Source organism: Flammeovirga pacifica, from assembly GCF_000807855.2.
Lineage (GTDB): Bacteria > Bacteroidota > Bacteroidia > Cytophagales > Flammeovirgaceae > Flammeovirga > Flammeovirga pacifica.
Genome location: NZ_JRYR02000002.1, coordinates 57,672 through 115,342, shown reverse-complemented (window position 1 = coordinate 115,342; position 57,671 = coordinate 57,672). Strand labels below are relative to the sequence as shown.

At 33.7% G+C, this 57,671-nt stretch carries 31 protein-coding genes (2 of these 31 cut by a window edge); 12 read left to right on the top strand and 19 right to left on the bottom strand.

The genetic code is table 11. The features are described from left to right. Positions 1-652 carry the 5' portion of a SusC/RagA family TonB-linked outer membrane protein gene (locus NH26_RS19875; protein WP_052431745.1) on the bottom strand. 2,459 nt of this gene lie to the left of the window's left edge, so only the first 652 of its 3,111 coding nucleotides appear in the window; its start codon is at positions 650-652; its stop codon lies beyond the left edge, outside the window. A 539-nt stretch (positions 653-1,191) separates the two neighbouring features. Here NH26_RS19875 and NH26_RS19870 point away from each other — a divergent pair. Next, complete coding sequence (locus tag NH26_RS19870) at positions 1,192-5,331, top strand: hybrid sensor histidine kinase/response regulator transcription factor (protein ID WP_044217739.1); 4,140 nt, start codon at positions 1,192-1,194, stop codon at positions 5,329-5,331. Between the two features lie 303 nt (positions 5,332-5,634). Here the strand turns inward: NH26_RS19870 and NH26_RS19865 are convergent, their stop codons facing one another. The 6 genes from NH26_RS19865 to NH26_RS19840 all read right to left on the bottom strand — a co-directional run bounded on the left by NH26_RS19865 (position 5,635) and on the right by NH26_RS19840 (position 21,109). Continuing rightward, positions 5,635-7,359, bottom strand: a complete 1,725-nt coding sequence (locus tag NH26_RS19865) for a T9SS type A sorting domain-containing protein (protein WP_044217736.1) — start codon at positions 7,357-7,359, stop codon at positions 5,635-5,637. 205 nt (positions 7,360-7,564) lie between these two features. Continuing rightward, the gene (locus tag NH26_RS19860) at positions 7,565-9,091 is read right to left on the bottom strand and encodes a sulfatase-like hydrolase/transferase (protein ID WP_044217733.1); all 1,527 of its coding nucleotides are present in this window, start codon (positions 9,089-9,091) and stop codon (positions 7,565-7,567) included. Positions 9,092-9,247: 156 nt separating this feature from the next. Continuing rightward, on the bottom strand, positions 9,248-10,657 hold the full coding sequence (locus NH26_RS19855; RefSeq protein ID WP_052431744.1) for a family 16 glycosylhydrolase: 1,410 nt from the start codon (positions 10,655-10,657) through the stop codon (positions 9,248-9,250). 3 nt (positions 10,658-10,660) lie between these two features. After that, positions 10,661-13,234 (bottom strand): glycoside hydrolase family 2 TIM barrel-domain containing protein, encoded by a 2,574-nt coding sequence (locus tag NH26_RS19850; protein ID WP_199880270.1) that lies wholly within the window; start codon positions 13,232-13,234, stop codon positions 10,661-10,663. 158 nt (positions 13,235-13,392) lie between these two features. After that, the gene (locus tag NH26_RS19845; RefSeq protein WP_158021981.1) at positions 13,393-15,636 is read right to left on the bottom strand and encodes a beta-galactosidase; all 2,244 of its coding nucleotides are present in this window, start codon (positions 15,634-15,636) and stop codon (positions 13,393-13,395) included. 85 nt (positions 15,637-15,721) lie between these two features. Next, positions 15,722-21,109, bottom strand: a complete 5,388-nt coding sequence (locus tag NH26_RS19840) for a PKD domain-containing protein (protein ID WP_199880269.1) — start codon at positions 21,107-21,109, stop codon at positions 15,722-15,724. Between the two features lie 577 nt (positions 21,110-21,686). Here NH26_RS19840 and NH26_RS19835 point away from each other — a divergent pair. The 4 genes from NH26_RS19835 to NH26_RS19820 all read left to right on the top strand — a co-directional run bounded on the left by NH26_RS19835 (position 21,687) and on the right by NH26_RS19820 (position 26,873). Continuing rightward, positions 21,687-23,027 (top strand): family 16 glycosylhydrolase, encoded by a 1,341-nt coding sequence (locus NH26_RS19835; RefSeq protein ID WP_052431741.1) that lies wholly within the window; start codon positions 21,687-21,689, stop codon positions 23,025-23,027. A gap of 276 nt (positions 23,028-23,303) precedes the next feature. Beyond that, the gene (locus tag NH26_RS19830) at positions 23,304-24,326 is read left to right on the top strand and encodes an XdhC family protein (protein ID WP_044217727.1); all 1,023 of its coding nucleotides are present in this window, start codon (positions 23,304-23,306) and stop codon (positions 24,324-24,326) included. Beyond that, entirely contained in the window at positions 24,313-24,777 is a 465-nt protein-coding gene (locus NH26_RS19825; RefSeq protein ID WP_317041001.1) for a (2Fe-2S)-binding protein, read from the top strand. Before NH26_RS19830 ends, NH26_RS19825 begins: the two co-directional genes overlap by 14 nt. A gap of 2 nt (positions 24,778-24,779) precedes the next feature. After that, positions 24,780-26,873, top strand: a complete 2,094-nt coding sequence (locus NH26_RS19820) for a xanthine dehydrogenase family protein molybdopterin-binding subunit (protein WP_044217722.1) — start codon at positions 24,780-24,782, stop codon at positions 26,871-26,873. A 114-nt stretch (positions 26,874-26,987) separates the two neighbouring features. Here NH26_RS19820 and fucP read toward each other — a convergent pair whose 3' ends face one another. The 4 genes from fucP to NH26_RS19800 form a co-directional block, all read right to left on the bottom strand. After that, on the bottom strand, positions 26,988-28,328 hold the full coding sequence (fucP, locus tag NH26_RS19815) for an L-fucose:H+ symporter permease (protein WP_242427359.1): 1,341 nt from the start codon (positions 28,326-28,328) through the stop codon (positions 26,988-26,990). A 142-nt stretch (positions 28,329-28,470) separates the two neighbouring features. Then, positions 28,471-29,652: a DUF6786 family protein gene (locus NH26_RS19810; protein ID WP_044217720.1), complete on the bottom strand. Its 1,182-nt coding sequence runs from the start codon at positions 29,650-29,652 to the stop codon at positions 28,471-28,473. Positions 29,653-30,020: 368 nt separating this feature from the next. Further along, positions 30,021-31,442 carry an L-fuculokinase gene (gene fucK / locus NH26_RS19805; protein WP_044217717.1) on the bottom strand — a complete coding sequence of 474 codons (1,422 nt, stop codon included), beginning with the start codon at positions 31,440-31,442 and terminating at the stop codon, positions 30,021-30,023. Between the two features lie 144 nt (positions 31,443-31,586). Beyond that, the gene (locus NH26_RS19800) at positions 31,587-33,365 is read right to left on the bottom strand and encodes an L-fucose isomerase (protein WP_044217714.1); all 1,779 of its coding nucleotides are present in this window, start codon (positions 33,363-33,365) and stop codon (positions 31,587-31,589) included. 146 nt (positions 33,366-33,511) lie between these two features. Here NH26_RS19800 and NH26_RS19795 point away from each other — a divergent pair, with 146 nt between their 5' ends. From NH26_RS19795 to NH26_RS19775, 5 genes are all read left to right on the top strand, one after another. Next, positions 33,512-34,543: a LacI family DNA-binding transcriptional regulator gene (locus NH26_RS19795; protein WP_044217712.1), complete on the top strand. Its 1,032-nt coding sequence runs from the start codon at positions 33,512-33,514 to the stop codon at positions 34,541-34,543. Positions 34,544-34,588: 45 nt separating this feature from the next. Next, on the top strand, positions 34,589-35,383 hold the full coding sequence (locus tag NH26_RS19790) for a metal-dependent hydrolase (protein WP_044217710.1): 795 nt from the start codon (positions 34,589-34,591) through the stop codon (positions 35,381-35,383). Between the two features lie 105 nt (positions 35,384-35,488). Next, the gene (locus NH26_RS19785) at positions 35,489-40,696 is read left to right on the top strand and encodes a caspase family protein (protein WP_044217705.1); all 5,208 of its coding nucleotides are present in this window, start codon (positions 35,489-35,491) and stop codon (positions 40,694-40,696) included. Between the two features lie 5 nt (positions 40,697-40,701). Further along, the gene (locus NH26_RS19780) at positions 40,702-41,547 is read left to right on the top strand and encodes a helix-turn-helix domain-containing protein (RefSeq protein WP_044217703.1); all 846 of its coding nucleotides are present in this window, start codon (positions 40,702-40,704) and stop codon (positions 41,545-41,547) included. A 91-nt stretch (positions 41,548-41,638) separates the two neighbouring features. Further along, positions 41,639-42,067, top strand: a complete 429-nt coding sequence (locus tag NH26_RS19775) for a DUF4345 domain-containing protein (RefSeq protein WP_158021980.1) — start codon at positions 41,639-41,641, stop codon at positions 42,065-42,067. A gap of 50 nt (positions 42,068-42,117) precedes the next feature. On the opposite strand, the gene NH26_RS19770 is transcribed toward NH26_RS19775, so the two are convergent. Beyond that, the gene (locus NH26_RS19770; protein ID WP_158021979.1) at positions 42,118-43,266 is read right to left on the bottom strand and encodes a T9SS type A sorting domain-containing protein; all 1,149 of its coding nucleotides are present in this window, start codon (positions 43,264-43,266) and stop codon (positions 42,118-42,120) included. Positions 43,267-43,662: 396 nt separating this feature from the next. Between NH26_RS19770 and NH26_RS19765 the strand changes: the two genes are divergently transcribed. Continuing rightward, entirely contained in the window at positions 43,663-44,694 is a 1,032-nt protein-coding gene (locus tag NH26_RS19765; RefSeq protein WP_044217696.1) for an L-dopachrome tautomerase-related protein, read from the top strand. 113 nt (positions 44,695-44,807) lie between these two features. Then, the gene (locus NH26_RS19760; protein WP_044217695.1) at positions 44,808-45,548 is read left to right on the top strand and encodes a DUF4262 domain-containing protein; all 741 of its coding nucleotides are present in this window, start codon (positions 44,808-44,810) and stop codon (positions 45,546-45,548) included. A 50-nt stretch (positions 45,549-45,598) separates the two neighbouring features. Here NH26_RS19760 and NH26_RS19755 read toward each other — a convergent pair whose 3' ends face one another. The 7 genes from NH26_RS19755 to NH26_RS19725 all read right to left on the bottom strand — a co-directional run. Next, on the bottom strand, positions 45,599-46,495 hold the full coding sequence (locus NH26_RS19755) for an alpha/beta hydrolase (protein ID WP_084812287.1): 897 nt from the start codon (positions 46,493-46,495) through the stop codon (positions 45,599-45,601). Positions 46,496-46,572: 77 nt separating this feature from the next. Beyond that, entirely contained in the window at positions 46,573-47,361 is a 789-nt protein-coding gene (locus NH26_RS19750) for a glucose-6-phosphate isomerase family protein (RefSeq protein ID WP_044217692.1), read from the bottom strand. Between the two features lie 112 nt (positions 47,362-47,473). Continuing rightward, positions 47,474-49,219 (bottom strand): class I mannose-6-phosphate isomerase, encoded by a 1,746-nt coding sequence (locus tag NH26_RS19745; RefSeq protein ID WP_044217689.1) that lies wholly within the window; start codon positions 49,217-49,219, stop codon positions 47,474-47,476. Then, positions 49,203-50,165, bottom strand: a complete 963-nt coding sequence (locus NH26_RS19740; RefSeq protein WP_044217686.1) for an ROK family protein — start codon at positions 50,163-50,165, stop codon at positions 49,203-49,205. The genes NH26_RS19745 and NH26_RS19740 overlap by 17 nt, the downstream gene beginning before the upstream one ends. Beyond that, positions 50,162-50,725: a glucose-6-phosphate isomerase family protein gene (locus NH26_RS19735; RefSeq protein ID WP_052431739.1), complete on the bottom strand. Its 564-nt coding sequence runs from the start codon at positions 50,723-50,725 to the stop codon at positions 50,162-50,164. The genes NH26_RS19740 and NH26_RS19735 overlap by 4 nt, the downstream gene beginning before the upstream one ends. A gap of 210 nt (positions 50,726-50,935) precedes the next feature. Continuing rightward, positions 50,936-56,287, bottom strand: a complete 5,352-nt coding sequence (locus NH26_RS19730; protein ID WP_044217684.1) for a PKD domain-containing protein — start codon at positions 56,285-56,287, stop codon at positions 50,936-50,938. 460 nt (positions 56,288-56,747) lie between these two features. Further along, positions 56,748-57,671, bottom strand: partial view of a T9SS type A sorting domain-containing protein gene (locus tag NH26_RS19725; RefSeq protein ID WP_044217683.1) — the final stretch only. The gene runs 3,651 nt beyond the window's last position; only the last 924 of its 4,575 coding nucleotides appear in the window; its start codon lies beyond the right edge, outside the window; its stop codon occupies positions 56,748-56,750.

The following is a 57,671-nucleotide window of genomic DNA, read 5'->3' as shown; positions in this document are numbered from 1 at the left end:
TTAGGATATCGATAGTAGCAATTTCGTTTGGTGCAAGTCTTGGATCTTCATTTTGAGGGATTCCGTCAACAACATATAACGGTTGGTTAGCACCCTCTACTTCTGATAATGTACTTACACCTCTAATTTGAATAACAGCACTTTCACCTGGAGCACCTGAAGCTGATGTAACACTTACACCTGCTACTTGTCCTTGTAGAGCATCACCCAAATCCGAAGTGGTAAATTGTTCTAAATTTTCTGATTTAATATGAGCCACAGCACCAGAAATCTCTTTCTTTTTCTGCTCGCCATATCCAATCTTCACTACCTCTTCTAATATCTCCACTTCACTTTCAAGAGTTATATTTAAAGTAGATTGAGATTTAACTGTTACAGTTTTTGATTTCATACCAATAAAAGAAAAAACAAGAGTGTTGCCTTCTTCTATTACTAATGAAAATTTTCCATCAAAGTCTGTAATAGTACCTGTTGAGGTTCCTTGAATTGTTACATTCACGCCTGGTAGTGGGAGTTGATCGTCCTCTCCTATAACTTTTCCGGATATCATTCTATCTTGAGCAAAGATGTTTGCAAAAGAAGTTAGAAAAAATACCATAGAAAAGATGAAAGCTACCTTTAGTCTTTTGTTTCTGAAGTAGTAAACGTTCATTTTTTCATTTCATCATTTAAGTTGCTTTTTAAACAGAAAGATCGTAGTTGTAATTTGTTGTAAAGCGATTTAACAGAGGTTTATAAAAAATCATTAAGTGCGTCAAAAATACAAATTAATATTAAAAAAATTCTACAACGCTCTTATGTTAACATTATAATTAAACAGATATTAATAAACCTTCATTCTAAAAAGTTAAAAAAATTATTTCTGCGATTCTTTCATGTCATAAAAGTAAATAATGTGAAATCAGAAAAGGTGACTCTAAATAAAATTAATGTTTTTTGAAGTAAAACTCGTTGCTTATCAATTAGTTAACAAGGTGTATCTTTAACATTTAATCAAATGTATTTGACGTATAAATACATTGTGCACTTATATACTATTAACAAATAGGAAGCTTTAACATAAGAAAATTTATTATTTAAAGTATATGTATTTGAATTTAATTCTAAACATGTAACTTTAAATCACATGAATTAAATGAATTATACACTTTGACGTTTCTGTTAAAAAAAGCAGTACTTAAACTCAATTCAATGCTTCGTAAATTACTTATTATACTTTATTTTTTATTAGGAATAGTTTCCTTTTCACATAGTGCCAACTACGACCAATCATTAACAAGTTATACCACTAATGAAGGACTTTCTCACTTTGGCGTGACTGCTATTTTAGAAGATCACAAAGGGTTTATCTGGGTCGGTACTTTTAATGGATTGAACAAGTTTGACGGATATGATTTTGAAACTTATCGAAATTCAGATGATAACCTTCTAATCAGTAATAATAAAGTGAGTGCTTTATTTCAGGATAAGCATCATAATATATGGATTGGTACGGAAGACGGTATCTCCATTTATTATTATGAGGAAGAGAAAATTGTCAATTTACCGAAACACTTACTGACAAATATTCGATCTGATCATCCTTTTGTTATTGATAAAATATTCTATTTCAACAATCAAATAGTTTGTATCACAGAATATGAAGGGATTTTATTTTTTAATCCTGATACCTATAAAATAGAAAGAATACATCCTATAGAAGTTAAGAATAAATCGTTTCAATATATTCTTGATGCTATTCCTTATGATAATGAATTAATATTAATTGCTACTTCAAAAGGTTTGTTGGCTTACAACCTTAAAACTGATACGCATAAGTACGTCATGAAGGGAAAAATTGGTCCTATTAAAAGCGTAACAATCGATCAGGAAAAGAATGTATATGTAGCACTTTATAATGGTTTAGCACATATAAGACTAAATAAGAAAGAAGATGATTATCAGTTTTTTTTAATCAAACGCTTTTTTCAAAATGAAAGGTTCTTAAAAATAGACGCTACTTTTGACAACAAACTTTGGGCTGGTTCTCTATCTAAAGGATGTTGGTTGATAGAAGATCCTATGAATATAAGAAACAGACAACCTTTGAATCAAAATGTATATACGAAATATTTTGATATTGGTAGGGTAAACAACATTCTTGATATTGAAAAAACTCACAAAGTTTGGATCACTTCTTTTAATGAAGGGCTTTTTCTTTACAATAATCAACCTTTAGCATTTCAATACAATGATTTAAATACCGATCAACTTAAAGGACAAAACTTTAAGAATAAGGTATTAGAATTATGCATTTGGAATGAGACACATATTCTTTGTAGTATTTATTTAAGAGGTCTGGTTAATTTCAACACCAAAACCAACAGTATCGAACCTCTGCCAGAAGAACTTAAATCTATTCCTATACCTAAAGAATGGGCCTCTATGGTGAAAGATAATAATGGAGGTAAATGGATGAGGTATACCAAAGGAAGAGGTTCTATTTATTATCAATCTCCAAATGAGAAACACAAATGGCATTTAATTCAAGATTCTAAAGATTCTAAATTTTTAAATGCTAGGATAACACAGGTAGTTCAAGACAGTTTTGGTTATTATTGGATTGCTTCCAATCACGGATGTTACAAACTAAAAATGACGCCTAATGGAAAAATAATTTCTTCAGAATTGCTTCAAAATGAAGAAGATATTGTTATCTCTGAGGCCAATCAGTGTAAAAATATACAGATTGATTCTTTAAACAACCGTATTTTAATTGGGACAACTTTAAGTGGTTTAATCGTCATAGATAATAAAGAAGACCTTCCTTTATTAGTGATGAACAAACAACAATATTATACTTCTTCTCCCAAAGGAATGCAATTGCCATGTAATCACATTTCGAATATTTTATTTCTAGCAGATGGAAATATCGCTTTAGGTACGGAAGGGAAAGGTTTATTGATAGTTGATAACCTCAGCGAGCAACAAGTTCAATTTAAAACTTACTCAGAAAGTGCAGGTTTAGATAATAATATCATCAAAAAAATAATTATTGATGATCAACATAATCTGTGGATTACAACCGATAGGGGCTTAAATAAATTTGATACAAAATTAAAAACCTTCAAACATTTCACGAAAGAAAACGGTGTAAATGCATATGCGTTTGAGAATGCCGGTTTTAAACAAAAAAGTGGTAATATCTTTTTTGCTGCAGGAAATGGTATCTGTGGTTTTGATCCTCTAAAAACGGATATTTCATCAAACATACCCGAATTTACATTTGGTAATCTAGTACTTATCAATCGTAAAGTTCATGTAAATGATACTATTGATGGAAATCTTATTCTTGATAAACCCTTATCAGCAAAGAAAAAAATCACGCTTAACTATGATCAGAATATTTTCTCTGTAGAATTACTCTCTCTACATTATTCTGATCCTAAGAGCTATTTTTTAAAGTATCGTTTATTACCTCAAGACGATGAATGGATTAGAACATCCTCTAAATTTAAAAATGCTTCTTTTAACGGTTTACCTCCTGGTAAATATACTTTAGAGGCTATGGCTTCTAACTCTAAAAATAAATGGACAGAACCTATCCGATTGGAAATTGAGATTACTCCTCCACTTTGGAAAACTCCTTTGGCTTATTTTCTCTATGTATTAATTATAGTAGTGGTCCTTTATTTTGTAGGTCGTTTCCTACTTAATCATACTAAATTAAAACATCAATATGAGTTGGAACAAGTAGAAAGACATCGTATTGACGAACTAAATAAGACCAAAGAGAAGATGTTCATGAATATCTCTCATGAGTTCAGAACGCCAATTACTTTAATTATGGGGCCTATTCAAATGCTTTTGAAAATGTTCCAATCCAATCAAGATGCTTTTATGCACTTAGACCTGATCAACCGTCAGTCTAAAAAAATGCTTCAATTGGTGAATCAGGTACAAGATTTCCACAAGGCAGAACAAAGTATCTTGAAGATCAATAAAGAAAACTTCGACTTTACAGGTTTAATCATTGACATCAAAAAAGACTTTGATCAGCTTGCTGAAAAACAAGGAAAGCAACTGAATATTAAAGGAGAATACAATCAGCTGTTTATTACTGCTGATATGGGTAAACTTGAAATTATTTTAAACAACTTATTAAATAATGCCTTTAAGTTTACCAAAAAAGGAGATTCGATAGATATTGAATATTCTTATAACGAAACTGGGCTAACGTTTAAAGTAATGGATACCGGTATTGGTGTCAAACCTTCAGACCTTCCTTATGTTTTTGATAGATATTACCAAAACGACAACTCTAATACGTACTCTATTGGTTCTGGTATTGGTTTAGCTTTCTCAAAACGATTGGTTGAAATGCATTTTGGTAGCATTGAAATTGAAAGTGAAGAAGGAAAAGGCACTTGCTTTATCGTTAATCTACCTTTAGAAGTGAATGCTAAAGATGCTCTTAACGAAGAGAGAATCAAGGATTTAATTGCTCAAGAAGATGATGATGAGAAACAAAAAATTCTTCCATCTGCTTTAGAATTACCAAGTAATTTATATGATGAGAGCATGAAAGAGCTTAATGTTTTCTATGTTGAAGACAATGAAGAATTAAGGTCTTTTGTAAATGGTGTTTTATCAGAATATTTTAATGTTACTTGTTTTGTTAATGGTAAAGAGTGCTTAGATACCTTAGAAAATGAATGGCCTGATTTAATTATCAGTGATATTCTGATGCCTGAGATGAATGGACTAGAGCTTTGTCATAAAATAAAAACAGATATTCGAACAAGTCATATCCCTATTATTCTTTTAACTTCTAGATCATCTTTAGATGATAAAGTAAAAGGGCTTGAAGTAGGTGCTGATTATTATATTTCTAAGCCTTTTGAGATGAAACATTTGATTGCTTCGGTACAAATGCTTCTCAAGAATAGAAAACAACTTAGAGAGCGTTTCCAGATTGACTTCCCTGTAGAAGTTGAAAAGAAAAACAATAATAAAGAAGATGCTATATTTATTGAGAAGTTCTATGAATTAATCGAAGAAAACCTTGAAAATGAAGACATTGACATGAATGTCTTCGCAAAAGGATTGTATTTAAATAGAACTACTTTCTTCCAAAAAGTAAAAGCTATTACCAATTATACACCTTATGAACTTCTAAAGGTATATCGTCTTAAAAAAGCAGCAGAATTATTAGTACAAGAACAATTACCTGTAGCTGATGTTTGTGTGAGAACAGGTTTTAAAAATAGAACGCACTTTAGTAGAATGTTCAAAGAATATTACGGAGTGTCGCCTAGTAAATACAGCAAAAGCTTGGAAAACAAAGGCTAATTGAGGTCATATTCCTCTCTAAAAATACATCAATAGGTCTCTTATTGAATGATACCTACCTTATTTGCAAGATAGTACAAGCAGTGTGATTGTATTAAAACATCACATTAAGCTTCTATCGGAATCAAACCTATGGTATTTCATTCTTTATGAGACCTTTTGTATTGGTCAGCTATTTAACGCAACTAAAAAGTCATATCAACAAAAAAGGGCTGTTTCAAATTTATGAAACAACCCTCTGTATTTAAGTAGCCAACAATTATGTTTACGTTAAATCAACTCAAATTGATATATAAGTATCGTCTAATTCTTTAACACCTTGTATCTGTATGTTTTCTCCTTAGATTCAATAGTAACGATGTACATTCCTTTCACCAAATGCTCTAAAGACAACACTTTTGAATCTTGTGTTTTCTCTGTTGAGAGCACTAATTGACCTTGAGTTGAATAGACTTTTATCATTCCTTGTACCTCTCCTTTTATTGTTAAATGATGAGATGTAGGATTAGGATATAGCTTAAATGTTTGATCAAAACCTGGAGTAATGCTTGTAGGTGGCAAACCTGCATCAGGATCTTCTGGTCCGTCTGGCTCTTCCACATCTGGATATTCATCATCAGGATATGGATAATCAGGAGCTCCTTCATCAAGATCATTCTTAAATTGAATATCATCTACATAAAATAATGCTTTTGTGCTTTTGATATCTTTTGAACGAAGCATCAATTGTAGTCTATCGCCATCTTTTAAACTTTGATCTGAGCTTCCATTTCTTGTGAATGTTTTTGATACAGTCACCCACTCTTCTTTAGGTAGATTTTGAGTATTGACTTTAATAACAGTTCTAGGTTTATTTAGAATCACATCAATATTATCAAATTCTGTATCCTTGTCTATCCATAATTGGAAACTTACTTCGTTCTCTCCAGATGGGATATTGATAGATCCAAATGGTGAAAAAATAGAGTAATTTCCAGAGAAATCGCCGTCTTTATCAAACTTTAAACTGAACTCTCCTTCTGCCGATTTTTCATCTCTAATTCTCCAAGGATGTGCTGGAGCATTCCACCATTGTACACTTCTTCCTTGGAAATAAAACGGACCTTCAAAACCTTTTGCATTAAAAAATGATTGAGGAGTTCCTTTTTGCCATACTCTAATATAATCTACTTTGTATTCTAAAGGATTTGGAAAATCTATTTCACTAGGTAAGCCGTACCAATAAAATACTTCAGAAGATAACCATAATTCATGCGGATAATCATATTTCCATTGGTCATTTGCAAGCAATTCTTCCTTAGTGACCGAACGTAATAATTCACCATTGAAATAGGTTTTCATGTATTCTTTATCCCACTCAAAACCAAAGACATAATACTCTTCAGCCATTCTCACTCCCATGTCATCTTCTACTTTCCAAGCTTTTTGATCTGGCGCTTTATCAGGATCCCAACTAATAAGGTTAGTTCTATATTTTCTTTCTAAAACATCGGGTTGATTTTGAGGATTTCCGATAGGTCTTCTACCGTAATTTTCCGTCATATCAATTTCACCATGATACCCCGTAGTCCAAAACGCAGAAGTTACTGGTCCGTCAGCTGCTTTACATCTGATTTCCATATAACCATAACGAAAGAACGTTTCACTCATCACACTTGCTTGTGTAATTGGTTTACTACCATCAGGGCCATTATCAGTACCTCCGTAATAGCATCCATTATTGGTTTCTAAAGCAAAATCGAAATCTGGCTCCCAATTGGAAGTAAGAATTAATTCTCCATTTTCTACTCTTACGTTATGTCCTGCAAACTGACCCGGTGCACGTCCTTTCCACTTCGCTCTGTAATCGTTATTTTCACCAAGAACCCACCATTTTCCTTTATTTAATTCTTCTCCATTAAATTCATCACTCGCCCACTTATTAAGTACCCATCCACCATTATTGTCTGGATCTGAAAGAGGATTTACTTGAGCATTTAATAATAGAGAATATAAGGATAGTAAGCTTAGTAGTATAATTCTTTTCATTTCTTCTAAAAATTAATTTTTGAAATTTTGTGGCTGTTCCACCAGAATAAAAAAATGAGCAATGAAATAATTTGTTGAGAGGGATAGTTAAGCTCAATCGATAGGTAATCAAGCTATTATTGTATTAACAGGCCTCTTGAATAGAAGCCTGTTAATACTATTTTAAATAAATTGATCAGAGGTCCAAATACCTCCATAAACAATGCTATTTACTTTTTTTGCTTTTATGAATATCACCGAATGTTTTTTCAAAGTTCGGCATATTAAATTTCTTCCACTTAGCTTCGAAGTTATAGCTAGGAGCATCAAAGAACTCAGGTCTTTTTTCTTCCCAAGTGTACGTCCACTCATTCACTACATTCTTCATTAATTTTACCATTTTAGGGTTTTTAGAAGCAATGTCATTTTTCTCACCCATGTCTTTGCTTAGGTCAAAAAGACTCCATTTACCATCTCCACTAGTGTAAAGTTTGTAGTTATTTCTTACTACACCAGTTCTATTAAAAGCATTAAAGTGGCGAAGAACATAGATGCTCTCATTTTTTCTTGGATCTGTATTTTTCTCGATATTTTCCCAAACATCTTTACCATCTAATACCTTACTTTTTGGAATTTCAGCACCTGCTAATTTTGCAAACGTAGGGAAGAAATCTAGTGAAGAGAAGTTGTGATCATTAATGTCACCTTTCTTCATATTACTGTTAGGGTAATGTACAAACATTGGTACTCTAAATCCACCTTCGTAAGCATCACCTTTTTTACCTTTTAATGGCTGATTGTTAGCTCCAGCAGGTGTTTTACCACCATTATCACTAATAAAAACAATCATTGTATTGTCTAACTCACCACTTGCTTCAAGTTTATCAACGATACGTTTGATATTATAATCTACATTATACATCATGGCAGTATAAGTAAGACGCTTACTTCCTTTTTCTGCTGCGTTGTCACCTAACTTCTCTTGTATACCTTTGATATCAGATTTCTTAGCTTGTAGAGGCGTATGTGGTGCATTGTATGATAAATACAAGAAAAATGGTTCGTTGCTTTCTTTAGATTCATCCAAGAATTCTAATGTTGCATCTGTTAAAACATCTGTCACATATAAACCTTTATCCGACTCTAAGTATTCTTTATTTTTCATCATTGGGCGATTGTAATCTTTCCCATATGAACCCATAGTATATTCTTCTGGCTTATAAGTAGCTGCAGGCAACCAAGTATTTGAGAAATACTCATGACCACCACCTAAAAATCCGTAGAAATAATCAAAACCTCTCTCATTTGGATGGAAATCTCCTTCCTCACCTAAGTGCCATTTACCAATAATACCCGTATGGTAACCTGCATCCTGAAGTACATCAGACATAAATTTTTCTCCTTCTGCTACACCATAACCAGAGAAAGCGGCAAGGTTGTATTGTGCTCCAAATACATGAGGCATTCTACCTGTCATCAAACCTGTTCTACTTGGTCCGCAGTAAGGGTGAGTAACATAAGCAGAAGTAAATATTGTTCCTCCTTGGGCTAATTTGTCTATATTAGGTGTATATATATCTTTAGCAGCGTGTGGCATAAAGCCTAGATCCGCATATCCCAAATCATCCATTACAATTAAAAGAATATTTGGACGGGGCGATTTGTCTTTATCTTTATCGTTAGCATAAGCAATATTTGCTACTATGGCTAACGTAAATAACAGACTGGAAATTTGTTTTGCTAATCGAGTCATTTCAATTCATTATTTTAGTTAAAAATATGATGTTGCAATCTAAAACCTACCTGTAATGTTCATGTTACTTTACGTAAAATACATGGTATTATCAGTTAAATAATCATTACAGATAGGTTAAGAAGGCATTATTAGGTTTTTCTTTTAGGATTAACTTTATCTAGTGTCTTTTGTATTGTTATTATTTTTGAAAGTGATTTCATCAATATAAAACAACGCTTGGTCTCCTTTAATATCTTCAGGTGCGATAGTGATTTGTAACCTATCTCCTCCTTTTAAAGCTAAGTCAGAGTTTCCTTTTCTTTTGAAAGGTACTGAGAGTTCTACCCATTTTCCTTTTTTCACATTACTTAAATCAACAGTAAGTTTTTTGAAAGGTTTTTGTAAAACTATATTGATTTTGTCTACATTCGTTTTCTTGTCTATCCACACTTTGAAAACCAATTCATTATCGCCTTTAGGCAAATCTATTGATCCGTATGGAGAGAAAATTGATGATTTACCTTTGATTTTTTTATCCATTTTAAATCGTAAAGCAAACTCACCGTTAGAAGCCTTATCGTCTGATAATCTCCAAGGTTCTTTGCCTTTACACCACCAATTCACACTTCTTCCTTGGAAATAAAAAGGACCTTCAAAACCTAGGGCATCAAAATGAGGATTCGTAATCTCTTTTTGCCAGATACGCACATAATCTACTAAAAATTCTGCGGGTTGAGCCAAGTCTTCTTTTGTTGGAGTACCGTACCAAGAAAATACTTCTGAATTAATCCATAACTCTTGAGGAAACTGATGTATCCATTGGTTTTTCTTTTCCAGATCTTCTCTTTGGATCACTCTTACCAATTCACCATCAAAAAATGTCTTCATGTAATCTTTATCCCACTCAAAACCATATACATGGTATTCTTCTGCCAATCTATTCTCCATGACATCTTCTACCTTATGGTTTTTGAAATTAGGTTCATTGTGTCTTTCCCAATTAATTACATTCGTTCTGTATTTTTTCTCAAGATCTTTACTCTTTTTCTCAGGATTACCTATCGGAAGCTTTCCGAAATTTTCGATCATATCGATTTCAGATTTATAGCCTGTCGTCCAGAATGCTGAAGTCACTGGAGCATCAGCAATTTTACATCTGATTTCCATATAGCCATACTGAAAAAACGTTTCACTCATAATACACGCTTGTGTAATTGGATAACTTTTATCGAATTTCTCTTTTGTACCGCCGTAGTAGACATTATTGTTTTTCTCTTCAATAAAATCAAAAGAAGGATCCCACTTACTTTGAAGTACTAAGTGACCATCTCTCACATGTACATTTTCTGAAACAAATTGTCCTGGAGCACGTCCTTTCCATTTTGCTCTATAATCTCCATTCTCACCTAAGATCCACCATTTAGATTTATCTAAAGAAGTACCGTCGAACTCATCACTTAATTGTTCGTTAAACTGCCACTTATCTTTATTTTCAGGATCAGAAACAGGATTGTTTTGTGCATTTAATTGTATTCCAACCGATAATAAAACAGCGGTAATACAGTATTTAATATTTATTTTCATCTCTTATTCTATGATAATATCGTTTTTATTTATTTTGATTGTAACCACATTAGAAACCAACTTCCCATCTACTGAACGAGCAGACACTTTTAATTCTGTTGGTACTTTTGTTGCCTGAGCTGCCATTAAACATTGTCCAAATGAGGTAGCTACTTGATTATTTTTGAAATTTTCAATTTTTCTTGAATCTCCACAATCCGTTCCCAAGAAACGATGATTTCCTTCAACTTCAAAAATCATTTCGTTCTCTTCAAACTTTACAGGCTTTCCATTTTTATCCACTAACTGAGCAACAAAATGGGTAACATCAGTATTGTTTGCCAACATGCTTTCGCGATCTGCTGTGATCTTAATACCGGCAACTTCTCCTGCTGTTTCTAGCTGAGTTGTTGCTTTTTGTTTCCCTTTTTTACCTTTAGCTACAATTTTACCTTTTTTATAATCAACTGCCCACTTGTAAGTATAATCAATTTGATCTTTTAAATATTGTTTACCTAATGATTTACCATTTTGGAATAATTCAACCTCTTCGCAGTTAGAATACACCTCAACAATGGTTTTTTCATCCTTTTGATAATTCCAATGAGGATTTACATTTTGCCATACTCTAGGAGCCAACTTCCAATAATCCTTCTTCTTTTCTACGATGCTTCCATCCTTAAGCACTTTATAAATCGATTTTTTTGCCGATTGAGAATACATTGAAATAACAGGTATATCGTCTCTCCATAGTGCTTTAAACATATGATATGAACCTCTTTCAAACCCTGCCAAATCCAATGGCCCTTCATTCGTTACTTTTAGAGGCCATTGATGTTGACGTCTTTCTCCCATATAATCAACACCCGTCCAAAGGAATAAACCAGCAATAAAATCGTTCTCCATTACTGCTTTCCATTCGTAATAACGAGGCACATTTTCTGTACCCATCATAATTTTATCAGGATACGTATTTTTAAAGTAATTGTATTTATGAGGCTTATAGCTAAAACCTACCACATCTAAAACATCAGTATAACCTGTTTCAAAACTTGATGTAGGCAAAATACAGTTGGCAGTTACATATCGAGTAGTATCCATTTCTCTAGTCCAGTCTGCAAGTATTTTGGCTGTTTCACCAATCGTAAATGTTTGCTCAGGAAAGTTTTTCCAGAATTCTCTTACTTCTTCTGGAGTATGAGGAGGAATTTCAGTTCTCCACAACGTCCAGTCCATCTTATCGTCTTTGTTTGTTTCTTTAAAGATACCTGTTGCTCCTCTGTTACCTGGGTAAGTCCACTCTATTTCATTACCAATAGACCACTGAAAAATACTTGGGTGATTTCTCCCCGCTCTCATAGTATTTTTTAAATCAGTTTCTGCCCATACTTGAAAGTGTTCTGAATGCCCTCTTGTGATGTAATCTACATCCTTATCATGCATATTAAAACGCTTATCTTTTGGAAGATCCCATTCGTCATAGAATTCGTTTTGTACTAAGAATCCCATTTCATCGCATAAATCTAAGAACTCGTCTGATGCTGGGTTGTGGGCAGATCTAATGGCATTACATCCTCCATCTTTTAATTTTTGAAGTCTTCTTCTCCATACATCTTTAGGTACTGCTGTTCCTACTAATCCGGCATCATGATGTAAACAAACACCCTTTATTTTGATGTTTTTTCCGTTCAGGTAAAATCCTTTGTCTTTATCAAATACTGTGGTACGAATACCAAATGTAGTCACTCTTTCTTCTAAGACTTCTTCTCCTCTTTTGACAATGGTTTTTGCTTTGTATAAATGGGGAGCATCCACATCCCAAAGGGCAGGATTTTTCACCTCAATTTCTTGGTGAATTACTTCTTTAGTTTTAGCTGAAAGGGTAATATCAGAAGTAGAAGTACTTACTACTTTACCTTCAGCGTTTAGAATTTCTGTAATGATTTCAGCTTTTTGTGTTCCTTCGTAATCATTTTTGATATCAATTTGAAGGTCTACTAAAGCATGCTCTTTTTCCACTTTTGGAGTTGTTACAAAAACACCCCATACTGGAATATGTAATTTATCAACTATTAAAATTTCTACATTTCTGTAAATACCCGAACCAGTATACCATCTAGAATCCGCGTAGCGACTGTGGTCTACTCTTACCGAAAATCTATTTTCTTGTCCTTTTGGTGATAGGACATGTGTTAAGTCGTAATAAATAGGAGCATAACCATAAGGGTGATTCCCTATTTTCATTCCGTTAATCCAAAAGTCAGCGTTATTGTACACCCCATCAAAGATGATATAACACTTTTGATTATCTTCTATTGTTGTATTAAAGATCTTAGAATACCAACCTATTCCCCCAGGAGAGAAAGCAGTACAACCTTCTAAATCTTCAGAAAAATCTAATTCAATAGACCAATCATGAGGAAGGTCTAACTTTCTCCAATCTGTAGGAGAATAAGTGGTTAATGCATATTCGGGTGCATCCGATAAGGTAAAATACCAATCGTCGTTAAAGCTTTTAAGGTTCTTGTTCTGAGACCAACCTACCAAACCTATACACATAAAAAACACGAAAGGTATGTATGTAATTTTCTTCATCATTTCATTCACATTTAAACAGTTTGTTCATCCAATTGCTGATAATGTAAATGTACGCCTAAAGAAAAAAGTTGATGTTGTTCTCAGAACAAGAAATGTATCTAAAATTGTATTTGTTGCATGTTGTTAATAGTAAATACGCATAATTACAATTTATCATACTACTTATTAACACACTCTATTTCAATGTATTTCACCTCTAATGGTGCTATCTTAAATGATAATAATGAAGATGTACCGTCAATTACATTAGTGACCTGAGAAACATTTTGGTCATTAAAGTGAACGCCTTTTTCTTTATTTCCTATATTCACAATTGACATTAACACTTTACCATTTTCTACTTTATGGTATCTCCAAAGGCAAGTATTCTTCTCTCCTAAAGTCTCTTTTAACTCAAATGGATGTTGCTCTTTTACCAACTCTAATGCTTTATTTCTCACCGCTTCATCCTTCTCTAGGTAAGTGATATTTTTGCTTGATAATGGTGTAATTGGCTGCTTGTATTCATTCCATCGAATACTTGATTTATCCATGATAATTTGACCTCCATTATCCAAATACTTTTGTAATGCATCTCTTTCTGATGCCGTTACATAAGGGGTATTTTTGATTACCAATACGTCCCAATCTTTTTGATTTTGATGTGTTAGAATACCTTCTGTGGCAAAACCAATTGCCCAACCTTCAAAAAGTACATTTTCGTAAGCAGCATACACCTCATCCATGTACTTTTCATTGATGATAGCAGATGTTTCAGATTGGAATATACGGATGGGTTTTCTCAATTTCTGAAGTTCACTTATAGAAGAACCATTGGCATTTAGATCTGCATAAGTTAAAGTGATTTCATTTAACACTAAAGGCATTTGAGTTAAAGAGGCAGCATACCCTTTTGATTTTTTTCTAAGGGATCCGTCTTTATCTCTTGGCCAAAACCATGTTTGTACAGCATTCATACCTAGAGTAGTTGCTAACCAATACGTTGCCCTAGCATAATCGGGTTGCATGTATAAATCTCTAAAGCGAATTGTAGAGATAAAATGACACTCTGTATTGAACATAATTTTATCAGGAGATACTGATTTCATAAAATCATAACTCATACATAATTGCCTCCAATCAAAAGCATAGTGTTTTTGCCATGAAGGATCTTTCATTCTCCACATATCACTGTAAGTAGACCCTGCATCATTACCAATAATATCAGAGGTTTGTGTGATATATTCTAGATCGATACCATGCGTTCTACCATTATTTGTAAATAAGTGAGGCATCACTTTTACATGAGTTTTTGCATTGGTATCGTACTTCTTGATTTCCTCGTCCAGAAAATCAAACCAATCGTTTCCTCTTAGTTGATTAAAACGACACCAATCGTACCATTGAGGTTTCCCCTCCCACTCAGGATCAATAGGTATTTGTAAATCTACTTGATCAAAATTCTGATAATCTGTTTTCCAGATTTCATTTAATTGAGCAATACTTTGATGTTTTTCTTTTAAGTAGTTTTTGAATTTTTCAATCGTATATTTTGATACATCTCCAGCGTCCCACTCTCCTTTCTTTGTATGCCAATGTGGTTCGTTCACTAACATATACCCCAACTGACTGTATTTTTTGTCTTTTGTATGAGGAACTGTATTTTTTAATAAAAGAGATAATAGTTCTTTAGTTGCAGGATGGTCTATGTCGTAATCAAAATATCTTCTTTTACCTATGCTAGCATCTGGCACTTCATCTGTAAAAAACTTAGGAGGGTTTAAATGATTTAAGAAAACAAAACCAGCAGTCGATTCCTTCTTGTTGAATAATTCCTCTTTAAATTTAGGCTTAAAATCTCCATTCTTAGACGTTAAATAGGCTGTTGTCATAAAAAATCCATCCAATTTACCATGGTACTCCCAGGTCATATCAGATTTTGGTTTCCAAGAATAATCTGCCAAGAAAACAGGTTGGTCTTTATATAAAATATCGCTACCATCTAGACTTAAATCAGTCCAATCAACGTCTACCGATTTTTGTTTACTAATTTCTCCTTTCAAGGCTAATTCTAAAGAGTTTGTTGCCTGCTGTAGCATTGTGAGCACTTCCTCTTTTTCTCTAACCGGTAATGCCTTTGCTACTGCATTGGCAGAATCTTTATAGGTTTTTAATTTTTTAAATAGCTTCTCGTTTTCCTTTACATTTTTACTGTCCCAATCGGCAAAAAGAACACATATTTCGGCCGTTCTTAAAGTCGATTTTTCTTTATAAGTATCAATTCCTTTTTTATCTGCTTTGCTAATTTTTTTCATCAATTCCTTTTTCTGAAATTGATATTCTTTTTTCCAGTCTTGAGCATCAACGTTTTGAGTCATCATCGTACAAAGACTCATCACAAAAATAATAAGTAGTTTTTTCATCATATTTAATTTACACACAAGATAATTTATTCATAAAAAAGAGACTACTAAATGAATAGTAGTCTCTCCAATTTATTTGTTAAGTTTAGTTTACGTGTACTTTACTTGTCAGCACTTTACCGTTCTTCATTTGTAAATTGAAGATGTAAACGCCTTTATTTAAAGTATGTACGTCTATTTTTAATGAATTTTCTTTGTAATCAATTGTTTTTATTAGTTGACCAAGGCTATTGAAAATTGTTACCTTTTCGATGTTTGGACCAACAATATTTACAAAATCTTGAGCAGGATTAGGGAAGATTCTAATATTCAATTTCTCAAGATCACTACTTGTAGGTTCATCGTTTTCGATGCTGATGTAGTTTTCCATTGTTTTAGTATCTTCACCACCTTCATTACTTACTTTTAAGCTGACAGTATAATCACCTTCTTCTGTGTAAGTATGTTCTGGATGTTGTTCTTCAGAAGTGTTTCCATCTCCAAAATTCCATAACCAATCTACAATATCACCAATTGATAAATCAGTGAATTTCACTTTCAATTCTCCTTTTCCAGAAGTTTCGTCGGCTTCAAAATTGGCAGTTGGAGCTTCAACTTCTTCTTCTTTAACAGTAACATAATTCTCTACTGAAAGCGTATGCTGACCTCCTGCATTTTCAACAGTTAAGGCTACTGTAAATTGTCCTTCGCTAGCATAAGTATGCGATGGGTTTTGATCTGTTGAAGTTGTACCGTCTCCGAATGTCCAAGACCAAGAAGTTGGTGTTCCTGTTGATTGATCTGTAAACTGAACTGCATCGCCAATGGTGATTTCTTCAGCATCTACTGTGAATTTAGCCACTGGTGCATCAATTTGATTTACCGTAATTAAATTCGTTTTGATCACTTCTTCTCCACCATCACTATTTGATGCTAACAGCTTCACTGTATAAGTACCTACTTCAGTATAAATGTGTGTAGGGTTCTGATCTGTTGATGTATTCTCATCACCGAAGTCCCATGACCACTCAGTTGGAGTATTTGTGGATTGATCTGTAAATACAACCGTTAAAGGTACTGTACCAGAAGTAACATCAGCAGTAAACTCTGAAGTGACAGGGTTACCAGCAATGATAAAGTCTTCTTTAGTTTCAGAACTTTCTCCAGCTGAATTTTTCACTACCAAAGTAACAGTATATTTACCTGCTTGGCTATAAGTATGGAATGGATTTCTTTCTGTAGATGTGTTGTCATCACCAAAATCCCATGCCCATTCCTTAGGATCATTTTCAGAAGTATCTGTAAATTTCAATACTAATGGAAGTGCTCCACTTGTTCTAGTAACTTCAAAATCTGCTAGAGGTGCGTAGATCATATTTTCTAATTGCACTTCTAATATTTTGGTATCCTTAGTCGTTACATACTGACCTGATACTGTTTTGAAGTCTTGTAATGTTATACTATAATCAATTACTGATCCGATAGAGAAACCAGAGAAAATCACTTGTCCTTTCACATCAGATACTTGTTGATCAGTCTCGTTTAAGGTAACTACAGCACCTTGAACCACATTTCCTTCAGGATCTATTAACTTCACAATAAAGTCAGATGTTCTTTCTTTAAGCGTTACTTCAATATTAACATCATCGTTATTCATATTGAAAGTTGCATTCACAACATTGTATCCTTCTTTCATTACAGAGTAGAACTTATTAGATACATTGGTCATCATTACAGACGCTTCACCCATCACATCAGAAACAAGATCATTAAAGTTCTTCATACTGATTACAGCATCCTGAATCGCAGTGTTATCTTCATCTTTAATTTTGAAAGAAACTTGATGTTCTGCTTCTGCTACCCAATCGCTTTCTAAAACAACATTTAGATCATCCACATAAAGTGTACCTGTACCAATCGTAAATCGGTTAAAACGGAGTCCTATCCAATCTAAAGAAACATCGTCTCCATCAGGTACTTCTTGATATTGTGAAACAGTGACCCATTCTCCTTTTGGCACGCCATCTAAACTAATTAAATTACTTTTAGCACCGCTAGTATTGTATTTATACACTGTAGCAAGATTGTCAAGAGTACAATTAGGATCCACCCAAACTTTCATTGTGATGTAGTAGTTTTCCGTCATCACTTGACTCGATTGAATACTTGCTTTCGGTGATAAGTTTTTATTTCCTGTAGTGATTACTTCATCAATTTGAACTTTCACACTATGGTTTCCGCCCCATGATTTTTCATCTGTAAATGAATAATTATTTGTGAGTGTGAACTCTGTTTGTTGCTCTTCAAAACCATATATACAAGTATTGTAAAAAGCATTGGCATTTGGCGCACAACCTTCTGTCTCTTCACCATCAAGATCGTTAGGATCAACAATACGAATATCATCAATGTATAATGTGGCATGATTGCCTGTATTGCCCGTTTGTACTTGTAAGTTTACTCTAAGATCATCTCTGATATCTTTCAAAGTAGTTTTTAAAGTAACCCACTCGTTCGTAGGAATAGCATCAATATCAAAATTAACAGCCGCTGATAAGTTTAATAAGCGAATTCTATTGATCTCACTTCCCTCTTCTTTATATACTTTCATAGAGAATTCTAAATCTCTATCACGAGGTAGAGGTGCAGATAACTTCTCTAAATAAGTACTTTGATTACTCGAAAGTGCCGTTTCATGATGGAATCTCATCACACGTTTACCATGAGGAGCTCCATTTAGTGGTACAATAGTGAAGGCTTGAGAACTAATCCAATCTACTCTAGTTTTCGTACCATCACCATTTAAATCCAATAATGTTGGGCCTTCGAAACTATGTAAATGCGAATTGATTAAATTGATGTCTCCATCAACGTTTGGTACATCTTTCGCAACTTCTTGCTCATCTCCGCCATTATCTTCACTTAACTTCACTAATTCGATGTCATCAATAAATAGCATCGCTTCAGATCCACCAGCATTTAAATCAACCTCTCTTACTCTAATGGTCATTTGTCCGTTCCCCGGATCACTTTCACGATTAAAGCTAAAGTTTTTAGTTAACGTCACCCATCCATCTTCTTCTTTTATAGTAGAAATATCAAATTGATGCGTCATGAATAAACTCTGAGGCTTGTTGTCTTTTAAAATGATGTCAAAAGTATTGATTCTATTATTCTCAACTGCTTTTACTCTAACATTTAACTGATAATCTCCTTCATTCATGTAAAGAGATTTTACAGGTGAATGTGCCGCTAAAGTGGTAGTAGCATTAATACTACTGATATCAGACATATCTAAACTTCTTTGACCAGTATGTACATGATCTCTATTGTAAATCGCTCCGTTTCCTAGTGTCCAATTACGTTCCGTTCCATCAATAAGTGCTGGACCTTCGAAACCATACAATACAGGATCTAAACCTTGGAAAGTTAAAGGGATTCTTTCTTTAATTTCAATATCATCGAAGTATACTTCGCAGAATGAACCTCCATCTGTATCACCCGGTTGGATAACAATTGAGAAAGTACCTTCGGATGTGGTACCTGGAATCATATCAAAATTAAAGGCTACATCTACCCATTCTCCTGTGTTTATTCCAGAAATATCGAAAGGATCTAAACTCTTACTAGGGTTTTTGAAATTTAGTCTGAATCTATTCAATCCACTTCCTGGCTCAACAAATACTTTTGCTTTGAAAGTATAATGACCATCTGCTAATCTTACTACTCCACCTGGTGCATGTAGAGATGCGTTACCAGCTAAAGGTGTATTGTAAGAGAATTTCAAACTATGATCGCCTGTATTCGCTTTAGTATCTACAATTTCATGATAATTAGCATTCAACGTCCATCTTTTAGCAGTACCGTCTACCATTGCAGGACCTTCAAAACCAAAAAGTGTCTGATCTAAAGGTAATTCTGATTCATCTACTGCAGGTAATTCCGGAACTTCAGGGCCGTTGGTCATCCACATTAAGAATTTAAAACCTGCTCCATATAATTCTTTCTTCTCTACTACCTGACGTTTCATATTATCCTCTAATTTGAGGGCAATTTGATAGTATTCGTCGTAGTTTGCACCATTTTTATCTTCCAATTGATTGTCCAATTCCAAAGGATCTTCTACCATATCAATCAAGTAAGGGGCTTCTTTGTTGTTCAATACCAACTTATAACGTTCTGTGGCAACACACATCCACCAGTTACCATCTTGTACAATTAAAACAGTATCTTCATCCGTTACTAATTGTTCGTCTCTTGTAAATAACTCTGATTTATCTTCTCCGTCAATACCATCCATTGTTGGCAATCCTGCTAAAGATAATAGTGTTTGTCCTACATCTACGTTGGAGTTAGGAGTAGTGACTACTTTACCTGCATTAATTTTCTTAGGGTAACGGATCATGAAAGGTAGTTTTGCTGATCCATCATACGGAAGACCTTTGTTAATTCTACTCATTTCGAATAACATATCACCGTGATCTGAAGAGTAAACAATAATAGTATTGTCTAATTGACCTTTAGAATCTAAGAAATCTAACATTCTACCTACGTTGTCATCAACAGCAGAAAGCATACCCCAATATTCTTGCATATAGAATTCATCAAATTCCGCATAACGATGAGAACCATGCCATACATCGTTGTTATTTCTATCATTAGCCCAGTGTGGTCTTTTTATTACACCTGCTTCGTCCTCTTCAGGAGTTACATAAGTTTCCTCATATGTATATGGTGCTTGAAAAGATACATTTCTACACCAATCTTGGTATTCAGGTGAAGAGTGATTGGGTGTATGAGGATCTGGGATAGAGATCATCAAACAGAAAGGGTCTCCATTTTCTACATCTTTTTCCATCAACTCGATGGCTTTATTGGTATAAAACTCAGTAGCATAAATCCACCCGTCACCAGGTTTACCTTGGTCACCCCAGTTATAAGGAGGGTTACCATCTTCATCATACCAAGTCCAGTGTTCTTTTTCAATTCTCCAATCAATGTTGTCGAAACCAAAATTTCTACCTGCACCCCATACTTGCGTAGCAGGATCATCTTTACCTTCTAAGTGCCATTTACCTACATAAGAAGTTGAATAACCATTCTCTTTAAATGCATCTGCAAACGTAAGAAGGTTATCGTTCATAGGACGATCATTACGAGCAGCTCCAGTAGCAAATGGGTATCTACCCGTCATTAAAGATGCTCTTGATGGAGTACATGTTGGCGAAGTAGCATAGTGTTTTGTACTTACCGCTCCTTCTGTACCAATTCTATCTAAGTTAGGTGTAGGTACATTCTCTGATGCACCCCAAGGGTTATAATAATCTTCATTAGATATATTACCACTACCTTTATCTAATTCTTGATATTTACCAATAGTCTTAAAGCTGTGCTCATCTGTATGTATAATCAAGATGTTTGGTTTTTCTTGAGCATACAAAAAGTGAGAGAGTAATAGAGCTATCAAGCCCATAAAAAGTCGAAATCTTTTCATCATTGTTATTTTGTTAATTATAATTCATTATTTCATTTCTCCTAATTGTTCCTTTTACAGTTCCAAGTAAATAGTCCGTCTCCTTGTCTCTAAAAAATAACTGGAACATAGGATTGGTATAATTTTAAATTATTTCATCTTTAGTTGTTATGTTCACACTTAATTACAAAACCAAAGGTATTTTTTTAGCATATACGGAGGGTTGTTATAAGTGAAAACGATGTGATTTACCGTAAATTGACTCAGAAAAACAAACAGCATATACATTGATTATCAATCACTTAATAAGGGTTATGATTACATTTATGGAGGGTGTATTTTTTTTACAATTAGGTGTTATGTTAATAAAAAGGGTAAAAACAACCTCACTTACGCTTCCATTTAATTTACTTAAAAACACATGCATCCAAATAAAAAATTCCTAATTGCAGTATCAAAATTCAAAACCCTAAGGCATATCAAGAATATACCAATGGCAACGTATACTTAATTGGTAATACATTGTTCGAAATGATTCATATATATAAATTCTAAAGGGTTGAACCTAAAGTATTATCATCAAAAAAAAGTAATTGAAATGAATAGATTTTTTAAATTTTTATTGGTCGGCTGCAGTGCACTTGCCATAAATACCTACGGACAAACTCCTTACACAGATCCCAATAATCAAGAAGGTTGGGTATTGAATCCTGAAGTAAGTGATGAATTTAAAAGCGGAAGTTTAGATAAAGATAAATGGATTGTTCAAGGAGAGAATGATCATTTTGAAAATAAATTCAAAGGGAGAGCACCTTCTCAATTTGCTCCACATGCGGTAAGTGTAGAGAACAATGAGCTAGTTATTACTACTAGATGGGAACCTGGCTATGAGTTTATGAAAGGGAAACACCAAGGACACAAATTTGAAAATATTACTACTGGTGCTATCATCTCTAAGAAAAAATTTAAACATGGTTACATGGAGATCAGATGTAAAGCAGCTGATGGACCGTTATCTAGTGCATTTTGGTTTACAGGTAAAGGTGGAGAATTAGATATATTCGAAATCTTTGGTAAATACCCTAAAGATAAACATCATGAAAAAGTGTATCATACTTCTTTTCATGATTGGAGTAAAAACCCGAAAGACCCTTTATTTGGTAAAACAAGCTGGGACAATAAAGTACAATTGCCTTTCCGTTTAGCAGAAGATTACCATGTGTATGGTTGCGAATGGAATGAGGATTTCATGAAAATATTTATCGATGGTCATTTGGTTCGTCAAATTACAAGAGAAGAATTAGGTGATAAGTGGGTAATGAATAATGAACAGAAAGTTTGGGTAGATAATGAAGTTTTCCCTTGGAAAGTAAATCCTAAGAAAGAAGACATCCCTGCTGAGGGTTTAAAATTCCATATTGATTATGTAAGAGTATGGCAAAAAGATAGCGGAATGGCCTCTTCTTCTCAATTAATTGAGCAGAATAACTTATTAGCAAATGGTAGCTTTGAAGATGGTTTAGAAGGTTGGGAAACTACAGGTAAAGTAAAATTAATGACTAAAAAAGGAAGTTTTGATGGTAGCAACCATATTAAACTTGCTGCAGGTAGTGAAGCAACAGCCACTTTGCATATGAAGTTGAAGCCAAATACAACTTATGTACTTTCAGCGTATGCTCGCCTTCCAAATTCTGATGAAAAAACAATCTACGATAATGGTTGGTTAGGTGTCAAAAATTATGGCGCTGGACAGCAACCTATCATAAAATATTTTAAGAACGATTGGTACAGACAATCTATCTTATTTACAACGGGTAAAAATGCAAACGACACTATGATCTACTTCACTAATAAGTGGAAAAAGAACGAAGTGAGAGTGGATCATTTTGAATTAGTTGAAAGCCCGTCATTTCAAGAGACTCATATTAAGACAAAATAAAAAATAGCATACCTATGAAGTAAGGACAATGTTTTACGTTGTCCTTACTTATTTTATTTCAGTTTATCATTCTACTCAAAACAAGCTACTTACCTCTCTTTTTTAATCAAAATTTATCAAATTGTAGCCTAAAATATTCAGTTTGATTCTCCCAGGTTATCATCCATTGTTTTTTTTTGTTCATTGTGTTATCAAAGTATAAATTTGATCCTTTTATTCATGTGATTACTCTAGTAATTTTTAACTTGTCATTGCATCATATTTTAAACACTCTTCATGTTACACGAACTCCAACAGATCGTCCTAAAAGCACATAATTGGAATACAAACGGAATTGCAACAGTATTAGTTACTGTAGTAGCATTGGACGGTTCTTCCTACAGAAAACCTGGGGTTAGAATGTTGATTTCTGAAGAGGGAGATATGTTTGGAGCTGTGAGTGGAGGTTGTGTAGAAACAGAAATTAAAAGACAATCACAGGATGTTTTTATTCATCAAGAAGCAAAAGTAATTCGTTATAATGGACGTCTACGCTTAGGGTGTGAAGGTGTTTTAACCTTGTTGATAGAACCTTTTGTTGTTTCTTCGGATGATCTCAAAAGGTTTAATCAGTTAATTGATGAAAGGAAGAATATTGACTGCCATTCTTTGTATTCTGAGAATGCCTTGATCATGGGGCAAAGTCATACTCGCTTTATCAGTCAATCAAAATCTGTTTTTCAATCTAACCTACTGATTGATCACCCTCAGTTTAACTGCTTTGATCAATCGCTTTCTCCCATTTTCCAATTGTATATTTTTGGTGTCGATCATGATGCTGTCCCCTTGGCTCAATTTGCTTTGGGAAATAGTTGGAAAGTGACCATTGTAGATAGTATTCATGGTAAAGGAGAAGAAAGTGCTTTCCCTCATGGAGTAGAATACATCAAAATAAACGAAGATGAGGTACATCAATTAAGTTTTGATGCACATACTGCTGTTGTTTTAATGACGCATAATCTGATTAAAGATTTACATTACCTCACTCAATTACAAAATCAAACCATAGGATACCTTGGAATTCTTGGTGCAAAAAAACGTAAGAAAAAACTAATACAATCTCTTATCGATTTTTCTAATGATGTATCCAATGCATTTCTTGAAAGTATACATTCTCCTTGTGGATTAGACATTGGAGCAGAAACACCTCAAGAAATTGCCATTTCAATCATTGGTGAAATCATTCAAATTCAAAAAAATAAATCAAAAGATAAAACTCTTGATCAACAATATCACATCACAATAAATCATGGAATTTAGTCTAAAAGTTAATCAGCAAAACTTTACGGTAGAAGTTGACCCTGGTACACCTCTTTTATGGGTTTTAAGGGATGAACTTCAATTAATGGGTACCAAGTATGGATGCGGCATTGGACAATGCGGAGCGTGTACTGTTCATATTGATGGAGAAGCTCAACGTAGTTGTCAGACAACTATTGAAATTGCGGAAGGACAAGATATTACTACTATTGAAGGATTATCTGATCATGGAGATCATCCGGTGCAAGAAGCTTGGAAAGAAATTGATGTGCCTCAATGTGGGTATTGTCAGGGTGGACAAATGATGACTGCTTCTGCATTTTTAGCTAAAAATCCATCTCCTGATGCAAAGGAAATAAGAATGGCCATGCAAGGAAATATTTGCAGATGTGCCTCATACAATAGAATTGAAAAAGCCGTAGCTGTAGCTGCTGAAAAACTAACAAAATAGACATGAGTAAAACTATAAACAGAAGAAACTTTTTACGTCTATCGTTATTAGGAAGCGGTGGACTATTGATCGGGTTGCAATTTGCTGGATGCGAAAGCAAAGGTTCTGAAATGCCAGTAGATATTGATACTTTGGATTTCACATCCTTTAATGCTTATATCGAAATGGCAAAAACAGGGCATGTAATTATCTATTCTCCCAACCCAGAAATTGGCCAAGGTGTAAAGACAGCCATGCCCATGATCGTGGCCGAAGAATTAGACGTTCCTTGGAAGATGGTTACGGTGAAACAAGCACCTTTAAGTAACGATTTTAACCGTCAGGTTGCTGGTGGTTCTCAATCGATTCGTCAGAATTTTCCAACGCTAAGAAATGCAGGTGCAACAGTAAAATTAATGCTGATGACGGCTGCCGCTAACCAATGGAAAATACCTGTATCAGAGTGTAGTGCAGAAGATGCAATCATAAAAAATACGAAAGGAGATCAACTAAAATATGCTGATGTTTTAGAAGCTGCAGCATTACTAGAAGTTCCTGAAAAAGCACCTCTCAAAAAATCAAAAGATTTTAAATTGATAGGTCAGCCAATAGCGAATGTTGATATTGATGAGATCATTACCGGAAAACCTATTTTTGGTATCGATTATAAAGAGGAAGGGATGAAATTCGCTAGTATCATTATTCCTCCATTTGGTGCTAATTTGGCTACTTTTGATGCTAAAAAAGCCTTGGAACAAAAAGGTATTGAACAAGTAGTTGCTATAGGCGATAAAGTAGCTATTATTGGACAAAATACATGGTCTGTTTTTAAAGCAAAAGACCTTGTTGATGTACAATGGAAAAACATAAAGAGCGATCAAGACTCTAAGGTGATTGATGCCAAGATGGATAAAGCTTTAAGTAAAAAGGCAAATAAGATCGTTGGTTATGGACAATATGATAAAGCGATCAAAAATGCTGATAAAGTAATTAGCAAAACATTTTCATCTCCTTATGTTGCACACGCTACGTTAGAACCACTTTGCTTCTTTGCTGATGTAAAAGAAAAAAATGTTCGACTTATCGGACCAACACAAGTGCCTAAAGACAGTGCTACAACTGTTGCAAAAGAATTGGGTATTCCTGTTGAGAATATTACAGTTGAGATGACAAGAATGGGTGGTGGTTTTGGTAGACGTTTAAGCACTGATTTCACTTTAGAAGCTGCTTTAATCTCTGCGAAAATAAAAGCCCCTGTTAAACTTGTACATAAAAGAGAAGATGATATGGATTCAGGTCAATTTAGACCGAAAGTGAAATATCAGATGACTGCGGGTATTAAAAATAATACGTTAAAAGCATTTCAAATTAGAGAGGCTATTGCTCAGAACTTTGGTTTAAGACCTTGGAATGCTAACTTTTTCCCAAAAGGCACCACTGATCATTACAATATAGAATCAGCACTTATCGAAACAGAAATCAGCACTTTATGGTGGAGAGCTCCTATTTCTAATATGGTTGGCTTTTCTACAGGTTGTTTTTTAGATGAAGTAGCTGAAGAAATGGGGAAAGATGTAATAGACCTTCACCATGAAATGCTTGATGTTGCCACTGGTAAAAAGCTTCCTTACGCTCCAAAAAGAATGAAAGAAGTGATTGATCTTGTGAAAGAGAAATCGAATTGGGGTAAATCAGATAAGATTCAAGGTTTTGCGGCTTATTTTAGTCATAATACCTATGTAGCTGAAGTTTGTGAAATAGAAATGAGAGGAGATGTACCTGTTCCTACTAAAGTTTTTGCTGCAGTAGATTGTGGTATTGTCATCAATATTTCTGGTGCAAAAGCACAAGTTGAAGGTAGTATCTTAGATGCTTTAGGACATTCTCGAAACTCTGAAATATCTATTGTAAAGGGTAAAGTTCAAGAACAAAATTTTGATACCTACAAACTAGGTAGAATGATGGATACGCCTGTAGTTGAAACTTATTTTGTAGATACCAACGCTGCTCCAACAGGTTTGGGAGAACCTGCTTATCCTCCTGCTGCAGCTGCTTTTGCAAATGCAGTTAAGAAAGCAACAGGAAAAAGGTGGACAAATCATCCATTTTTAGCATAAATAATAAAAGAGGACAATATTTTACTATTGTCCTCTTTTATTTTATCTCATTGAAATGATCTCGATTTACCTTCTAAAAAAGGAAATGTTCAATCAGCCAATGCTTCCTATTCACTAATTTGAAGAATACCTTCTATAGCCAAATGTTGCAATAACAATGAAACAAATTAAAGGTAAAATGAAAGAGAAGTTAACCGCTGACATTCCCATAATTACTTCTTGATCGATTATTTTACCTTGTAAAGGTGGCATTAATGCTCCTCCAACAATGGCCATCACTAATCCTGCTGCACCAAACTCACTATCATTTCCAACTTTGTCTAAAGCTATCCCATAAATGGTCGGGAACATTAATGACATAAATGCAGAAGTAGCTACTAAAGCATATAAACCAATATCACCTCCAATAAAAATGGTGATCGACATTGTAGAAATTCCGCCGATGGCAAAAAACATGAGCAACAATGCTGTATTAATATATTTCATTAAATAAGTGGCGATAAATCTACAGCTTAAGAATATCACCATAGCTACAATATTTAAACTTTGAGCATCTGCTTTACTATATCCTAAGTTCTCAGCATATTTAATAATAAATGTCCAACACATAATTTGTGCTCCCACATAAAATACCTGTGCTATCACACCTTCTCTATAATCAATATTTTTCAACAATCGAATGATCGTTTCCTTAATGTTAAAGTTTTCGTCTTTCTTAGAGGTTTGAGGTATTTTAGTTACTGCTATGATCACTAACATACAAACAACGACAATACCCAATAACGCATATGGATCACGAATAACAAGTAAATCGTGCATTCTTACACCTTCTTTTTCTACAGCCGATAAAGTAGAATATAGCAATGATCCATCTGCTGCTTTTTCTGCAGAATGTAATTTGGATAAAATAAATTGCTGTGCGACAAACATTCCGGTAATTGAACCGATAGGATTAAATGATTGCGCAAAATTTAATCTTCTTGTCGCTGTCTTTGGTGACCCTAATGATAAAATTAATGGGTTAGCCGTAGTTTCTAAAAAGGCCAATCCAAAAGTTAGAATATAGAGTGATACTAAAAAGAAACCAAAAATTTGATATTGAGCAGCTGGAATAAATAATAAGCATCCTACCGCGTATAAGCCTAAACCGAATAAAATAACCTTCTTGTAAGAGTATTTTTTAATTAGAATAGCTGCTGGTAAAGCCATAGTAAAGTATCCACCATAAAAAGCAAATTGTATTAATGATGCTTTAAAGGTTGAAATTTCCATAACGGTTTCAAAAGCCGAAACCATAGGGTTTGTAATATCATTGGCAAAACCCCAGAGGGCAAATAAAGAGGAAATAAGAATAAATGGTATTAAATATTTTTTTTCAATTACCTTTTCCTCTTTTTTCTTTATTTCTTTTTCTTGCTGTTTTAGTTGATCAACACCAACATTATTTGTCATCATTCCTTCCATTTCTCTTTGTATTATGTGTAGTATTATTAGTTATAATCAAGGGTGTATTTCATTTTTTTATTCATCTATTTTTTCTTCTGTGCTTGTGAGAGCCTCCATTCCATTAAAAAAAACACAGCCATTTCCCTTTTTTCTATATTTTTATATCATCTAATTTTAGATTAAAAAGTTGAAGGCAAATTTTATTTAAATCATTTTTATCTCCTTCAAAGTGGTAAGTAATATGATGATGTTTTATTTCTTCGTTTACTTTTAATTCTTTTGCCGGCGATGATGATTCTAATTCGTAAAATGGCCCCAATTGACTACCATCTTCTAATGGTCCATCGTTATAAACATTGACTACATCCCCTTTAAAAGGTTCGTCTTGTATTTCCCAGAGAGAGTTTACATAAGATGTTTCATCACCTACAGAAAATTGAACCACCGTCAATACATTGTTTGAAGCATCATAACTCCCTGCCAAAGGTTGTGTATTAACAGGAGGTAAGCCTAATTTTGTACGATGTTTCCCATCTGCTTTTAATAAAATTGATTGCTCTTTTATCGCAATATTTGAAGAGGGAACATCGCCAAAGTAAGTATTGTAATTAGGGGCTTCTTTAAATGGTAAAATGATGGTTGTTTCATCTGAAGGATTGAGCATTCCAAGGATCCAAATTGATAACAACCCTGTTTCTTTTGACCAAGGTTGATCACCGATGTTTTTGAGCCCATTGACTGATTCAATTCCTACAAAATCAATGTCCAATTGAGACAAATCGATATTCAAATTTTTCTCTATTTGTGTACGATCAAATACATTGATTTTCCTTCTTACTTCGATGTGAAAAGGAAAGCCTTGATAATTGGTAAGTTTCATTTCTTTCAAGAAAGAAACACTTGAAGTACTTTGGTCAACTACCTTAAAAATATCAGTATCAATTTGCTGAGGTGTTTTCCAATTTTCAAAAGTGAAGTCTGCTCCATTTTCAAAAAATATAGAAAACTGTCCACCTTCTGGCCCTAACCAAAAACGATCTTCTCCACCATATATATTTATCTTATCTTGTACTACTTCTGACGAAATAGCATCATAATTAAGCCAACCATAACTCTTGCCATTTTTACCCGTAGCTGTACTTGTCATGATTCTACCTTGGTAGGCAGGAACAACAGCTACCTGACTATTATTATTCTTTAAAAGAATGGTTTCTTGATATGTTTGTAAAAAATCAACATCATATTCAAATGTTCCTTTTTTAACTGGAGTGTCTTCCGTACAACTAGTTAATGTTGATAAAGCCATAATGATTAATAGATAATAATTCTTCATTTCTGTTAGTAGCAAGCTATGATGAAATAATGATGTTTTGTATTCCAAATCTTACAAATACTATCTCATTTTAGTATTTATACTCTTGAAATATATAATGATATATGATTACTCATCTTTTAGAAAAAGAGAAAGTGATTTTACTCCCAGACTACTTCTACTTCAGATGTTTCTATGTCAGTTGTTAATAATAGACGAGAGATACAAATACCTACTATCAACTAGATGTTTAATATTTCTATAAACATCATTGAGATTCTAAAAAAATGTTGATGAATATTCGTTCTTAGAAGAGCATTTGTTTTTGACTTTGAAACAGTATGGAATAATCATTTTATTATCATTCAATAGAGAATGATGGAACACTCTTATCCGCTTACTAAAGTTGTTTCTGAATAATTTTCACTTTTCTTTATTTCAGGTAAAAAAGAAGTGAAACTGTAATCATAGTTAGTTCTAACCTCCTCTGCAGGGTTGTCAAACAAAAAGAAACTAGCACCTAATACTGTTGTTTCCTTTTCTTGTATTGTTTGAATTTTTAGTCCCGTTACATTAGATTTCAATTGATTCCAATAACTGTTTTTGGCGCCACCGCCCACAACTGTAATCTTATCAATTTTAAAGTTACTTACCTCTTCTAAAATCCCTACTGCTTTCTTTAATTGTTTGGCAAGACTTAGCATACAAGAATTGAAGATATCCCCTCTATTATTTGACAGTTCTAATGCTTGTATATTAATCGTTTGATTAGGTTGAAGCTTAGGCTGATAAAGATCCGATTGTTCTTCAGATTGTATTGCCTCATTTATCATGATTTCATATACCTTATCTGAATCAATATTTTTAAAGAAAGTATCTTTTACCCATTCAATATTAGCTGATGCCATCCATTGTAAACCAATATTGTATAAACCTTTTGCAGGATCAAACTCCACCGTAATACCATGTTGAGCCAACTCAGGCTTTAAGTTTACTTCTTTGGCTTGCACCATTAAAATTTCCCAGGTACCTGAACTTAAGACTGCATTCGTTAAATCCACTCCTGCACCAAACAATGCAAATTGAGTGTCGTGTCCAATACTTTTTACAGGAATATCAGTGGGTAAACCTAATAACTTACTCCCCTCAGAAGATAACTGCCCCACTACATCTCCTGCATATTTCATTTCAGGAAATAGAGCACTACTTACACCCAGTTTGTCTAAAATATCTTGATCAAAATCTTGTGTTTCTATATTACACAACTGAGATGTTCCTGCCATTGTGTGGTCTGTGTAGAAACTTCCTGTTAGTCTTTGTCCGATCAAAGAAGAAATAAACAACCAATATTTAGCATTCGAAATAGTTATTTCTTGATTTTCTTTATACCAAATCATCTTATTGATGGTATTGAAGCTGAATGCTCCTACACCTGTTTTCATCAATAATTCTTGAGTAGTAAAATACTTGTCTATATTATCTAAAACAGGAATCGTTCTTTGGCATTTCCATGATATAATAGGACTAATAAGTTGTCCTTTTTCATCTACAAATGCACCGTCCACACCAAAAGTACTGATACCTATACTTTCAATTCTTTTGTGGTCTACTTTTTCAATTACCTGTTGACAACAGAAACTTAATTTATCAATGATTTCTTCAATATCCCAAATAGTATAATCTGCATTTAACGGGTCGGGTCTTGAGTGATTATTCACCGAATATTTTGCCACTACTTGCCCATCATTATTCATGACGATCGCTCTGATATTAGTAGCTCCGCAATCGAGAACAACAGCTAAATCTTTCATAATTATATGATTTATAAAAAAGCTGTCTAAAATGTTTTTTAAAGAACTGAATTTATTCAACGTAAGAATGTATTTAATAACACTCCTGTAGACTATTCAGTTGGCTTATTTTAGACAGCTTTTTATTAAGGGTAAAACTCTTCTTTATTTGTATAATGGACCGTAGTTAGTACAAGCACGATAATCTGCACCTTCTGCATCCATACCATGACCTGCCCAAGAACTAGGTCTGAAAATAGTGTCTGTATCTACATTATGCATACAAACAGGAATTCTCAACATTGACGCTAAAGTAATGAGTTCTTCTCCATAATGACCATAAGAGAAAGCACCATGATTTGCGCCCCAATTTGCCATTACTGAATAAACATCTTTGAATGCGCCTTGCCCAGTTAATCTTGGTACAAACCAAGTTGTTGGCCAAGTTTCATTTGTTCTTTGATCTAATGTCTTATGTACATGATCTGGCAAATCAACTGACCATCCTTCAGCAATTTGAAGTACAGGACCAACCCCTTTAATAAGATTGATACGAGCCATAGTTACAGGCATCCCTCCTTTTGTTAAGAATTGAGATGAATAACCACCACCTCTGAAGTATTCATGAACTGCAGCAGGCCATTTTGTATTTTGTAAACACTTTTCTTTTTCTTCTTCTGTAATATCCCAGAAAGGTTTCATTACAGGATTACCCTCTGCATCAGATTGTTGTCCTGTTCCGTCTAGAGTAGCCGAACCTGAATTAATTAAATGGATGATACCATCTTTAGCCAAACCTTCTAAACGTTCACCTGTTACCCTTTCAATAGAATCTGCTGACCAGAAAGTTCTAACATCACAGAACACTTGAGCTTGGTTGGTCAATAAATAACCAAATAACATTGTTACTCCATTTAATGCATCATTTTCGGTGGCCATCATGTACGGATTACGGATTCCATTCCAATCAAAAGATGAATTAAGAATAGCTTCCATAAAGTCACCATTCGGTCTGAAATCGGTCCATTGTCTTTGTCCTTGGAATCCTGCAGCAATAGCATTATGCCCTAAAGCCTCTTCTCCAAAACCTAAATCTTTAAGGTTTTCATTCCCTTGCATTAAGTCTTTAGCAATCAATGTCATTTTAACAACATCCTCCCAAACTTTAGCTTTATCAGCCGAAGATCTTTGAATGTTCTCATCATTTACATCAATTCCTTCTTCACAATTTTCTTTAGTCCATGCTAATGCTTTTTCATATTCCTTAGGATCGAAAATGTTTTCTTCAATACGTCTAGAAATTTCAGACATGTCCACATATTCGTTTCGCATACCTAAATATTCTTGGAAGAACGTTTCATCCACAATTGAACCCGCAATACCCATTGAAACAGAACCAATAGAAAGATATGATTTACCTTTCATTGCTGATACTGCAATACCTGCTTTTGTAAATTTCAATAGTTTAGACTGCACGTCTTTAGGAATAGATTTATCCCCACCTTCTTGTACCTCGTGAGAATAAATACTGAATGCAGGTACTCCTTTTTGTGAATGACCCGCTAATGCAGCAGCCAAATAAACTGCCCCTGGTCTTTCTGTACCATTAAATCCCCAAATTGCTTTAGGAATATGAGGAGTCATATCGATAGTTTCACTACCATAACACCAACATGGAGTTACCGTAATAGAAAGACCTACATTTTCTTTGATGAATTTCTCTGCACAATCGGCCGCTTCTTTTACTCTACCAATTGTTGAGTCAGCAATTACACATTTTACAGCTTCGCCATTGGGGTATTTTAAATTTTCCTCCAAAAACGTCTGTACTGTTCTTGCCATCTCCATTGTTTGCTCTTCAAGGCTCTCTCTTACTCCTCCCAATCTACCGTCGATAGTTGGACGGATACCTATTTTAGGTAAGTTTTTTTCATTCAGAATCATACTATATATCTTTTTGTTATTTGTGTTTGTCAATTGCTGTTTTGATATCACAATATTAATTTTAATAAAACCACAAGACAATGCAAACGTTTGCAATTTCCATTAAAGCATTAGATATTAGCAGAATACACATAGTCATAAGATGAATGAAAAAATCTCGAAAAACCACTTTATCAGACTTATCCAAAGCTTTGAATTTAAATATTTCTACAATTTCAAGAGCTTTGAATGATCACCCTAAGGTGAATGAAACAACCAAAAAATTAATCAAAGAAAAAGCCAAAGAATTAGATTATAGACCTAACCCACTTGCACAAGGGCTTCAGAAACAAAATACAAAAACAATAGGCGTCATCTTCCCTACTTTTGATACCAACTTCTTTTTTAGAGTACTCAAAGGGATTGAAAAAATGATGCACGAAAGTGGATATCAAATTATTATTTCTACAGCCGGAGAATCTAGAATACAAGAAAAAAAGGCCATACAATCACTTTCTTCCTATCATGTAAGTGGTATCATCGTTTTTCTTTCTTTTGAGCATGAAGACCCTTCTTTTTTAATAGATATTCAAGATGAAGGTATCCCATTGTTATTTATGGATAGAATCTATGAAGAGATTGATGCTAATTATGTGATCAGTGATGATTTTGTAGGTATGTATGACACCGTAAATCAGTTTATTTCAAAAGGAACAAAAAATATTATTCACCTTCAGGGGAATTTACAAATTTCGACTGCTTTTAATCGTTTGTTAGGATATAAAGAAGCCTTGCTTAAAAATAAAATCTCTCTCAATCCTGACTTTATTATTCCCTGTCAGCATCAAACAGAAGTGAAAACAGGTTTAAGAAACTTATTCTCAAAGTACGCTCTAGAGGACATTGATTTAATTACCTGTTACAACGATTATTATGCTTTTCAAGCATTAGAATTTTTAAAGGAAAATAATATTAGAATCCCACAAGATATACAACTCCTAGGCTTCGCTAACGAACCACTATCCGTTTATACATCTCCTAAATTATCTACCATTAATCAACCTGCCGAAGAAATGGGAGTCATCGCCTCTGAAATGATATTACAAGAGATACAGCATAACCAACAAGGAGAATCCTATCAATTTCTTACAAAAAAAATGAGTACATTTTATTTAAAGAGGGAAAGTACATTGTTATAAGTTGTTTTTAATAGAAAAATGTTGTCCTCTTTATATATTTATAAAATGGATATTCTAACACATACTTTATCAGGAGTAGCAGTAGGAACTGTGGCTAGTAGTTTTTCTAAAAAAGGATCTTTAGACCGTATTAAAATACTTCTAATATCTGGTTTAGGTGGAGCATTACCTGATTTAGATGCTATTAGTTTATGGTCTAAATTTGATGTTACCCTGGGTAGAATTTTTAGGTTAGAAAATTCTGGGAGAACCATCTATAGTGCAAAATTCTGGTATTCGCATCATGCATTTAATCATAGTTTAGTGGCTGCACTTCTTTGGTGTGGTCTTATTGCTCTTTGCATTTACTTCATCAACAAACAAAAAACAACATTTATAGATTCCTTAAAATCCAATCATATCGCCTATGTAGGATTCATTTTGGGATTTTCCATTCATTTATTAGAAGATATGCCTACCCCTTCTTCTGCATGGGGAGGAGTAAATTTACTTTGGCCTTCGACAGAATACATTGGTGGTTGGGGAAAGATTTGGTGGTGGAATAATAATGATATATGGCTCATTGTGGTAGGAATTATCTTTTTAAATTTATCGTTTTACTCCCTAAGATATGTGGTAGAGGTAGACTTAAGAAAAGTGACTTCTATTGTTTTTATTTCAGGTTTTTTGATGGCCGTTTATCAAATTAATACTCGACCAATTGATTTTTCCTACACTAATAATTCGTCAAAATATCAAGAATTTGAACAGCAATCTAAAAAAATACAGAAAGATATCTTAGGAGAAAAAGTCTACAATTGGGTATCAGAAATGGATAGGAGATTACCTTTTCTATTTTAATTATTATCAAAGTAAGACTACTCATTTAAAATATTTCATTAAGAGGAACATCTATTCCTCTTAGGAATAGTATCTTTACGTTAGATACAGCTTCTTTCTACCACTATGCACAAAATAACTTTACTATCTGTTTTATTCAGCCTCCTTTTTTCTATTGATTTAGTAGGCCAACAAAAAACATATTATTGTCCTAAAAATTATTATTACATCAACGGAGATGCTAACGAACAATTTAGTGTAGGTGTAATGAAAGGGTATGATTCAGAAAAAGACAATTTTGCCCTTCAGATTATCAAACAAGATGGTAGTTATTCCAATTCTCCTATTGGACAATTTAGTGATATAACCGATATTAAATTGCATCCCAAATTGCCTCTACTGGCATTTTCTCTCCTCAATATTAATGAAGATAAACCAGGGAATTTAATTGTCTTTGATCTTGAAAAAGGTGAAATAAAAGCCAACTATTCCGGTAATTTCCAATCTATCTTTTTTATGGAAAACGACTCTTTGCTACTTACTCAAAGACGAGGAATAGGGACAACAAACTATATAGATGTCTTTAATTGGAAGGCTTATGCTAGGGTGGGTACTTTTAAGTTTAAAGAACTCAATGAATATCTGCTTACTCGTTTTGAAAATACACTTGTATACCAAAAAGGAGGTGGTTTTTCAGGTATTGAAAATCAATTAACCGTACTTGACTTAGACACTTTTGAAGAAAAATCAATAGCACTTGATTTAGTGAGTTTTAAAGAAAATGGTTCTATTAAATACAATAAAGAAGGAGAAATATTTATTCGAAAAGGTGACTCATTTATTGAAAAGAAGATTAAGAACATTTATCCCAATGGAATCAAGATCAATCAATTAGCCAATAGCTATTACATTGAAGACACAAAAGGAAATCATTTTATTTATTATTTAAACACTTTAAGTATAGGAAAACCCTACGACTTTATTTTTTATCAAGAAGGAGAAAAAAGAGTCCAATTAGTAGAGGATAAAATTGTGTTTATAGAAGGAGAACAAGTTCTCTCTTCACGAGATGCTCCCTTCTTTTTGAAAGGAAAAAATAAAAATTTAATTAAAACTTCTGTTCTTGAAAAAGGCATTTGGATTTATGATTTAAGCGGTATTCATTATGAGCCGTATCCTGTAGAAGGCTTTTTTAGTCCACCATTAGCCTCTAATATTAAAGTTCCTAACACATATCAAAAGTTAAACGATAACATCTATTGGATCAAAGAGAATTTACAGAAAAAGAAACAGACATTTGTATTTAAGAATGTCAACACTAATGAATTACCGATATCAAAAAGCTATCAATTTTCTAAGGATAGCATAAATAGTTTTTCAAAAAATGGCACTCACTTTACCATTGACCAAGACCGTGATATCTTATATGTTCATTTTAAACTTGATAAAGTAAAGCAACACGATTATATCGACGGTCTCACATCAATTGATTTAAAAGCTGATAGCATTATTCAATCTTTTTCGGGTTTTAATCGTCAGATGGAGCAACTTTATTTTAATCGAGTACAATATGATACGAAAGATTCTCTGTTGTATATTTCCTATCAAGGAGATTATGGTGATCCATCCAATATTTATCAATTGAATATAAATAATCCTTATGCTTTTGAAAAGAAAGAACAATTGCCAAAAGAATTTAATAAAGCAATACAAAAAAATATTTTCAAAGATCAATATTCAGACTTCACTTTTACTTATAAATCTAAAACGTATACTCCTTTAACTATTAATCAAAAATTAGAGGATCTTAATATTAATTTTAATGAAGGCATCTCCTATTTAATTTTACCAGAAGAGCAGCTCATCCTTATTGGATTTAATACAGATAACGGTTGGGGAGAACTCTTTATATATGATACAAAAACTTCACTAGAACATCCGGAATTTGTACAATCGTTTAGTATTGAAGGTAAGATTAGTCAACTTGAAAAGTACAAAGACCAATTGCTTATCGCCTTAAATAAGGGTGAAATTCAATTTGTAGATTTTCAGGCATTGAAAGAACAAGTTAAGCTAGATAAAAATCAATTTGCCAGTAATGATTTATCCGTATACATCAATCAAACTATCAAAAATAAAGTAGAAGAAATTGTATTTTTGGATGGTCGAAAAAAACTTCTTGGTAAAGATTATTACAATTTCATCCTTTGGGATTTGACTACAGGAAGACAATTAATGTTCGATAAGGCTTCCGATAAAGGAATATTTAAGGTAGAAGGTGATACTCTTATTTTTGGAAATCAAGAAGAAAATAAGCAATGGTTAATTAGCAAGAATAAACTAATTAGCGAAAAAGATGAGCCTACTTTACATATACAGAATAAAGAAGACCTCAAGTTATTTATTCAAAAAGAGAAGTTAGTAAAAGTCAACGATAATGACACTACCTTATTCGATATCAATAAGTTTACGTCTACTATTCAACATCAGAAATATTATTTTGATAAGCCTGAAAAAATAAAAAACACTATTCTAAGTGGTAGTATCAGTAAAGACAATGCCGTTCTATTATTTAACAATGGAGTGATAGGGGTTTACAATCCAGCTTTATCAAAAACTAAATATTATATTGATATCAACACCCAGACAAAGGTTACTACCCCTCCTACTAAAAGCAAAAATCTAAATTATGATGGAGCAATTGTTATCAACGAAAAACGTCAATCCATTTTTGTTAGCGGAAGTAAAGGCAGTTTATACGAGTTTGATTTAACTTCTGGAAGTTTAAAAGCCGAAATTATATCACCGAATAATTATTATACTATTTCAACAATTACAATAGATGGAGACCTTCTTGCCATTGGTGATACTCATGGAAAAATAAAATTATTTAGTCTGAATTCTTTACAACAAATCAATAGTTTTGGTCATCAGGTCGCTCAATCTCTTGATGTTGAAAAGAACGTAGAACCATTGAACCAACAAGCTTTTTATATCAATTATTCGACTACAGATTACTATGAACATAAATTAGTGAAAGTAGATTTTTCTCGAGATATTTTTTCTTTTGATGAAACGAGATTCGGTAGATATGTTGACCCAACTGAAAAGAAATCTGCCTATGGTTTAAATTCTCATAGTCGGTTCCTTACAAAATCAATAGCTATTGATAATCATGTGATTGGTATTGATTATGGAGAAAAAAGAAGTGTGCTTACTTATAATATCGAGAATAAAAGATACGACACTCTTTATCATTATCCTTTTAATGGAGAAGAAAGAATTTGGGATATATTCCAATCCAACGATGGGAAATATTTTGGTATTACAATCAATAAATCTCAAGATATATATAATAATAAAATTTCAGACATTTATATCTTTGATGCTGTGACCAAGGAGCAATTATACCATATTGAACCTAAAAAATTATCCTTTGGTCATCAAATTAAATCAGTCACTCTAACATCTAATCATCAATTATTTTTTACCAAAGATAAAAAAGGTGCTTTTGGACAAAATGAGTATTTTCAATATGATTTTGTGAATCAAAATGGTAAAGATATTCCCTTTGAACAGGTCGTTGATTTATACGGGAATAAAATGAATACACAAGGGGATATTTTAAAGTTAAATTCAAACGCTGTAGCTAGTTCTGATTCAAAATATATCTATATCATTAATTATGATCTTAATATTTTAATGGTGGATGTAAAGACGCAAAAGATCATAAAAAGTTGGCCAATTAATGATATCAATAGCATCTATGCCTCTTCTGTTAATTATAATTTGTTCTTGATTGGAGACCAAAAAGTCTTGGTAGGCAGTGATACTAAAGGGGCCATTAAATTTTGGGATATTGATGAAAACATTGGGAAATTGTTAGCGACAATGTACCTATCGCCCACACTAGATTATATTATTTATACTCCTGATTTGTATTATACTTCTTCTAAGACTATTGATAATATTTTAAGTATTAAATCAGGTAGTGACATCTATAAATTTGAACAATTTGATGTTTTACTTAATCGCCCCGATATTGTATTTGAACGTCTGAAATTTGTCAATCCAATGATGATTGATCGCTATAAAAAACTAAATAAACAACGTCTCTCTTTATTAGGTATTGATACTAAACAAGCCATACAAGAAGTACCTACTATTGATGTAAACGATCAAGATATACCTCTTTCTGTTGAGCAGGAGAGTATTGATTTAAACATTACTGCTGCATCAAAAAACATTGCACTAAATAAGCTAAATATATGGGTCAATAATGTACCTTATTTTGGTATTCAGGGGAAAGAAATTCAAGGTACAGACTATCAAATCAATCAAAAAATACCTTTATCAAATGGGCAGAATTACATCGAAGTTTCCTGTACAGATCAATACGGTAGAGAGTCGATTCGATGGTCACGATCTATCAATAATCAATTAAAAAGAAAAGCAAAAACGGTGGTGATTGGCATAGGTGTTTCACGACATCAACAGGCTGATATGAATCTTACTTATGCGGATAAAGATGCTATTGATTTTGCTCAAATTTTTAAAGATAATGCACAAGATTCTTCTGAAGTAGAAAGTTATGTGATCACCAACGAAGAAGTAAGTGTAGATAAAATAGAATCGCTCAAAGAAATACTTTTGAAAACGACAGTAGATGACCACGTCTACATTTTCTTTGCAGGACATGGTACTATTTACGATAAAGAATTGTACCTATCGACCTATTCCATAGATTTTGCACAACCTAGTAATGGGGGCTTGAAATACGCTACTTTAGAAGATTTAATTGATGGCATACCTGCACGTAACAAAGCAATATTTATTGATGCCTGTCAGAGTGGGGAATTATTAGAGGATGATTTTGATTTGGCCGATGGTGTAACAACCACTCATAGTGCGACTAACGTAAGAGGGCTAAAATTAAAAAATGCTTCTAAAAAGAAAAAAACATCTGATGACCCGATGTTAGATGATCTACTAAGTAATGTACCAAAAGAAAATACTATTGCAGATATAAAAAATGCTTTCAATGAAATTAGAAGAGGTACGGGTGCATTTATTTTTTCTAGTGCAAGTGGGTTAGAGTTTGCTTTTGAAGGTCAAAAATGGAAAAATGGCGTGTTCACTTACGCTTTATTATCCGGTCTTGCAGAATTAAAAGCGGACAAAAATGAAGATGGTGTCATCAATGTTTCCGAACTTCAAGAATATCTATTTAAAGAGGTTGCCCGATTAACGGATGGAAAACAAAACCCAACCAATAGATTAGAAAATATCAATAATGATTTTGATTTCTTTAGTAAAAAGAAGAACGACCAATAAATTTTATGACCACTGATATTTTAGAAATAAATAATTTTGTAGTACTTATTGATAGTACTGAAGCCCAAGAAGCTGAAATCTTTCATTGTAAAATTGATGAAGAGGTGATTGGAATTTCATTCTACGGGTCAGGAGAAGTAGAGTCTACTATCAGTTTTGGTGATAAAAAAGAAATAATACATAGTTCTAAAGGAATTGTTTTTTCTTTCTTTGGCAATGAAAAAGTAGAGGTATCACATCGTATTCATCAAAGTGAACCCTTGAGAAGCATCAATATTTTTTCTACGCTTAAAAACCTCAAACAATTACCTTCTTTTGAAAAAGAACTCTTTGAAAAAAACCTCCCATCTTTACTACAAACAAAAGCAGATTTTTTGTTAGGGCCTAAAAAACATCTGACACCAGCAATGCATGGTGCTATCATTAAGATATTTGAAACGGAGTTGGAAGGGGCAGCCAAACTATTTTTCATAAAAAGCCAAGTAATCGAACTGTTATCGCATTACTTTACAAGTTTAGTTGAGGTTTCTAAAAAAGAAGATCACTCTCAAATAGAATGGGTAAAAGAAATCATGGATCAAAATATTGAGACGCCTCCTTCTATTAACGAATTATCGAAAATGGTAGGTATTAATCATACCACACTTCAAAAAAGATTTAAAGAGATCTTTGGTGTGCCGATTTTCAAATATCTCCAATTACAACGTTTAAATAAGGCACATCAATTATTAAGTAAAAACGAATTATCTGTAAAAGAAGCTGCATGGAGGGTTGGTTATGAAAGCATCAGTTCTTTTTCTAATGCGTTTTATAAACAATATGGGTTTAGGCCAAGTGATGTTGCTAAATAATTTTTAGAACAAATCTTATCTTTTTTCAAACATCTAAAGCTATTACTGCCTCATTACTTTTGAGTTATTAATCATTAAAATCACAATGAATATGAACTCAAAAATAATCTCTATCTATTTATTCTTGGCAAGTACTATTGGTCTATATGTAGGCTTTATGCTTGTCTTTTTCCCTGCAGAAATTCAATCTCAATCAGATATTATTATTGGGAATAATATTAGCCATTTTAATGAAACTAGGGCTCCTGGAGCAGCTATACTTTTAGCTAGTCTGATTATTCTAATAGGGATGATAAAGCAATCTCTCAGAACATTTTCAATACAAATTGCTACTTTATTCTACTCTGCTTATGGCCTTGGAAGACTACTCAGTGTATTGATTGATGGCTTTCCTGCAGATGGTTTGTTTTACGCAATGATAGGAGAACTTTTACTTGGAGGCATCGGAGGTTTAATTCTTCTTCAACAAGGTAAATCAAAAGATCTGTCATCTGATCATTCCGCTTTATTCCCTCATTAAAAATAATAGGCTGTCTCAATATTTTTGAGACAGCCTAATGTAATAGAAAGTTATTGTTTAATGAATCTTACAGTAATTTTTTCGGAACCGGAACTTAGCATAATTAGATAATGTCCCGGCTGAAGTCCTTCCAACTTTTGGACATTATATAGTAAACTATTCGCTTCAATTATTTTTTGTTCTTGATAAACCTTTTTGCCCATTTTATCTATGATTGAAATAGATAACTCCTGATCCATCTGTAATCCTTCTAATTGAAGATTAACTTTATCGACAGAAGGATTAGGGAATACATGTGCAGTAAGTTTATTGTTTGATGTATTCAAGTTCACTTTTAAGGGACCAAATGATTCACTTTGTCCATCAAAATCATATTGATCTAATCTGTAATAAATTACATCAGAAGATGAATTTGGTGTATCAGTGAAAGTATAATCTTGACGGAAATTAGTATTTCCACTAGCATCTACACTACCCACTTTCTCCCAGTTTGTTTGATCAGTAGATCTCATAATTTCAAAGTGGGAAGCATTTTCTTCAGTGGCTGTAGCCCATTGTAAAACTACCGATGCGTTTGATGCTATCGCTTCAAAAGATATTAATTCCACAGGTAAATCAGCGACAAATTGGGCAGTGTTACCATTTTTGTCACAGGCTTCGGTACCATTTCCTCCATAATTTGCGTGGTCTGGATCATAAAACTCTGGGGCTTCTGATCCAACGCAAACTGTTGCACCATTGTCTACTTTTAAATCACTGTTAGAACCTGTATAAGTAATTCTACCGTTACCTCCTAAGATATAACTATTGTCATCAATTTGAATTTTAAGATTCGCATAGAAATACAAAGAATTCAGTTCACTTGAACCAGTCGAAGAGACAATAAAGTCTTTTTCGACAGTTACTATTGCTCCTCTTTCTACGTAAAGAATTGCTTGATCTTTAATAGATAAATTACTTAAATTTAGAGTAACTCCGGCTCTAACTAGCAAGACGCCATTATTCTCTACCGTAATACTTTTTTCACCATTTCCATCATAATCATAAGTACCTGAATTTAAATCTAAATACTCATTTGAAGAAACAGTTTGATCGTCGGAATCATCTGGTGTGATTGGGCTATATCCACCTAATAAGGGTTGTGAAAAGGCAGTATGTGCCACCATGAAAATAAGAAATAGAAATGTTGGGATTCGCATTGTCATTAATTGATAATATAACGTGTGTAAGAAAACTTATAATAACTTATCAAATTGTACGCTCTTTAAACACATTTTACATGATCAAAAGTTCAATATATTCTCATGATAATGTGATATTCTTGAAATATTCATATCACATTAACATATCATTTCTATTAATTAACATACTGGTGTGTATGGTGTTAAGTTCCTGCATGTACTAGATTTTAGAATTGTTGTTAATATCATAATTTAATATCAATTCGATTATAATATTTTTCTTAATTGGTTGCATTAAATTTTGATAAAGTAACCATTAAAATTGGCTGCTTTTTACCAATCATCTTGATTTTTCTATTCTTAAAGTATTAATTTGGTAATAAGTCTTTTTTACAACAAACACCTTCACTTTTGATGTTAAAACAATTTAGTCTAATCATTTTATCCTTTTTACTTTTTAGCTGTTCGGAACAGCCCAAAGTACCCACTATCGTTGCCGCTTTTGAAGGGCAACAAGTAACAGGTGTTACAGTAAGTACTAATGGAAGAATTTTTGCAAATTTCCCTAGATGGAGAAAAGGAGTTATGTCTTCTGTTATCGAAGTGGATCAGAAAGGAAGTAAAAAAGCTTTTCCTAATACAAAATGGAATGATTGGAAAATAGGCAAACAGATAAGTGATTCCACCTTTATTGCGGTACAATCTGTAGTGGCTTTTGAAGATGACTTATATGTACTAGATACTAGAAATCCACTTTTTGAGGGTGTGATTGGAGCTCCAAAAGTTTTTGTATTCGATTTAAAAAATAATCAATTAAAAAAGACGTATTCTCTTACACCTGGGACTTACCATCCTGAGTCTTATGTCAATGATTTAAGAATTGATAAAAAAAACCATAAAGCCTATTTCACAGATTCAGGTCATGCCGGATTAATAATTCTTGATTTAACTACCGGAAATTGCCAAAGAGTATTAGACAATCACTTTTCTACAAAAGCAGAAACAGATCATCTTACATTTGGTTCGACTAAATGGAAAAATATTGTTCATTCAGATGGGATTGCTTTAGATACAAAAAACGACCTTTTATATTTTCATTCACTTACAGGATACAGTCTGTATAGTGTTCCTACTTCAACTTTATTAATAGGAAGTGAAAAAGACATAGAAGAAAGTGTATCCTTTGTTATGAAAACTCCTGCTCCAGATGGGATGATTTTTGATCAAAAGGGCTTCCTTTATTTAGGAGATTTAGAACATGATCGAATCATGAAAATTAATCCTAAGAGCCATGATATGACTGTATTTGTTGAAGGTAGTAAAGTAAAATGGGCTGATACATTTAGTATTCACAATGGTCAATTATACTATACAAATTCTAGAATTAATGAAGCAGGTAATGATGTTAGTACTATTGAATTCTCAATTTACAAAGTTCAATTATAAATTTGATTGACATTGGCAAAGTAACTTATTTTGATAAGAGGATTTAATTAAATGTGTATCCTAATTTTTTTGCTCTACCTTTGATCCTTCGTAGATCATTTGAATAAAATTATATGGAAAAGCATCAGATACTTGACTTTGAAACAGAAAAATTAATACAACAAAATATTAAGGAGCATGGCTATCACATTGGGGTAATCGATGGTGATGAGTATCTCCCTGCTTATGCTTTTTCTATTGGCTTATCAAAAAATTATGATCACCCAGAAGTTATTGTTTTTGGTTTACCGAAAGAAGTAATGCAAGTGGTTCTGAATAATGTTTGTCAGGCCATCCAAAAGAAAACGTCCTATGCACTCAATAAAAATTATGAGGATGTTTTAAATAATTTCCCTGTTCAATTTATTAAAGTTGATAACTCGTATTTTCCAGATTATTTAGGTTACTGTTCTTTATTTTATGAAGAAGAGTTCCCTGCCTATCAATTAGTTTGGACAGATAAAAGTGGTGCTTTTCCTTGGGAAGAAAACTTTAATAAACAATGGAAATTTAACCAACCTCTTTTAGATAGAAATATTGATTTCAAATTTTATGAGGAAAGAAATTTAGGGGTTTACACTACAAAATATACTTTAGAAGGAAATCCTATTTTATGGGTTTACCACAACTTAGATGGATCTTGGGAATTACACAGTGAGGAAAATCCCGATTTTGATGATGCAAAATTAGTTAGTTTAGAATCATTGGTTCAAAATGACCATCGCTTAAATGAAGTCTTTTCTTTAAGCTTTGGTAAAGCAGCTTCGAGAGCAACTGTAGATGCCGATTGGGAGTTTTTTGAACACGGTGAATAATATTGTTTTTTCACACTACCCATGTTAAAACAATGGGTAGTGAGAAACATTTATTTTGATAACATCCATTTCGCTACATCAGGAAAACGAGTTCTCCAATAGGGTTCGAAATGGGCATGTCCAGGATATACTTCCGTTTTGTAATTTACTCCTTTTTGATACTTACTTTGATCAAAAATAGCATCTACTTTATTTTGATAAGGAGGATAATATTGATCTAATGTCTGATCACCTCTATCCATATAAATCAAATGATTTTTAGCTTTTGGAAGATGCTTCCCTAAATATTGATCGATAAAAGCACCTTCATCAAATGGCCAATGAGTAGAGAAACACATTGCGCCATGAAATACTTTAGGGTATTCACAAATACCAAACATACTGATCACGCCACCCATACTGGATCCTCCTATAAATGTATGTTTTTGATCAGTATATACTTTATAATTCTTATCGATAAAAGGCTTCAATTCTTTTACTAAAAATTGTAGGTATTGATCTCCAATGGGGCTTCCTATATACGATTTTTTATCGCCCACAGCACAAGAATCTAAGGTTGGATTAGGCTTAGACGCTGCATATTCTTTTCTTCTCTCATCAGTACAATCTACAGCTACAATTATGTAATTATCAATTTGATTTAATTGATATAATGAATCCATAGATTGTGCCACATGCCACCCCTTTCCCCAAGGTGCCCAATCGTCTATAAATACTTTTTGACCGTCGTGCATGTAGAGTACTCCAAAAGAGTCTTCTCCATTGTAATGCTTTGGTAACCAAACTCTTACCTCTCTTTCAGGAATATATTTTGAGGCTACTTTGTGATAAATATCTATCGTACCAAAATGTTCAACTACTTCTTTTTTACTGTATGAAAAATCTTGTCCATTTGATATCAAATGAGAGAGCATCAACAAATAAAATATATAGCGTACCTTATGCATAAGACTAGGTTTAAAAATGAAATAACGGAGGACTAAAAAATCCTCCGAGATAGAAAAACAAAATTAATAAATATGACTTACGGAATAAAATTCAGCCATTGTTCTTTGTACTTATCAGGTCTTGGTACAAATTCAAATTTCTGATTATTCTCTACGTATTGTTTATATATAGGCGTTGTTGGATCGATATCAAACTCTGTATAAATTCTTGGCTTTTTTATCTCCAACTTTTGATCTTTATAATGTGGGTTTTTTTGCCATTCTAATTCATTATCATCATTTAATAAAGGATAGAAAGCCAACCCTTTGTGTGCTCTTACATCGTCATAGTCAAAACCATAATCTCTATCGCACCATGCTCCAAAAGTCAATGGATTATCTGGATCTGCAGAAATTGTAGCATGTGCCCAAAAAGGAGGCACAATAATGACGTCTCCGGGTTCACCAATTACGGCATAACATCTACCAGGGTGATCTTTTGCATACTCTTGCATGTAGATCACAGCTTTTCCGCTCCAAATCTCATACACCTCAGGCGTCGACCAATTATTGGCATAAACAGATGTTTTATGTATGTGCCCCTGACTTCTTATTGGTTCCTTACCTAATCGACCTTTAGCATAGGTAACTAAACCAAATAATAAATGCTGATCGATTAATTGTTGTTGGTGATTTTCTTTTCCAACATCCATTGCAATAGAGTATACTTTAGAAGGTCCTTCACATTGAGGTTCTAAAAGACTCTTGCGGATGGCATCTAACGTCCTTACTTCTACTTGAGGGCCAAAACACCCTGTACCATAGTCAAATTCAAACGACTCGTAATTTGCAAAAATATTAATGCCTTGATCAAATACTTTTTCCATAGTTCTTTAAGTAATTGAGGCAACTACATCATTAAAAAAACACCTTGCCTAACTGTTTTTTTTAGTTGATTGTGCTTTTAAAATGATGTAATAGCAACCTCTTGATTCTAGTTTATGAGCGTACGTAAGCTTTTAATGTTGCACATTCTTTCCCCTCACTAGGGCCACATGGTCTAATCGTATATTCTCTGATATTCGCTGGAATGACAGCTACTTCTGCATAGTTCACTACAAAAGGTTCAAAAGCATCTGAAGGAGATTCAACCACCACTTGATCACCTTCTACCAAACAAAATACCTCTACCCCAAACGGTGTTTTATGTTGTACTTCTTTTGTAAACCAATGACGACGTGTTTCTATAAATTCTCTTTCATGTAACCCCGTTCTTTCTTCTCTCCATCCATCTCCTTGAGCTACTTGTTCTACAGCATTCACTAAGTTTTTCTTTGTCCATTCTGTAGTTCTATCCCACTGCATTACATTTTCTCCATGTTTTAAATTGATTGGTCTTGGTTTACCATCTAAACCAACACGTCCCCAATCCCAAAGTTTAAAGGTGAAAATGTAAGGAGTAGCACTAATTTCTAGCACCATTGAGTCTTTACCAGAACAGTGAATCGTTCCTGCAGGTATTAATACGTGGTCATGCTTTTTCACAGGGAAAACTTCTACATGTTTATCCGCATCAAATGGTTCAATTCCAGCTTGAGCCTTGTTCAAGTCTTCGATACATTCTTCTGGATTTACTCCTTCTTTAAAACCTAAATACACAATGGCGTCCTTTTTAGTATCCATCATGTAATAGCTTTCATCTTGAGTATAATGCAAACCAAATTTTTCTTGAATGTACTCTGTTAGTGGGTGCACTTGTAAAGAGAGATTTCCCCCATCCATTGTATCTAAGAAATCAAACCTAATAGGAAACTCATCTCCAAATCGACCATGAACAGCATCTCCCATTAATTCAACAGGATGCTTAAATACCACATTTATAGAAGGTAATTCTACTAATTCTCCATCTACTTCTAAGAGTAAACTGTTCTCTTCTGGTACACAGTTAAAGCACCAAGCATAATTCTGTTTCGATGGATCCAAATTACACTTTTCTTTCATCCATTGTCCTCCCCACGGGCCTGGATCAAAGAATGGAACCACAGAGAAAGGCTGATTGACCGTTTGTTTATATCCTACTAAAGCTGCCTCACCAGAAATCATTTTTGGAGCTCCCTTCAGGTTAGAATCTATTACTAGATCGATCTTATCAAAAAGTTTTTTCTTGTAACGGTCACATACTCTCCAATCTACAAAGAACCCTTGCTTATAGAGTAGCATCCAATCTTCTGTTGTTCTATTGCTTACCCCAAGGTTATCTACTTCATTTCTACGCATACGTTGTTGGATTTCCCAACGTGCCATATCAGCATAAACTAGCGTTTCTTCTCCTGTATAGAATTGCGCTGCACCTGGTCCAATTACGAGTACTGTATTACTTTCATTAGCTACAGCTTGTTGTGCCTCTTCTACTTTTTGAGTATCGAAGTAATCTTCCATATTTAGACGAGTTAAATAACCGAATATTCTGTCGTCTGTTACATCAGGATAGACCATTGTTTGAATGTCTTCCTCCGATTTCATCAATTGTTTGGTATAGATTAAACGCTCAGCATTTAGTCCTTTTTGAAGCTCCTCCATCAATTCTTCAATATGTACGCCTTGGTAAGTTTCTACCAGAATACGGTGACTCCCTTTTTTTGATACGGCTACTGATAAAATTTGCTGAGAGATGGCTTCCCATCCTTTTGCACAAGTATAATTTCCTTTAACCTTTACTGAAGGTTGATTATTGAACGCTGTCATTTATTTTTTTGAAATATTTGTCGTTTACTAAATAATTAATGCCCCACAAGGCTGTATTTTCTGTATGAGTAGATGCTTTGATGTCTACAGAATGATGTGCCGTCCATGCATACTTTGCTACCCATTCTTTCATAAATGGTAAAATGATGTCTTTAGAATTCATGATACCACCACTAACAATCACAACATCGGGGTCATAGGCGTGAATCATATTCACTATTCCTGCAGACCACACTTTCAAAATATTATCGATAACTTCTTTTGCGATTTGATTTCCCTCTCTCACTAGATCGAATAGCACTTTAAAATCAATTTCCTGAGGGCCGTTTAATAGGGTATGTCCCTCTTTTGCTTTTGCGATGAGTTCCTTCAACCTCCAAGAAGCTGACTGAGATTCTACACAGCCAATGTTGCCACAGTTACATTGATCTCCATGAACATTAATGGTAAAATGGCCGCCCAAACAACCTGCTTGATAATGCTTACCATGTAATAACTTTCCATTGATCATTGCTGCACCACCAATGCCCGTTCCTAGGGTCATCATCACTATATCATTTACCCCTCGTCCTTCTCCGTGTTGCCACTCTCCAACTAATGCTGTTCTGGCATCGTTTTCCATCACAATAGGCAAGTGATATTTGTCTTGTGCCCAAGCGTTAAAATTAAAAGAAGAAGCTTCTTCGTGTTTAGCATTAATGGCTAAGACTTTATTGTTGTCCACATCAATTATACCGGGCATGCACAAACCAATACCACCATATTCTGAAGGCATTGAGTTTGTTTTCTTCATCATCTCATCTATCATCTTTTCGATGGAATTCATCACCTTTAGAAAAGATTGATCAGACATTGATGGACCATTGCAAGCATAAAGCAGTTGATCATTTTCAATAATTCCTGCTTTAATATTTGTACCACCGAGGTCTATACAGATGTTTTTCATACCATCTCATTTTTAGTAGCCACTAAAGTAGGTGTACCTTCAATATCTTTGAGACGTGCCCCAAAGCCTTCTTTTTCGATAGTGCCATAATCATGTCCCGCCTCTGATGGCCAACAAGCGTTGAATACTAATTTCTCCTCTCCTGTATTGGCTACTCTATGTGCGATTTTTCCTGGGATATAATGAACAGAGCCAGGTGTCATTTCTTCTAGCCAAGTTTTACCATTTTCATCCATTAAAATCAAGGCTCCTTTTCCTTGAATACACCAATAGTATTCTGCGGTATCTAGCTTAGCATGAAAATGACCTCTTGTCATAAAGTATTCCTCATTTACTTTGCCGGGGAAGATGGTCGAGTTACCAAAATAAAGACCTCCTTCTTTTCCTTCTTCCACAGGCATAAACGCTTGTACTTCATAGATCAATTGCTCTTGATCCATAGATGCACGAGTGGCTTCATCTTCGAATACATTTTCGAGCTGACTTAATTTCTTTTGAGCGGTAATTACTCCTTCTCCTGAAAGTTTACCGGTATTGATTTCTAGTTGTATTGAAGGCATATGAATAGATGTTAGATTGAAAAATGTTCCTTGCAATCGTAAAAAATATTTGTTTTCGATGGATTGCTGATGGCAAGGTATTTAGTATGTTTAAACAAAGTCTTTCGTTTCATTTTTCGAAAGAAAAAAACTCCCACAAAAACACTTTTAAAAGTTGATTTTGTGAGAGTTATGAAATTTTATAAAAATCTATTGTTCAGTTGAAAAATATTATTTCCTGATTAATTTGTGAGTCATCACCTTTATTCCATCAGAAATAATCATGAAATACACTCCGTTTGGAAGGTCAATTGGAAGAGCATCATACTCTTTGAATTCACCTTCTAAAACAATCTGTCCAACTTGATTCACTATTTTATACGTACCAGAAGAAAGTCCTTTTATTCGTACATCTTGTTGAGTTGGATTTGGATAAACTATTACCCCATATTTACTCAAATCGTCTGCAGAAGTAATTTCTCTTTCTTCGATAGTTATCATATCACTACCTGATACTTCAAAACGCTTATCATCATTAGTAATCATTGTTACAGTGATAGATTTCACTCCTCCAGTTAAATACTGCATTGTAATCGTAGGTTCAGAAGTAACCACAACATCAGTCGGATTTTCATCTGATGAATGCATTATATTTTCTCCAAAGTTCCACTCAAACTGTAAATCATCATCACCATTATGAGTGATAGAATAAGTAACATCTTCAAGGTTATAAGCTTCGTCTTTATCTATGCTTACTTCACCTTCGATAGAACCAAAGCTATTGTTTACTTTTAAAGCAGAAGTTGATGTTAGAGTAGACTTTTGGTTTTTCACCATCAGAGTTACTTCGTAGTCACCTGCTTCTGTATACAATACTTCATGTGGCCCTAAACCTTCGGCTTCTTCATCATTTTTAAAGTCCCACATCACTTCTTGCACAGTACCAAGTACTTCTGCTGTGAAAGTAACCGATTCATTTTTATTAATTTCATTAGAAGAAGAAGTTATTTTCACCGTTGGATCTTCTAGAGGAATTGATTTTGTAGTTGAGAATGTGATATCATCCACTCTCCAAAGAGTAGTGTGAGGATCATTATCCATTTGTTTTGTCCAACGTAGACGTAAATTTTCTACTGCAGGAATTTCCTCATCAATTTCTACCCAATACCAAATTGGGTTCGCTTCATTTACATAATCAAACTTACCCGATAACGAAATTTCAGTCCAGTTTACACCATCCGTAGAATACTCAAATTTCATGCTTTCGCCGTCGTCTTCATTTTGAACAGCATCACCATCAATGATTGAGCATTTCATCATACCAAATGATAATTGTAAATTTTCTATTCCAGATATATCAAAATTCTCTACTGAAAAAGTATTTTTAGTACCGTCGTTGCCCATAAACGCTGAATAAAGACCTGAAGCATTTGGATAACCAGAACTTGCATGAACTCCCCATTGTGGTCCATAATGAATATTAGCATTATTGTCTGCTGCTAAGGTGCCAACATTAGGTTTTCCAACCCATACTTGCCAAGCAGCACCACCTTCTACATATTCAAATCCTTCAAGGTCGTCTATGATTACATCTTCCTTAATAGACTCACTCTCCACATAATCGTAAACATTAATAGTTAAAGAATCAGTTGAAGAGTTTCCTTCGCTATCTTCTGCTTCAAGAACATATAGATAATTTCCAGCTGTTGGGAAATTCGCTTTAATCATTTCCTCAGTACTGATTTCTTGATCTTCATGATACCATTTATAGCTTACTATATCTCCTTTATTACTTGATGAGTTTGATCCATCTAATTCAATGTATAATGGAGCATATCCCATAGATTGAGAGCTATTAATAACTGCTTCTACTTTATCTCCAATTGCTACATTTATTGTCGAAGAAGCATCCGCGTCAAACTTTTGGTTTTTAACCATTACCGTCACCTCGTAGTCTCCTTCTTCTGTATACACTACTTCATGAGGACCTTGACCTTCTGCAGTTGATCCGTTATTAAAATCCCACTCTAATTCATCTACTGTACCTAATAATACAGCAGTAAAAGTAGCAGGTTCATCTGTATAGATTTCTGAAGGCGATGAGGCAATTTCTACAGTTGGAGCTTTTAATGCAACTGATCTTACCGTTGTGAATGTAATATCATCCACTCTCCAAAGAGTATTGTAAGGATCATTGTCCATTTGTTTTGTCCAACGTAAACGTAAATTTTCTACCGATGGAATATCTTCATCAAGTTCTACCCAATACCAAATTGGATTAGTCTCATTTACGTAATCGAATTTATCAGCCAACGAAATTTCAATCCAATTCACACCATCAGTAGAATATTCAAATTTCATGCTTTCACTGTTATCTTCATTCGGAACGGCATCTCCATCGATATTAGAACATTTCATCATACCAAAAGATAAACGAAGATTATCTACACCAGATACATCAAAATCCTCTATTGAAAAAACATTCTTGTCTGCTGTATTAATAAATGCTGAATAATCTCCTGAAGCATTGGGGTAACCCGAACTAGCGTGTACCCCCCATTGCGTACCATAATGAACATTTGCCGTATGATCTTCAGCTAAAGTCCCTACACTCGGTTTTCCAGCCCATACTTGCCAAGCTGGACCACCTTCTGTATAAACGTAACCTTCAAGACCTTCTACAATAAGTTCTTGTTCAACGGTCTCACTATCATTATAATCAAAAACGTTAATCGTTAATGTTTCTTTTGATGAGTTGCCTTCACTATCTTCTGCTTCTAGCTCATAAATATAATTTCCAGCTGTTGGGAAATTAACTCTAAGGATTTCTTCAGAACTAATTTCTTGATTATCGTGATACCATTTGTAACTTACTATTTCTCCATGCTTACTTGATGAATTCGATCCATCTAATTCTATATACAATGGAGCGTATCCCATAGATTGAGAGCTATTAATAATTGTCTTTACATTATCATTAATTGTTACTAATCGATACGATGTAGAATGTGCTACTCCATCGCTATCCGTTACTTTTAAATAAATAGTGTGTACCCCTTCTGTATCAAATGATAGTTTAACTTTCTCTGTTGTAGCGACTACTTCTCCTCCGAAAGTCCATTCATAAGCAGCAATTGTTTTTCCATCTACTGCATAAGAACCACTTCCATCAAACTCCACTTCAACAGGAACTTGTACATGGTTTTCTTCTACTGTAATTACACTTACAGGTTGATTTTCTGTTGCTAAAGGAAGCACCCAAAGACCCGTACCCATTGTCGCAATATATAAATGCTCTTTGTTGTCTTGATCTTTCCAAATTTTACCTCTTCTTGCTAAAGGATATTCCAAATCATTTTGACCAGGAGTTCCCGTTAAATCTTCCAAAGTAATATCTGATAAATCATCTCCAATAGTAGCTTTAAAGAAACGAATACCACTAGACATTTCTTCTCCTCTTTCTCTAACATGGAAAGTAAAATAAAATTCTTTTTCCTTACCTACTAAACCACCAAATCCTGTTTTACAGTTATAGATATTTACCCAATCTGGCACACCAAAAGCTTCTGCCATACTTCTATCCACCACTTTTGTAAAAGTAGCTCCTTGATCTATAGAAATATGTAGTTCATAATCTACATTTGAAGAATTACCTTTAGTGACTAATAAGTAACTTGTATTTCCTTGTGCCCAAACGTTCATATCACCATTAGAACCCCATTGTCCTTCAAGTCCGTTAGAAGAACCATTGATTAACAATTTTGTCCAAGTATATTCTCCGCTAGACTGTCTTTCTCCTCTAAATGAACCGTTACCACAACGTAAATAAACTACATTTCCGTCGTTTGGATCAGAGATAATTTTTCTACCCTGACTTTGAGCTTCACCATTAGAAATTTTTCTGAAATAATGCTCTTCATTGTCATTGATTAGTTCAAAAATATTATCAGTTACATACGCACCGCCAATAGTAGAAATATATACTCTACCTGGGTTAAGTACATCTGCGTGAATACTAGAAATTCTATTTTGATCACCTAATCCTCTTAAATCATCAGAATAACCATCAATTAAAACTTTATATTGATCTGCAGGACCGTCTAAGTTGGTCATTGTTTTCATCAATAATTTACCAGACCACTCTGATTGTGCTCCACCAAAACCATTGGCAGTACCCACTAAAATAAGAGGATCTTGACCTTCTTTCATTACTAATTCTCCCGCATCTGCGTTCCAGTTACCTTGGAATACAATTGTTGGTTGATTCCAAGTATCACCACCATCATAACTTTCTACAATACCATTATCTCCCATAAGTTGAGCTACATAGTTTTTGTAACCCACCATGTCCCAGTTATAAGTTGATGCTGTACCGTTTGTTCTATAAAAACGACGTCCATTTAAAGTTTTCACATACGTTGATGTCACACAATTCCAAGTAGACGTTGCGGTAACATCACCTACATAAGTAGACTGTTGAGACATAATGAAAGCACCTCTTGTGAAAGTGTGGTTTGTCCAAGACGCAGGGTAATAATCATACGTTCTAGAAACACCTTGATAATCATTCCATCCAATATCTTGGATATCCATACCTGGGTTTCTGAATACCTCTACAACTTCACCAGATACAACATCTGCATTTACCGTAAAACGTCCTTCTAAAAGTGCATTTTCAGTACCATTACCACCTCTTTTAAAAGTACCCATCAACATAAAATGCTCTGTATCAGTACTCGTTTTAGAAATAAGCGGTCTCCAATGTGTTTGATTTTTTTCTTGTAATAGACCTGAAGCGTCTATTTCTACCCAAGTAGTCTCAGTATATTTTCTAACATATAAACCAGAGTTACCATCATTTCTTACGTATAAAGCATAAACCCACTCTCCGTTGGGAGTAATGTCAGCTCCTCTACATAATGTTGTATTTGCAGGTGAATTCAGTTGAGACCAATTCAGACCTTCATCCTTTGATAAAAATAGACCTTCTGTTGCTGCTAATAATACTTCACCATTGGTAGGGTGTACAGTAATAGTATTGACATTTCTTTCTCCACTATTACCACTAAATACTTTTTTAGTCCAAGTCACACCAGCATCATTAGAGTAATACACTGCCTTTTCTCCATTTTCAGAAAAATGAGGCACTGTGTCTTCTAACCAAGAGGGTGCAACATACATATTGTTCTCATCTGATGGATCAATTGCCATAGCTGAGATTGGCACATCTATGAACATTTCTTGAACATCCCAAGAGGCACCTTGATCTTTTGATACTGCAAAACCATTAGTTGCTCCTAATAACATCGTATTAGAATTGGTTGGTGCAATAGCAATATTAAATACATTGTTAAAAGGTGATGAATGTACATAATGCCATTTTTGACCATAGTCATCAGAGTAGTAATATCCTTCCATATCACTACATAAATACATTCGTCCGTCAATAGTTGGATCACATATTACATGTTGCACCTGACCACCATGACCGGGGTTAGCGTTCTTCCATTGAGCTGATAAGTTTGTTCCTATCAAAAAGAATAAAACAAGTAATAAAGTGTTCTTTAAGTAATTCTTTTTCATTGAATCTATTTTTAAAAAAATTTCATTTCAAAAAAGCTCTTATTAGATAAATAGCATCTCTAATAAGCATAATCCAAGATTCAAAAAAGTAATCGCAAAAGTCTATTGTTTTCTATATTGAAAGAAAACACTGCTTTTTAAGCGTCTAATTCGCTAATTAATATACCAAGATTTAATATTTCCATAGAAATTTTTAGAGATCCTTAGACTCTATTCGGTATATCAAATTTGTTCTTCAATGAAAAAAGCGTTTCTACATTGGTGGTAATTTGATACAAATTAGTTATCGATCACACCAATACTACACTAAAAATATTATATAAAAAGAGGCTGTCTCAAATATATTGAAACAGCCTCTTAAAATAGATTACTTACAAAAATGTCCCACAGTTGTTTAATTAAAATCGGAAGTTTGAATGGTCTATGTGAGCCTACTCTTCCAATTCAACTATTCACCTGTTTATTGGGCAAGTAACTTAATATTGTAAATATGTTCTCCATCAAAGATTCTAACAATGTAGATTCCTTTTCTTTGGAAAGGTACACTTACTTTTGATGTAGTTACTTCCATTGTTTCTAGACGTTGACCTGTAGTGTTGTAAATTCTTACTTCGCCAATAGGTTGGTCTTTTTGATGTTGTATATGAAGTTGGCCTTTTGCTGCCCAAACTTTCATTAACTTCAACTGGTCTTCGATACTTGTAGGTGGAGTTTCTTCTTTCTCATCCTCTATAAAGTGAGCATCCTTGATAAAGAACGTTCTATCATAGAAAGGAAGGATGAAAGATGCATTACTATCATCGTATTCAGATGAAACAATAAGAGTTTCTATTTCCTCTTTTACTCCATCATTTAAAATTTGGATATGAAGAGTATCAGAAATTTGTTCTCCCGCTTTGAATTGTATCATTGCTGATGATTTATTTAATGAATAATCATTCTCATCAGAAGTACCACTTAAATCTAAATTGATATCAAGATCTTGAGGCATTTCAAAAGGAGTTGTTGCGTAAACTACTACCTCATCTCTTGTGTCTTCATACAATGTATCTGAAGCTATCAAACGATAAGTTACAGGGAAACGACCTTCATTTATTATTTTAATATCGGCATTTGATTGTGCACCTATATCTACATGGCCAGAAATTACACTTGATAAACCAACGGTAACAAGTTCATCAGACTCAGCGATAAAGTCGTCCAAAACTGCACTTACTAAAATCTCTTCAGACATTGTCTCGCCTTCAGCAATAAATAGTGTATCAGTTTCTAGATGGATATCATCTGGGTTCGATAAAACTGCTAAACGAATATAACTGTCTTCTTTTGCCGGAACATCTAATTCTGCATAAAGTACTGCTGACTCTTGTGTTGCTTCGTGAAG

Bases quoted from the DNA above. Each gene is read 5' to 3' on its own strand.
- NH26_RS19870 (WP_044217739.1), top strand. From the start codon at position 1,192: ATGCTTCGTAAATTACTTATTATACTTTATTTTTTATTAGGAATAGTT.
- NH26_RS19865 (WP_044217736.1), bottom strand. From the start codon at position 7,359: ATGAAAAGAATTATACTACTAAGCTTACTATCCTTATATTCTCTATTA.
- NH26_RS19860 (WP_044217733.1), bottom strand. From the start codon at position 9,091: ATGACTCGATTAGCAAAACAAATTTCCAGTCTGTTATTTACGTTAGCC.
- NH26_RS19855 (WP_052431744.1), bottom strand. From the start codon at position 10,657: ATGAAAATAAATATTAAATACTGTATTACCGCTGTTTTATTATCGGTT.
- NH26_RS19850 (WP_199880270.1), bottom strand. From the start codon at position 13,234: ATGATGAAGAAAATTACATACATACCTTTCGTGTTTTTTATGTGTATA.
- NH26_RS19845 (WP_158021981.1), bottom strand. From the start codon at position 15,636: ATGAAAAAACTACTTATTATTTTTGTGATGAGTCTTTGTACGATGATG.
- NH26_RS19840 (WP_199880269.1), bottom strand. From the start codon at position 21,109: ATGAAAAGATTTCGACTTTTTATGGGCTTGATAGCTCTATTACTCTCT.
- NH26_RS19835 (WP_052431741.1), top strand. From the start codon at position 21,687: ATGAATAGATTTTTTAAATTTTTATTGGTCGGCTGCAGTGCACTTGCC.
- NH26_RS19830 (WP_044217727.1), top strand. From the start codon at position 23,304: ATGTTACACGAACTCCAACAGATCGTCCTAAAAGCACATAATTGGAAT.
- NH26_RS19820 (WP_044217722.1), top strand. From the start codon at position 24,780: ATGAGTAAAACTATAAACAGAAGAAACTTTTTACGTCTATCGTTATTA.
- fucP (WP_242427359.1), bottom strand. From the start codon at position 28,328: ATGATGACAAATAATGTTGGTGTTGATCAACTAAAACAGCAAGAAAAA.
- NH26_RS19810 (WP_044217720.1), bottom strand. From the start codon at position 29,652: ATGAAGAATTATTATCTATTAATCATTATGGCTTTATCAACATTAACT.
- fucK (WP_044217717.1), bottom strand. From the start codon at position 31,442: ATGAAAGATTTAGCTGTTGTTCTCGATTGCGGAGCTACTAATATCAGA.
- NH26_RS19800 (WP_044217714.1), bottom strand. From the start codon at position 33,365: ATGATTCTGAATGAAAAAAACTTACCTAAAATAGGTATCCGTCCAACT.
- NH26_RS19795 (WP_044217712.1), top strand. From the start codon at position 33,512: ATGAAAAAATCTCGAAAAACCACTTTATCAGACTTATCCAAAGCTTTG.
- NH26_RS19790 (WP_044217710.1), top strand. From the start codon at position 34,589: ATGGATATTCTAACACATACTTTATCAGGAGTAGCAGTAGGAACTGTG.
- NH26_RS19785 (WP_044217705.1), top strand. From the start codon at position 35,489: ATGCACAAAATAACTTTACTATCTGTTTTATTCAGCCTCCTTTTTTCT.
- NH26_RS19780 (WP_044217703.1), top strand. From the start codon at position 40,702: ATGACCACTGATATTTTAGAAATAAATAATTTTGTAGTACTTATTGAT.
- NH26_RS19775 (WP_158021980.1), top strand. From the start codon at position 41,639: ATGAACTCAAAAATAATCTCTATCTATTTATTCTTGGCAAGTACTATT.
- NH26_RS19770 (WP_158021979.1), bottom strand. From the start codon at position 43,266: ATGCGAATCCCAACATTTCTATTTCTTATTTTCATGGTGGCACATACT.
- NH26_RS19765 (WP_044217696.1), top strand. From the start codon at position 43,663: ATGTTAAAACAATTTAGTCTAATCATTTTATCCTTTTTACTTTTTAGC.
- NH26_RS19760 (WP_044217695.1), top strand. From the start codon at position 44,808: ATGGAAAAGCATCAGATACTTGACTTTGAAACAGAAAAATTAATACAA.
- NH26_RS19755 (WP_084812287.1), bottom strand. From the start codon at position 46,495: ATGCATAAGGTACGCTATATATTTTATTTGTTGATGCTCTCTCATTTG.
- NH26_RS19750 (WP_044217692.1), bottom strand. From the start codon at position 47,361: ATGGAAAAAGTATTTGATCAAGGCATTAATATTTTTGCAAATTACGAG.
- NH26_RS19745 (WP_044217689.1), bottom strand. From the start codon at position 49,219: ATGACAGCGTTCAATAATCAACCTTCAGTAAAGGTTAAAGGAAATTAT.
- NH26_RS19740 (WP_044217686.1), bottom strand. From the start codon at position 50,165: ATGAAAAACATCTGTATAGACCTCGGTGGTACAAATATTAAAGCAGGA.
- NH26_RS19735 (WP_052431739.1), bottom strand. From the start codon at position 50,725: ATGCCTTCAATACAACTAGAAATCAATACCGGTAAACTTTCAGGAGAA.
- NH26_RS19730 (WP_044217684.1), bottom strand. From the start codon at position 56,287: ATGAAAAAGAATTACTTAAAGAACACTTTATTACTTGTTTTATTCTTT.